The following is a 57,341-nucleotide window of genomic DNA, read 5'->3' as shown; positions in this document are numbered from 1 at the left end:
CACCTGACCGCCGCCCTCGCGTTGCATCAGCGTGTCCAGAGTGTCGGCGAGCTCGTCGGCAGAGGCGTGCGCCAGCGGCAGCACCGCGGCCTGGAGATCGCGCTGGCGGTCGAGGCGTTGGGCCAGTTGAGTCAGTCGCTGGAGGTTGTCACGCCAGTCGGTGACCACCACCAGATGGCTCTCCGGCCATGGCGTGACCGTGCCCACCTGGCTGTCGACCAGCGGCTGCAGCACGTTGGCCAGGGTGGCGGCGTCCAGGTTGCGTGTCTCGATCACGCCGGTGGCGACGCTGGCACCCTTGGCGGCGTCACCCAGCGGCAGCGGTTGAGTGCGCGAGGCCTGGGCCGGCACGATACGCACCTGTCCGCCGCCGAGCGGGACCGTGGCGTAGCCGTTGATCTGCAGCTCGCTCTGGAACAGGCGGTAGAGCTCGTCGGCGCTCAACTGCCGCTGGCTGGTCAATGAGATGGTGCCCTGGACCCGCGGGTCGACGAGGAACTCATGGCCGGTGATCCGCCCCACGCTGTCGATGAATTCGCGCAGGCTGGTCTCCTGGAAGTCGACGTCATAGCGCGGGGTGGCATCCGTGGCGGCACCGGCCGTTTTGCCCGTGGGCGTCTGGGGCTGTGACTGGGCCAGGGCCGGGGTCGCCAGCAGCAGCGCTGGTAGCAGGGCCAGCAGCAGCGTGAGCGCCGATCGAGATGGCAGGGAGCTCATGGGGATGACTCCGAAAGCGTGGATGAAGAAGCGGTAGCGGCGGTGGTCGAAGCGGCGGGCGAGATGCCCCCGCTCGGCGCGGCGGTCGGTTCGGGCCAGGGCAGCCGCTCCAGCCGCCCGGCGCGGGACAGCACCACACCCTCGTCGTCGATGCGTGCCAGGGTGATGTTGGCGGCGATGCGGTCGCCCGGCATCAGCGCGCGCTGGCCGTCGGGCGTCGCCAGCACCACCAGCGAGTTCGCGTCACTTTCGCTCAGTGCCCGGCCGACCACGCGGTAGGGCAGGTCGGTGAGCGGAATGCGTGTGTCTGCCTCGGCGGCCTGCTGCTGCCAGGCTGTGGGTACCGGCGGCAGCGCGGCGGGGTCGAGGGTGACCGTCGTCGGCGCCAAGACGGGGGCGGCCGGCGCCAGCAGCCGCGCCGTGCCGGTCAGCGCCTGGGCCGCCAGCCACGCCAGTAGACACAGCGCCAGCCACTGTGCCGGGGCGCTCAGCCAGGCCGGGAGGGTCATGTGCTCAGACGCGCCTGCGGATGCCAACCGGGATGCCCGTCGACGTAGCGCGCCTCGAGGCTCGGCGGGGTGGGGGCCGGCGGCGTGCCGCCGTGGTCGCCGAGATAGCGCTCCAGGCGCTGCCACAGCGGTTCGCCGCCGGCCTGGGGGCGGGCGCTGAAGCTGCGCCAGGTGAGCCCTTCGGGCAGCGTGTCGAGATGGGCGCGCGCGCCGGTGGCAGCACCGTAGTCGAGCGTCCAGTGGGTCGCCGAGAGACGCGGCAGGTCGCGGCTGTCATTGAGGATCAGCGGCGTACCCAGGCTGTTGTCCAGCGCCCGTTCGAGCAGGCGCGCCAGCGCTTCGGCGTGCGGTGCTAGCTCGACGACCCGGGCCGGATGGCCGCCGCTCAGGCGCCACAGGTGGTCGCGGGTGATCGTCTCGCCAGGGGCCAGCAGGGTGTCATGGCGCAGCCCCGGCAGCAGCGCGCGGGTGGTGTCGCTATCCCCGGTGAGGGCGGCGGCGATCAGGCCGTCCCAGGTGCCACCGACGCTGTCGCGGCGCCACAGCCAATCGGGGGCGCTGCCCAGCGGGCGGTCGAGCCAGCCGGCGTAGGGTGCGCGCAGGGCGTCGAAGCGCGTCTGGTGATCGGCGGCCGCGGCGTCCGCGGCGATGTCGTTGCGCTGGAAATCGGCGTGGATCTGCCAGCCGTCGCGGGTGCTGCGGCAGCTGAGATGAAAGAAGCCGCTGGCGTGGCTGCCGGGGAGACACAGCGGTACCGGGGCGCCGTGGGCATTGTCGACTGCGATCAGACGGGGCCAGAAATCCTGACCACGGGCGGCCAGCACCAGATCGACCTGTGGCAGCCGCGCGGCCAGCCAGCGCGCGGTGGCGCTGCCGGTATCGGCCAGCAGGACCACCAGCTCGGCCGCTGCGGCAGCCTTTGCCACGCTCTCGGCCAGGGCCTGGTACCACTGATCGAGGGAGCGGGTCTCGTCCAGGGCGTTGGGATCGCTGGCGCCGACCACCGCCACCTGGACGCCATCGCGTTCGAAGCGGGTCGCCGCGCTGACGCCGGCGGGCGGCGCGGCCAGATTGCCCAGCACCGGGCGTGCGTAGTCGCGGTAGAGCGCTGCGGCACGCTGTGGCCACAGCGTGCGCTCGTCGCTGCTGACCCGGGCGTCGCTGGCCAGCAGGCGGCTGGCGGCGACGCCGGCACTACCGTTGGCGAGATGGCCCAGGCCGCTGCCACTCCAGCACTGGCCGTTCTCCAGTGTCAGGGTGCGTTCGGCACCGAGTTCCCGGCGCAGCCGATCGAGCTGCGCGGCCAGACCGCCATAGCCTGCGGTGTGGCGCCGGGCGGCGCTGCGCGGCGTATAGAGTGCGGCCCACTCGGCGGCAGCGCTGCCCGCCAGCGTGGTCACGCCGGCCGCCGTGGCCCAGGGGGCGGCGCCGAGCATCTCGGCCGGGCCGAGATAGGTGGCGGGCGCGACGATCCGTGTGGGGCCGAGGCACTCCAGGGTATCGGCCAGATAGAAGATCTCGACCTGGCGCCCTGGGGTCGGTGCGCGCGCGCTGGCTGTCAGCGGCGCGGCGCAGCCGCTCATTCCGGCACTCAGGCCAGCGCCTAGTCCGGCGCCCAGCAGGGTGCCGACCAGACGCCGACGGGTCGAGTCGCAGCCCCGGCCGGTGGCGGCCTGGACGGCGGTGGAAAGGGGGTCAGTCATGAGGCTCCCGCGAATGATCCAACGCGGCGTACGGTCTTCGCCGCCGCCGGACTCGGCATCCTAATGACTGGGGGATGACGGTTTTATGACGGCGCGACCGCTGTGGTGTTGCCGTCAAGTCGTCATGGTGTTGTCACTTTGCTGCTCTAAGTTGCCTCCGGGTAACGCATTCCGGTGGCCGCACGCACTGGATCGCCAAGTGGCCGGCGGCGCGTATCGCCGGTCCGGGCGCCGTGGATCAGAAGACCGTCATTAGTGAATGACTCCAAAGAGAGGGGACACCCCATGAGCAAGGAAATCGAGGATCATCGCGTTCTCAACCAGAGCGGCAACGAGCCGTTCTCGTCAGTGCTGTCGCGTCGCATCTCGCGTCGCGGCATCATGCAGGGTGGCGCTGGCCTGGCCGCGATGGGCCTGCTCGGCGGCTTCGGTCTGGCCGGTTGCAGCAGCGACGACAGTAACGACAACGGCAGCTCCGGTGGCGGCTCGTCGGAAGCCACGCCGCTGGCGCTGGCATTCGCTTCGATTCGCGGTTCGCGCACCGATGCGGTTGTGGTGCCGGAAGGCTATGTCGCCCAGGTGCTGATCCCCTGGGGCACCCCGCTCGACAACAGTGTCGGCGCCTGGTCCGCGGACCGCCGCGTCACCCCCGAATATCAGGCGGCCAGCGTGGGCATGAACCACGACGGCATGCACAACTTCGCGCTGAGCGAAGAGAGCGCTTCGCGCGAGTTCATCATGGCGCTCAACAACGAGTACATCGACCAGAGCGCGCTGTGGGCACCGCAGGGCGGCCCGACCAACGCCAAAGAGGGCGCGCGTCCGGCCGACGAGGCGCGCACCGAGATCAACGCCCACGGCGTGACCCTGGTCAAGCTGAAGCTCGGCAGCGATGGCCAGTGGAACGACGAGCGCGGCTCGCGCTACAACCGCCGCCTCACCTCGGCTACGCCGATCGAACTCGCCGGCCCGGTGCGCGGTAGCGACTACGTGGTGACCGCCTACTCCACCAACGGGACGCGCACCCGCGGCACCAACAACAACTGCGCCAACGGCTTCACCCCCTGGGGCACCTACCTCACCTGTGAGGAGAACTGGCCCAATGTCTTCACCAAGGCCAGCGATCGTTACCCCGATGACGATCGCCTGGGGGTGCCCACGGGCCGCAGCCGCTACGGTTGGGAGACCGCCCAGGGGGGCACCAACGGCGAGTTCGCGCGCTTCGACGCCACGCCGAGCGCGGCTTCTGCGTCCGGCGACTACCGCAACGAACCGCGTACCTTCGGCTATGTGGTGGAGATCGACCCCTACGGCAACACCGCCAGCGTGAGCACCGAGACCGCGGCGCTCAAGCGCACCCATATCGGCCGTTTCCGCCACGAAGGGTGCTGGCCGGGCAAGGTGATCGAAGGTGAGCCGGTGGTGTTCTACACCGGTCACGACTCGCGCAACGAGTACATCTACAAGTTCGTCTCCAAGGCCAAGTGGGACCCCCAGGACGCCAACCGCCCCGGTCAGGACTACGACCGTCTGGCGATAGGTGCCAAGTATCTCGACGAGGGCACCCTCTATGTGGCGCGTTTCAACGATGATGGCAGCGGTGATTGGCTGCCGCTGACGCCGGATGCCACCACCCGTGACGGCCGCCCGCTGTGGCAGGCGCTCAAGCTGGCCAACGAGCGTGACCTCGCCGGGGTGATCATCAACACCTGCGACGCCGCCGACTTCATGGGTGCGACACCGATGGACCGCCCCGAGTGGGGCACCGTCGATCCCTCGTCGGGTGAGGTCTACATGACCTTGACCAACAACTCCAAGCGTACCGCCGAAGGCACCGCCGCCACCTACACCAATGGCGGCAGCGACGTCGAAGAGCTGGGCGTGGGCTATGCCACTGCCCCGGTCAACGGCCCCAACCCGCGCCCGGATAACGAGGGTGGTCAGGTCATCCGCTGGCACGAGCCGTCCCCGGCGGGCACCAGCTTCGAGTGGGAGATCTTCGTGTTCGGCGCCGCCGAGAGCGATGCCGACAACTACTCGGGGCTCACCGAGCTCAACCAGTTCGCCAGCCCCGACGGCCTGTGGTACGACGACCGCGGCGACGGTAAGGGTATCCTGTGGATCGAGACCGACAACGGCTACGACAAGGTTACCGACTACACCAACGACCAGGTGCTGGCGGTGGTGCCGGGCAGTGTCAGCCGCGGTCCGGGCGACAAGGCGGTGATCGATGCTGCCGACCAGGCCCAGCTCAAGCGCTTCGCCGTCGGCCCCAACGGCTGTGAGGTGACCGGTATCTTCGCTACGCCGGACAAGACCTCGCTGTTCATCAACATCCAGCACCCGGGCAACTGGCCGGCCAATCCTGATGCCAGCGTGCAGGATGCGACGGTCGCCACCTCGGGCGAGATCCGTCCGCGGGCCTCCACCGTGGTGATCCGCAAGCGTGATGGCGGTGAGATCGCGGTCTGACCCACGGCTATCTCGTCACGCCAAGCAAGTCGTCACACAAGCTCTGGGCCGCGCACTGCGCGGCCCTTTTGCATCTGGGGCCTGCACCGGGAGCGCATGCGGGGCGTACGTCAGCGGCAGGGGCCGAGGGAAGGGCGCTTAGGCGTGTGATCCCGGGGGCGCGAGGGATCCGCAGCCGCTGTCAGCGTGAGCCCTGTACCGGTGAGGTGAGCATCCAGGGCGTGAGTCCACGGGTTCGGAGAACCCAGGAGGTGAGGACAGTGGCGTGCGGGTCGGGAGGGCGGTGATAGACGGCGATATTGATCGTGTCAGGGATAAGGACAAGCGATAGGGCTGGCGTCGGAAATCGCTGTTCAGGCGTAGGGAGTGCCGCTTCAACGGGCGAGGGGAGTCGCTGAGAGGCGCGGGAAAGGGAAGGCGCCGCGCCCTGGCCGGGCGCGGCGACTGCTCTCTCAGGCCTGGCTGGCGTAGGCGTAGAGCAGGGTCTCCTGAGCGCTGATCGGTTCGGCGTCACCGCTCTCCTGCAGGTGGTACTGGCCTTCGCTGTCGAGCACCCAGCTCTGGCAGTTGTCGAGCAGGTAGGTGTCGAGGTCCTTGCGCACCTGCTGGGCGACCTTCTTGTCGAGCAGCGGGAAGCAGGTCTCGACGCGGTGGAACATGTTGCGCTCCATGGCGTCGGCACTGGAGCACCACACTTCATGGGCACCGTCGTTGCTGAAGTAGTAGACCCGGGTGTGCTCGAGGAAGCGGCCGATGATCGAGCGCACGTTGATGTTCTCGGAGATACCCGGCACGCCGGGGCGCAGGCAGCACATGCCGCGGATGATCAGATCGCAGCGCACGCCGGCCCGAGAAGCGCGATAGAGCGCGCGGATCAGCTTGGGTTCGGTGATCGCGTTGCACTTGATCACCAGGCGCGCCTTCTTGCCGCTCTCGGCCAGCTTGGCCTCGCGCTCGATCATCGCCACTAGGGTGTCGTGGAGGGTGAAGGGCGCATGCAGCAGGGTGTTGATCTTGCGCGGCTTGCCCATGCCGGAGAGCTGCTGGAAGACCCGGTGGACATCCTCGCAGATCGCCTCGTTGGCGGTCATCAGGCTGTAGTCGGTATAGAGCTTGGCGGTCTTGGCGTGGTAGTTGCCGGTGCCCAGATGGGCATAGTGGCGCAGTTCGCCCTTCTCGCGGCGCACGATGTGCATCATCTTGGCGTGGGTCTTGTAGGCCATCACCCCGTAGATGACGATGGCCCCGGCTTCCTGCAGGCGCGAGGCCAGCGCCAGGTTGTCGGCCTCGTCGAAGCGTGCCCGCAGCTCGATCACCACGGTCACCTCCTTGCCGCCGCGCGCTGCCTCGACCAGCGCGCTGACGATCGAGGAGTCAGCGCCGGTACGGTAGAGGGTCTGCTTGATCGCCATCACGTCGCTGTCGCGGGCGGCCTGGCGCAGTAGCTCCTCGACCGGGGTGAACGACTGGAACGGGTGGTGCAGCAGGATATCGCCCTGGCTGATCATCGAGAACAGGTTGACGTCGCCGCGGACCTGCTTGGGCAGCCCCGGGGTGAAGGAGCGGTAGCGCAGGTCGGGGCGCTGGACGTCGTCGAGTACCGACATCAACCGGGTCAGGTTGACCGGGCCGTTGACCCGATAGAGGTCCGCCTCGCCGAGCTCGAACTGGTGGAGCAGGAAGTCGATCAGGTTGTCGGGGCAGTTGTCGGCCACCTCCAGGCGCACGCCGCTGCCGTAGCGCCGTGCCAGCAGCTCGCCACGCAGCGCCGAGGCCAGATCCGAGACCTCCTCCGGGTCGACCGAGAGATCGGCGTTACGGGTCAGGCGAAACTGGTAGCAGCCCTCGACCTCCATGCCGGGGAACACCTCGTGGGCGTGGGCGTGGATCATCGACGACAGGAACACATAGTCGGTGAAGCCCGCCTCGCACAGCGCTTCTGGCAGGCGGATCAAGCGTGGCAGCGAGCGCGGCGCGGGCAGGATCGCCAGGCCTCCCTCGCGGCCGAAGGCATCGGTGCCGTCGAGCTCGACGATGAAGTTGAGGCTCTTGTTGACCAGCCGTGGGAAGGGGTGCGAGGGGTCCAGCCCGATCGGACTGATCACCGGCGCGATCTCCTCCTCGAAGTAGTCGGCGACCCAGGCTGCCTGAGCCGGGGTCCACTGCGAGCGACGGCGGAAACGGATCTTCTGCTCCTCCAGTGCCGGCACCAGCGCGTCGTTGAGAATGTGGTACTGGCGGTCGACCTGCTCGTGGGCGATGCGCGAGATCTCCTCCAGCGTGCGCGCCGGGGGCAGACCGTCGGCGCCCACCTCCTCGTTGGCCAGGGCCAGCTGGTGCTTGAGTCCGGCGACTCGAATCTCGAAGAACTCGTCCAGGTTGGAGGAGAAGATCAGCAGGAACATCAGCCGGTTGAGCAGCGGATGCGAGGGATCCAGAGACTGCTCGAGCACGCGGATATTGAACTGCAGGTGTGACAACTCGCGGTTGAAGTAGAGCGTGGGGTCACTCAGGTCCGCCTGCGGCGAGGGGGTCGCCTTGGCATGGATGCCCTTGCGGGTGCGGTTGACCCGCAGGGGCGGCGAGCTGCCATCGTCGACCGGCAGGCTGCTGCTGGCGAGTTCTCGAGCGGGGCCGGGCGTGTCCTGGGTGTCTGTCATCGACTGTTCTCCACAATGATGTCCCGCACCCGGGCAGACGCGCCCGCGGTGATCAGGCGTTGAGTAGTTGTGCGGCGCGCTTGGCGAAATAGGTCAGAATGCCGTCGGCACCGGCGCGCTTGAAGCAGGTGAGTGATTCCAGAATCACGCTGTCGGCGTCGAGCCAGCCCTTCTCGAAGGCGGCCATGTGCATCGCGTACTCGCCGCTCACCTGATACACGAATGTCGGCACGCCGAAGGATTCCTTGACCCGCTGGACCACGTCCAGGTAGGGCATGCCCGGCTTGACCATCACCATGTCGGCACCCTCCTGGATGTCGAGGGCGGTCTCGTGGAGCGCCTCGTTGGTGTTGGCCGGGTCCATCTGGTAGCTGAACTTGTCAGCCTGGCCCAGATTGCCGCTGGAGCCGATGGCGTCGCGGAAGGGGCCGTAGTACTTCGAGGCGTACTTGGCCGAGTAGGCCATGATCTGGGTCTCGTGGAGCCCTTCACGCTCGAAGGTGGCGCGAATCTCACCGATGCGACCATCCATCATGTCGGACGGCGAGATCACGTCGGCGCCGGCCTCGGCATGCGACAGCGCCTGCTTGATCAGCGCCTCGATGGTGCGATCGTTCTGCAGGTAGCCGTGCTCGTCGGGAATGCCGTCCTGGCCGTGGGTGGTGTAGGGGTCGAGCGCCACGTCGGTGATGATGCCGAGTTCGGGGAAGCGTTCGCGCAGCGCGCGGATGGCGCGCTGGATCACTCCATCCGGATTCCACGCCTCGGCGCCGTCGGCACTCTTCTTCTCCGGCGGGGTGAACGGAAACAGGTCGATCGCCGGAATCCCCAGCGCTACCAGTTCCTCGGTTTCACGCAGCAGCTCGTCGATCGACAGCCGCTCGACGCCGGGCATCGACGGGACCGCCTCGCGGCGCTGTTCGCCGTCGAGCACGAATACCGGCAGGATCAGATCGTCCGTGGTCAGTGCCGACTCCCGCGCCAGGCGGCGGGAGAACTCACGCTTGCGCAGTCGACGCATCCGGGTGGCGGGGTACTGACGGGACAGGGAATGACGCATGGGAATCTCCACAGAAGCGACGAGACGGGTGTGACACCGCCCCGCGACGCCGAAGGCAACGCTATCAGCGCCGAATGACAAAACGATGACATGGGCATCAGGGTGCCTGCCCAGTATAACAACCCTGTGCCGGACAGGGCGGAGAGAGGTCAGCGGCCGCGGCGTCATCGCCGAGCCGAGGCCGGCGAGCACCGGCGGCCGCCGGGATCAGCGCGACGTATCGGTATCGGTATCGGCGTCTTCGCGTCGGCGGCGTACCAGGCGCGCGAACAGGATGCCGACCTCGAACAGCAGCCACATCGGCACCGCCAGCAGGCTCTGCGAGATGATGTCGGGTGGGGTCAGCAGCATGCCGACGACGAAGCAGATCAGGATCACATAGGGACGCTTCCTGGTCAGGCTCTTGACGTCGGTGATCCCGGTCCAGATCACCAGGAAAGTGGCGATGGGGATCTCGAACGCCACGCCGAAGGCGAAGAACATCTTCAGTACGAAATTGAGATAGGCGTTGATGTCCGTCATCACCTGCACGTCCTGCGGGCCGGTGTGGACGAAGAAGCTGAACAGCAGCGGAAACACCACGTAGTAGGCGAAGGCCGCGCCGCAGTAGAACAGCACGATGCTCGACGCCAGCAGCGGAAAGGCGATCGCCTTCTCGTGACGGTAGAGCCCCGGGGCGATGAAGGCCCAGGCCTGATACAGGATCACCGGCACGGCGGCGAAGATCGAGACCACCATGGTGAGCTTGAACGGGGCCAGGAACGGCGAGGTCACCTCGGTGGCGATCATGCGCGAGCCCGCCGGCAGCAGCGCGATCAGCGGTTCGGCGACGAAGCGGTAGATATCGTTGGAGAAGGCGTAGAGCACGGCGAAGATGGCGATCACCACGATCACCGCCTTCATCAGGCGCGAGCGCAGTTCGATGAGGTGCTCGATCAGCGGGGCCTGCGGTTGCTCTTCCTCCGGTGGGCGTGAGGCGTCACTCATCGGGTATTCGAATCCTTGTCCTCGGTACCGCTCGCCGGTGCGGGCAGATCATCCGCGGGTCGTGGCGGCGGATCGGCGGGGGGCGATACGGCGTCGAAGTGCTTCGCCGGGGCCGGGTCATCCGGTTGCGGCGAGTGTGGCACCGATGCCTGTTCGGACGAGGCGGCATCGGGCGAAACGGCGTCGGTCGGCGTCGAGTCGTCCGATGTGGCGCGTGCCGTGCCGCGGCGGGCCTCGTCGCTGCCGAGGGTCTTCTCGACCTCGTGCCGAGCCCGGCCCACGCCCTCGTCGAGCTGGCGCTGACCCTGCTCGACCTCCTGTCTGACCCGCCCGACCCCCTCGTCGAGCTTGCGCTGCTGCTCGGCGAGTTTCTGGCGCAGCTCTTCCGCCTCCAGCTGGGAGGTGATCTCGCGCTGCATGTTGGCGACGCTGCGGCGAATACGGCCGATCCAAAGCCCTGCGGTGCGGGCGGCGATAGGCAGGCGCTCCGGCCCCAGCACCAGCAGGCCGACGATGCCGATCAGCAGCAGTTCGAAAAAGCCGATATCGAACATCGCCGCTTACTTGCGCTCGGCCTTGTCGTCGGCGCTCGACTTGATGTCGTCGCTATCGAAGCGGCTGTCCTGGGACGCTTGCTGGGAGTGGTCGATGCGCTGCTGGGAGGTGCTCTCCGACTTCTCCTTGCCGTCCTCGTCGTGCATCGCCTTCTTGAACCCTTTCACCGCGCCGCCCAGATCGCTGCCGACGTTGCGCAGTTTCTTGGTGCCGAAGATCAAGATGATGATCCCGAGCACGATCAGCAACTGCCAGATACTGATACCACCCAACATAACCTTACTCCTTGAGGCATGCGCCGAGGCGCTGACACGATTGACGCTGAATTGATCCTAGGTAGCGCTTACGGGCTTGGCTGCCGCGCGGCCTTCTCGTCCAGGCCGGAGACGCCGAACCGCCGGGCCAGCTCGTCGAGCACGGCGCGATGGTCGACCTCCAGATGCGAGAGCATGACCAGACTATGGAACCACAGATCGGCGACTTCGCCGACGAGTGCCTGCCGACTCTGCTCATCATCGGCCTTGACGTCCTTGGCGGCAAGCAGCGTCTCGGTCGCTTCTTCGCCCACCTTCTCCAGAATCTTGTTGAGACCCCGGTGATGAAGCTGTGCGACGTAGGAGCTTTGCGGGTCGGCATCGCGGCGCTCGGCGAGCACGGCGGCCAATCGTTCGAGAGTATCACTCATGAGATGACAATCCTGAGTCTAAATAAGCGGTTCGCGAGCCGGGCCGCTGTGGGCGGCCCGCGCTCAGCGCCAGGCGAGCAGCGCCACCCCCAGCGCCGCCGCGGCCACCACCGGCCACGGCTGCTGCTCGGCCCAGCCGAGCATCGGCTGCCAGCCCAGCGCCAGTGCCAGCAGCAGCAGCCCCAGGCGCAGCCGTCGGGCGCGCGCACCGGCGCGTTCGAAGCGCTGCTGCAGGCCGCTCAGGGCGGCGGTCTGCTGGCGTCGCTGACGGCGCTGCTCATCGCGCTCGGAGAGCGCCTGGTGGGCCAGCACCGGGAGCTCCGGCAACTGGTGGGCCAGCTCCGGGGCGTGCTTCTTGAGCGTTTGCCAGAAGCCCTTGGGACCGGCGCGCTCGCGCATCCAGCGCTCGAGGTAGGGCCGCGCGGTGCTCCACAGATCGAGATCCGGATAGAGCTGACGTCCCAGCCCCTCGATATTGAGCAGGGTCTTCTGCAGCAGCACCAGCTGCGGCTGCACCTCCATCTGGAAGCGCCGGGCGGTCTGGAACAGGCCCAGCAGCACCTGGCCGAAGGAGATGTCCTTGAGCGGTTTCTCCAGGATCGGCTCGCACACCGCGCGGATCGCGGAGGCGAACTCGTTGGCCCGGGTGCCTTCGCCGACCCAGCCGGACTCGATGTGCAGCACCGCCACCTCGTAGTAGTCCTGACGGAAGAAGGCCAGCAGGTTGCGTGCCAGGTAGTCCTGGTCCTCCCGCGTGAGACTGCCGACGATGCCGCAGTCGATGGCGATATAGCGTGGCTCGGTGGGGTTCTCGCGGGAGACGAAGATATTGCCGGGGTGCATGTCGGCGTGGAAGAAGTTGTCGCGGAACACCTGGGTGAAGAAGATCTCCACGCCATGCTCGGCGAGCTTCTTGAGGTCGGTGCCCTGGGCCTTCAACGCCGCCACGTCGGCCACCGGAATGCCCTCGATGCGCTCCTGCACCATCACCTGACGGTGGGTCAGCGACCAGTAGATGCTGGGCACGTAGAGCAGCGGCGAGCCCTGGAAATTGCGCTTGAGCTGCGAAGTGTTGGCGGCTTCCTTGTTGAGGTCGAGCTCATCGAACAGCGTCGCCTCATAGTCCTGAACCACCTCCACCGGCCTCAGCCGGCGCGCCTCCGGCACCCGCCGCAGCAGGCGCGCGAAGGTGTAGAGCAGGCCGATGTCCTCGCGCATGGTGCGCTCGATGCCGGGTCGGATGATCTTGACCACCACCCGCTCGCCGGTATGCAGCTCGGCAGCATGCACCTGAGCGATCGAGGCCGAGGCCATGGGCTCGGTCTCGAAGTTGGCGAAGGCCTCGGCGACCGGCTGGCCCAGCTCTTTCTCGACCATGGCGCGGGCGGTCTCGCCGGGGAACGGCGGCACCTGATCCTGCAGTCGCTTGAGCTCGTCGGCGATGTCCGGCGGCAGCAGGTCACGCCGGGTCGAGAGCATCTGGCCGAACTTGACGAAGATCGGCCCCAGCGACTCTAGCGCCAGCCGCAGCCGCTCGCCGCGGGAGTGGCTGCCAGTAGGGATGAGCCGGGCCGGGGCGAAGCGCCACAGCCAGCGCAGTACTGGCGGCAGGCGCTCCTGGGGCACCAGAGTATCGAGACGGTAGCGGGAGACGGTCCAGGCGATACGCAAAAGCCGCAGACTCATGGGTGCGGCTCCTGTGCGGCGCTGGCCGTGTGTTCGCGCTGCAGCCGCGTGACCCGCGCCGAGAGTCGGTCGACGCGCATGCGCAGTGCGCTCAGGGCGTCGCGGGCGACCTCTAGCTGATCCTGCCCGGCCACCAATCGCGCCTCCTCGAACAGATACTCGCGCCAGTCGCGTTGCCACTCGCCGGCACTGGTGCGCGCCTGGCGGGTCAGATAGCCGAGCGCCTGCGCCAGGCCATGGGCCGGGGTGGCGCCGAGGGTCTGGGCCAGGGCGCCCTCCCAGTCGAGATCGAGATCGAGCAGCAGCGCCTGCAGCGGGGCCAGCATGCCGGTATCGCCGCTGACGTCGAGATCGCCATTGAACAGCAGCCGCTCCAGCGAATCGCCGGCGACCCAGCGCTCGAGTACATGACGGTCGACGCCGATCACCAGATCGTCGTGCTGCTGCCAGTCGCTGACCCGGGAAAGACGCATGCCGGCGTCAGCGAAGCTGACCCGCAGCGCCAGCGGCGGGGTGGCGCTGACCAGGCGCAGGCTGCGGCCTTCGAGGGCGCGCAGGCGGGCGGGCGTCGCCGGATCCCGTGCCAGCAGGCGTGCGAGGGCCCGCTCCGCGGCCACCAGCGTGAAGTTATCGACCACGCCAGACATGCTCAGAGCTTGATGCCGCGGTGCAGGGCAACGATGCCCCCGGTCATGTTGGTGTACTCGACCCGTTCGAGTCCGGCGGCCTGCATCATGCCCTTGAGCGTCTCCTGATCCGGATGCATGCGGATCGACTCCGCCAGGTAGCGGTAGCTGTCGGCGTCGTTGGCGACCAGCCGCCCGACCTGCGGCAGCACCCGGAACGAGTACTGGTCGTAGGCCTTGGAGAGCAGACCATTGGCCGGTTTGGAGAACTCCAGCACCAGCAGACGCCCGCCGGGCTTGAGCACGCGGGTCATCGAGCGCAGCGCCGCGTCCTTGTCGGTGACGTTGCGCAGGCCGAAGGCGATGGTGATGCAGTGGAAGCTGTTGTCGGGGAACGGCAGGCTCTCGGCGTTGGCCTGCACGTACTCGACGTTGTCGCCGACGCCGCCGTCGATCAGCTTGTCACGCCCGACCCGCAGCATCGAGGCGTTGATATCGGCCAGCACCACCCGGCCGCTGGGGCCGACACGCTTGGCGAACTGCCGCGTCAGGTCGCCGGTGCCGCCGGCGATATCGAGCACCCGGTGGCCGGCGCGGACGCCGCTGCGCTCCAGGGTGAGATGTTTCCACAGCCGATGGATACCGAACGACATCAGGTCGTTCATCACGTCGTAGCGCGCGGCCACCGAGTGGAAGACGTCCGCCACCCGGGCGGCCTTCTCCTCGACCGCGACCTGCTCGTAGCCGAAGTCGGTCGTGCGCTTGTCCATGTGCTTCTCCCCGAAAAGACGCTGTAGATCGCCGCACGAACGCCAACGACGGCGGCCGCGGCGAGGGCAGGCGGGACGAGTCTTCGCTGACTCTGTCGATGGTGCATTGTAGCGTCTGGCCTGGGCCTTGTCTTTGCACACTGTCTGGTGGAGGGGGGGCTCCCGACGATCGGCATGGGGGCGTCTGATACCGGCGCATCCGGAGCGTAAACGAGCGCACGGCCGGAGCGCCATCGCTGGCGTGTGCCCGACCATGCCGCCTTGACAGCCGGTTCACTGGACAACGTTAGGAACGTCTGAAGAGCTGGCGTACCTATTTACAGGCGCCTCGAGCCCCTGTGAACGGGTACACCAGCCCGGTTCGGCTTTTGCCCTGCCTGGTTGCTAACCGGTTTTGCTTACAAGCCCTGAGGCCTGTAGAGCCACTCCGAGCTGTCCAGTGGGCGGTTATTGATGCGAATCTCGGCGATATCGCCGGCGAAGGGGGTGTCCGGCTTGCCCTCCCAGGAGCTGGCACCGACTAGCCACTCGCTGCCGGGCTGAACCAGCAAGCCGGATTGCTCGTAACCCGTACGCATCACCAGCGCGCCGTTGACATACATCTGCGTGCGCTTCCCGTCGTTGACCACGGCCACGTGATACCAGCGGTCGCGATCGATCTCCCAGGACCAGTTGCTCCGCGTGTTGCCGTTTTGCGGCACGCTGAGCCACTGCAGTTCTCTCAGGCTGGAGATGGCCAGGCCCAGTGAGGGGTCGCCGCTGGCGCAAGATAGCTGATGCAGCTGGCAGACTTGGGTGGCCGAAGGTTGGTGTGTCAGCACACCCGACCAGGCGTTCTCACCGGGTGTCCAGTCTGCTGGCAGCCGCAACACCGCCTCGATGGTGTACTGCGGCAGGTAACCCTGTTTGCCGGCAGCACTCTTTTCGAAGGCCAGGCCGGGTGCCGTGGTCTCGAGATAGAAACCGCCTTTGCTGTTGTCGCCACGGAAGGTCGCGGTGCCCTTGGCATAGCCATAAGGGGGATCGATATCTCGCACCTCGAAAAGCGATGCTTCGGGGTCGCCGAGTGTAGCGGTACTCAGAGAATTGCCGTTGCCGGACACATCGATGAAACCTGCGCCACTGCCTGGCGAGGTGATGCGATATCGGTCATCGAAAATCCAGTGCGCCAGCGTGCCTTCGACGTTGCCGGGTGCGTTTTCCACCAGACTGTTCTGGTTGAAGTTGGCAAAACGTTCGCGGAAATCCATATCGATGCTGTATTTCCAGCGTTCGAGCTCATCTACCGAAGAGCGCTCGGCCTCGGGGATCTGCGCTACCCAGGGAGAGAAGGAACGAAAATGTAGCGCCTGGCCCTCAGGGTCGAACGTGATCAATTGCAGCATGCCGTTGCCGCCCCAGTAGCCTGACTGGTAGTCGACCACCTCCATGACCACCTTGCGTCCGTAGGCGTTGCGCGCTTCCAGCGTGGCCTCGCCATGATGGTGACCATTGATGGTGAGAAAAATCTGATCGTTGTCTCTTACCAGGTTGTCCCAGAAATAGGGGCCGACCTCGCTGAAGATCGCGCTCTCACCGTCTTCACCGATATTCATCAACTGGTGGGTGGTCAAGATGGCGGGTAGATCGGGATGCTCCTTGAGCACGCGACTCGCCCACCGCAGGGTGGTCTCCGAGGGGCGCCAGTCGAGCGCCAGTACGATGAAAGACTGGGGAGAGCCGTCTTCCCAGAAGTCGTTGACGGTAAAGATATGGTAGCTGTCGAAGCCGCCCCAAGGCGCCGGTGTGCCATTGTCGAGTTGCGCCTGCCCCTGGTAGGTAGCGAAGTTGGCGGCTTGCCGCTGGGGCGAGAAGTTCTGCAGGAAAGGCTCCCGAGAGAAGTCGCGATCGGACTCCCACTGTCGTGGGTCGCACACGTCGTGATTACCGGCCAGAATGCTGTAGGGCGTTGCGGGGTTGGCCTCTAGCAGGGCCATCGCTTCCCGTGCGCGCTCCCACTCCTGGGTCCAGGCCGCAGGGTCGTCACAGTTGAACCTGGTGTTCTCCACCACATCGCCCAAGTGCACTGTGAAGGCGATCTTCTCCTCGGCGTAGTGATCGGCGATCCAGCGTGTCTGCGCCATGTATCGCTCGGGCGAGTTCTCCGCATATTTCTGGGTGTCCGGCAGGACGGCGAGGGTAAAAGCGTTTCGGCTCTCCGAAACGCCGGATTTGGGTGGCTCGGACGTGTTCATCGATGATCGAGAAGTGTCGTCGCTGGCGGTCTCGTTGTCATCGCTGCTGCTGCAACCGGTAACCAACAGCGACATGATCAGCCAGGACAGCGTGATCAGCCAGTGCCAGTGAAAGGGGTGACAATCTCTCCTGTCCATTGCTGGGTTCTCCTGTCGGGACGAGGTCGAGCGGGCTCGAGCATCATCCGAGCCCGACGCTGAAGCGGCATTGTCGGCGAGGAGAATGTCTGATCCTTTAACATACTGTTACAAATTCGGTTGTACTGTCGGGTTCGATCCCGGCGCTACGGAGTCGATCAATGAGCGAAAAGGGGTACAAGGGCGCTCGGTGGACAGGCTGCCGACGCACGCAAGAGGGCACATGAGATGGAGTCTGGTGAGCACCGGCCGGGCTAGCGTGCAAGCGTCGCGTCACGCGGCGATTCGCGGCGAACGCCGAGTCCGCGCTGACACTGACTCGGCGTCTCCTGCGCCATCACACCTGATGGATCTGGATCGTGCTCGGCTCCCGCGAGGCCCCGGCACGCGCCAGCCTCGCCAGATAGTCGGCCCAGCGCGCCTCCTGCTCGGTCGCCAACGCATGGAGGTAGTCCCAGGTGTAGAGGCCGCTGTCGTGGCCATCGTCGAAGTGCAGCTTGAGCGCATAGCGCCCGGCCTGGGTGACGTCGAGCAGTCCGACGTGGCGCTTGCCGGTCTGCAGCACCGCTTCGCTGGGGTGGTGCCCCTGGACCTCGGCCGAGGGCGAGTAGACCCTCAGCAGCTCGATCGCCAGGCGGTAGTGGGTGCCGTCGGCATAGCCGAGTTCGAGTTCGCGGTCGCGCTTGTGGTAGTGCACGCGGGTAGGGACTGGGGCGGACATGGCGAAATCTCCTGGTGCGGTGCAGGCGCCCATGTGAAGCCAACGAGAGCGGCGACGCAAGACGCCCGCAGGCCCCGAGACCCCTGCAGGCCATGAGTAAGACCTCGGTGTGTCGAGTCCTGCGGGCGTCGAGGCCGCCGTGGCGATATGGCCGCAGGCACGCGATTGGCATGCCTGCGGTGCTTGAGGTTACAGAATATAGCGCGACAGATCTTCGTCCACCGCCAGCTCGCCGAGCTGTGCGTCGACGTAGGCGCCATCCACCACCAAGGGGCTGTCGAAGTCGCCGCCCTGATAGGAGGCCTCCTCGAGCAGCCGCTCCATCACTGTGTGCAGGCGGCGTGCGCCGATGTTCTCGGTGCCGTCGTTGACCTGCCAGGCGATCTCGGCGATCCGGGCGATGCCGTCTTCGGTGAACTGCACCTCCAGCCCTTCGGTGCCGAGCAGCGCCTGATACTGCTTGGTCAGCGCCGCCGAGGGCTCGGTCAGGATGCGCTTGAAGTCATCCGGGGTCAGGGCGGTGAGCTCGACCCGGATCGGCAGGCGCCCCTGCAGCTCGGGGATCAGATCCGAGGGCTTGGAGAGGTGGAAGGCGCCGGAGGCGATGAACAGGATATGATCGGTGCGCACCATGCCGTGCTTGGTGGAGACGGTGGAGCCCTCGATCAGCGGCAGCAGGTCGCGCTGCACGCCCTCGCGGGAGACGTCGCCGCCGCTGCCGCCGGACTCGCCGCGCTTGGCGACCTTGTCGATCTCGTCGAGGAATACGATGCCGTTCTGCTCCACCGCTTCCAGCGCGCGCTGCTTGATCTCCTCCTCGTTGACCAGCTTGGCGGCTTCCTCGTCCTGCAACAGCTTCCACGCCTCCTTGACCGTGACCCGACGGCTCTCGGTCTTCTGCTTGCCCATGTTGGCGAACAGGCTCTGCAGCTGGTTGGTCATCTCCTCCATGCCCGGCGGGGTCATGATATCGATGCCCTGGCTCGCCGGGGTGACCTCGATATCGATCTCCTTGTCGTCGAGCTGGCCTTCGCGCAGTTTCTTGCGGAATACCTGACGCGTGCCGGAGTCGTCGCGGCCGCTGTCGTACTCGCTGCCCCGGGGGCGCGGCAGCAGGGCGTCGAGAATGCGCTCCTCGGCGGCGTCCTCGGCCTTGTTGCGCACCTCGGTCTTGGCCTGCTCGCGCACCATCTTGATCGACATCTCCATCAGATCGCGCACGATCGACTCGACGTCGCGGCCGACATAGCCGACCTCGGTGAACTTGGTCGCCTCGACCTTGAGGAAGGGCGCGCCGGAGAGCTTGGCCAGACGCCGCGCGATCTCGGTCTTGCCCACCCCGGTGGGGCCGATCATCAGAATGTTCTTGGGCACGATCTCGCCGCGCATGTCTTCGTCCAGATGCATACGGCGCCAGCGGTTGCGCAGGGCGATCGCCACCGCGCGCTTGGCGTCGTGCTGGCCGATGATGTACTGGTCCAGCGAATGGACGATCTCACGCGGGGTCATGGCCGACTGCGTATGGGTCGGCGCCGGCAGGGCGGCCTGGGCGTTGGAAGTATCCTGGGTCATGGCATTCGCTCTCATCACAGCTCTTCGAGCGTGATCTGGTGATTGGTGAAGACGCAGATGTCGGCGGCGATGTTGAGCGACTTCTCGGTGATGTCGCGGGCGCTGAGCTCGGTATTCTCGAGCAGCGCGCGGGCCGAGGCCTGGGCGAAGTGCCCGCCGGAGCCGATGGCGATGATGCCGCGCTCCGGCTCGACCACGTCGCCGTTGCCGGTGATGATCAGTGAAGCGCTCTTGTCGGCCACCGCCAGCATCGCCTCGAGGCGGCGCAGGGCGCGGTCGGTACGCCACTCCTTGGCCAGCTCCACCGCCGCCTTGGTCAGGTGGCCCTGGTACTTCTCGAGCTGGGCCTCGAAGCGCTCGAACAGGGTGAAGGCGTCGGCGGTGCCGCCGGCGAAACCGGCCAGCACCTGGCCACGATAGAGCCGGCGGACCTTGCTGGCGTTGCCTTTCATCACCGTGTTGCCCAGCGATACCTGGCCATCTCCCGCCAGCGCGACCTGGTCGCCACGGCGCACGGATACGATTGTGGTCATCAAGCTACTCCTTGTGGCGCGCCGTCGGGAGCCGATCTGAAACGATCCGCCGCGACCGCTGGGGGCCGGGCGGCCGGCAACCACCCGACGGCGCCGAAAAAGACGCGCGGCATCGCAATATCGCGATGCGCCGTGCTGGCAGAGGTGTGGGCGGTGCGGGCGGAAATCAAGCGAAGCGGGCCATCGAAGGCTACAGGCAGTCGATCGAGGCAGTGCAGGGAACACGCGGCTATGCAGGAAACGCGGGGCAACGCAGTGAAGGGTGGGCGAAAGCGAGCCCGCCACCCCGGATCGGTGTGAGTGACCGATCCGGGCAGGCGAGCTTACTGTTTTTCAGGCAGTGCTTAGAGGGTGTTTACAAATTCGGCGAGCGAAGGCAAGACAAGGCAAAATCGATCGAAAAAGCGGAGTTTACACGGGGTAAATGAGCATTTTGAGGCCGATTTTAACGCCGTATTGGCGAGCGCAGGCAGTTTGTAAACACCCTCTTAGTTCTGCAGCCGGATCATCAGCGGCTCGATACCCTGAGTCACCATCAGATCCTGGGCCCGATTGAGCTCACGGGTGTCGCGATAGGGGCCGACCTGGACCCGGTGCCAGATCTGGTTGCCGTTGGCGCGCACGTCGGTGATCTTGGCCAGCAGGCCGAAATCCTTGAGCCGGTTGGCGAGCCGTTCGGCGTCGGCGATATCGCGAAACGACGCTGCCTGCAGCATGTAGCTGCCGGTCGCGGCGGGCTGCTTGGTCTGGTTGGCGGCGTCGTCGGCGGCCGCCTCCTGGCTGGCCTTGGCGGTGACCTCGGGGGAGCTGCCACTGCTGCTGTTCGGCGCGATCACCTCGGTTTCCGGCAGCAGCGTGTAGAACTCGAAGGTCGGCGTGGCCGGCTGGGCGCTGCTGGTACCCGCCTTGCCGCCCTCGCTGCTGCTGGCGCCGCTGTTGGCCGCGCTGCTGCTCGACTGGCTGGCCGGCTTGGGCACCACTGCGGCCACCGGTTCCGGCGAGCTGTGGTCGAGATACTGCGACAGCGCGAAACCGCCGATCAGACCGGCGATCGCCCACAGCCAGCCGGGGATACCGCCGACCCCCTGGCTTTTGCCGGCGTTGCGCGCGCGGGCGCGGGTGGTCGCGCCCTTGGGCGCGGCACGTGAGTTCTGCGCGGGGCGTCTGGCCATCCTCTACATCTCCTCGGGAGCGCTGACACCGAGCAGCGCCAATCCATTGCTGATCACCTGGCGCGCGGCCAGACCCAGAGCCAGACGGGCGTTGCGCAGTCCGGCATCGTCGACCATGACTTTCTGGGCGTTGTAGCAGGTGTGGAAATCGCTCGCCAGATCGATCAGATACTGGGCGATCTGGTGCGGCTCACGGGCCTCGGCAGCGCGCTCCACGGTATCGGGGTAGCGTGCCAGGCGGTTCATCAGCGCCTTCTCCTGCTCGGCGTCGAGGCGCTCCAGGTTGGCCATGGCCGTGGCGTGGTCGAACGCCTGGCCGTCACGCTCGGCCTTGCGCACCACGCTGCACACCCGGGCGTGGGCATACTGGATGTAGTAGACCGGGTTGTCGTTGGTCTGCGAACGGGCCAGGTCGATATCGAAGGTGAGCTGCGAATCGGCGCGGCGTGCGGCGAGGAAATAGCGCGTGGCATCACGGCCGACCTCGTCGATCAGGTCGCGCAGGGTGACATAGCTGCCGGCACGCTTGGAGAGCTTGACCTCGACCCCGGAGCGCGTCACCAGCACCATCTGGTGCAGCACGTAGTCGGGCCAGCCCTGGGGGATGCCGACCTCGAGCGCCTGTAGCCCGGCGCGCACCCGGGTCACCGTGGAGTGGTGATCGGCGCCCTGTTCGTCGATCACCCGGGTGAAGCCGCGCTGCCACTTGTTGTGGTGGTAGGCGACGTCGGGCACGAAGTAGGTGTAGCTGCCGTCGGACTTGCGCATCACCCGGTCCTTGTCGTCACCGAAAGCGGTGGTGCGCAGCCACAGGGCGCCGTCGGCCTCGTAGGTGTGGCCGTTGGCGATCAGTTGTTCGACCGTCTCCTCCACGCGACCCTCGGCGTAGAGCGAGGACTCGAGGAAGTAGACGTCGAACTCGACCTCGAACGCCTTGAGGTCGAGATCCTGCTCGCGGCGCAGGTAGGCCACGGCAAAGGCGCGGATCGCCGCCTCGTCCTCGGGGTCGGCGGCAGCGGTCACCTCGCGGTCGTCGGCGGTCACCGTCTCGCCGGCCAGGTAGGCCGTGGCGACGTCGGCGATATAGTCACCGCGGTAGCCGTCCTCCGGCCACTCGGCATCCTCCGGGGTGAACCCGTGGACGCGCGCCTTGACCGAGCGCATCAGGTTGTCGATCTGAGCCCCGGCGTCGTTGTAGTAGAACTCCGAGGTGACATCAAAACCGGTGGCCTCGAGCAGGCGGCTCAAGCAGTCGCCGATCGCCGCACCGCGGCCGTGGCCGACGTGCAGCGGGCCGGTGGGGTTGGCCGAGACGAACTCCACCTGCACCTTCTCGCCGGCACCCTTGAGGCTGCGACCGAAGGTGTCGCCGGCGTCGAGGATGGCACTGACCACACCGGCGATGGCGTCGGTGGCGGCGAAGAAGTTGATGAATCCGGGCCCGGCGATCTCCACCTGACGCACGGCGTCGCTCGCCGGCAGCGCCGCGACCAGCTTGTCGGCCAGCTCGCGCGGCTTGAGGCCGGCCGGCTTGGCCAGCACCAGCGCGAGGTTGGTGGCGTAGTCACCGTGGGCCTTGTCACGGGCCGGGTCGACCTTGATCGCCGGATTGGCGTCGGCCGGCAGCTCGCCGCGCTGTTTGAGTGTCGCGACGGCGTCGTCGAGCAGTTGGATAATCGTCTCTTTCATGGCCTGCTTCGTAGTCGTGGGGCCTGTCGCCCGGGGCATCGTCACCCGGGCTGGCGCGGGAATTCGGCTGCGGAATACACCGCGACGTTGGGGAAGCGCTGAATGAATCGGCGAGCGGTTCGCTCGCGCAGGCATTCATGCCGTGTTTCCCTGGCCGTCGCGACGCGGAAAAAGGGCCGCCATTATCGATGATTGCGCACAGGCTTTAAACCCTGGCGCGGTCCGCCCTCAACTCAGCGTCATCGGGTCGACGTCCAGCGACCAGCGCACCCGGCGCGAGCTCTCCTGCTCCAGCCGCGTGACTAGCCAGGCGGCGGCCTCGTGCAGCGCACTGCGGCGCTCGGCGCTGAGCATCAGCTGCACATGGTAGCGGTTCTGGCGCCGCTCCATGGGCGCCGGCACCGGGCCCAGGGCGTGCACCGGCGAGCCGCGTGCGGCCAGCCACTCGCGCAGCGCCTCGCCGGCGGCAGCGGCCGTGGCCTGGGCATCGTCCTCCTTGACCGCCTCGAAGCGCGCCAGTGCCAGGTGGCGGTAGGGCGGCAGCGCGGCCAGGCGGCGCTCCTCCAGTAGCTGGTAGGCAAGGGCATCGTAGCCGCTGTCCGCCAGCAGGCGCAGGTTGGGGTCGTCCGGGTGCAGCGTCTGCACCAGTACGCGGCCGGGGCGCTCGGCGCGGCCGGCGCGCCCGGCGACCTGGATCAGCAACTGGGCGCTCTGCTCCAGAGCGCGGAAATCGCTGGCATAGAGCCCAGCGTCGGCATTGACCACCACCACCAGCGTGACGTGGGGTAGATGGTGGCCCTTGGCCAGCATCTGGGTGCCGACCAGCAGGCTCGGCTCGCCGCGGCGGATTTCGCCGAGCACCTGGTCGAGCGCCTCCTTGCGCCGGGTGCTGTCGCGATCGATGCGATAGATCGGGGTCTGGGGAAACAGTGTCGCCAGCGTCTCCTCGGTGCGCTCGGTGCCGGCGCCGAGGGGGCGCAGATCGGCGCTGCCGCAGCTGGGGCAGGCGTCCGGCTGCGGTTGCTGGTGCTCGCAGTGGTGGCACACCAAGCGTGGCGGCTGGCGGTGCAGGGTGAGGCGCGAGTCGCAGTGACGGCACTCGGCGATCCAGCCGCACTGATGACAGGCCAGCGAGGGCGAGAAGCCGCGTCGATTGATGAACACCAGCACCTGCCCCTCCGCCGCGAGGGCCTGGCGGATCGCCTCGATCACCGGCGGGATCAGCCCGCCCTGGCGCACGCGCCCGCGCAGGTCGGTCAGCTCCAGCCGCGCCGGGGCGTGGCGGCTGGCGCGGGTGGTCAGACGCAGATGGCGGTAGCGCCCGCTGCGCGCCTGGGCCAGGCTCTCCAGCGATGGCGTGGCGCTGCCCAGCAGGATCGGGATGCCCTCGCGGTGGGCGCGGGCGATGGCGAGATCGCGGGCGTGGTAGCGCAGGCCATCCTGCTGCTTGAACGAGCCGTCGTGCTCCTCGTCGACGATGATCGCCCCGGGCCTTGCCAGCGGCGTGAAGATCGCCGAGCGGGTGCCGATGACCACCGGCGCGCGGCCGCTGCGCGCGGCCTCCCAGGCGTCCAGGCGCTCGAGGTCGGTGAGCCCGGAGTGCAGTGCCACCACCGGCACCCGGAAGCGCTTGCGAAAGCGCGCCAGGGTCTGCGGGGTGAGACCGATCTCCGGTACCAGCACCAGCGCCTGCTTGCCCTGGCCGAGCACGGCTTCGATCAACTGCAGATAGACCTCGGTCTTGCCGCTGCCGGTGACGCCGTGGAGCAGGCAGGGGTGGTAGCGATCGAGCCCTTCGTGCAGTGCCGCCAGCGCCGCTGCCTGCTCGCGGTTGAGGGTCAGCGCCGGGGTCGCCAGCAGCGGCCCCGACAGTGCCGCCGCCGCGGTCAGTGGCTCTTCGTAGCAGCTGACCAGACCGCGCCGGGTGAGGCCCTGCAGCTGGGCCCGGGTGAAGCCCTGGGCGCTGACCGCGCTGGTGACCAGGCCGTGGCGATGCTGGGCGAGCAGGGTGACCAGCTCGCGCTGGCGCGGCGCGCGGCCGAGCTTTTCCAGCGCCGTCGTCTCCGCGGTCTCCAGACGCCAGCGTTCGCGGGTGCGCGCTTCCAGCGGGCGACCCTGGCGCAGCGGTACCGGCAGGGCGTTGTGCAGGGTGTCGCCCAGCGCATGCTGGTAGTAGCGCGCGGTGAACTCGCACAGCCACAACCAGTCCGCCGGCAGCGGTTCGGCGTCGAGGCAGGCGACGATCGGCTTGAGCTGGGCCAGTGGCAAGTCGCTCTCGGCGGCGCAGGCGATGACGATGCCCACCAGCTCGCGGCGCCCGAAGGGGACCTTGACCCGGATGCCCGCGCGCCAGCCACCGGCCGGTGGGGCACCAGCGGGGCGGTAGTCGAACAGTCGTCGCAGCGGGGTAGGTACGGCGACCCGCAGCACGCGCGCCTGCGTGGCCGGCGCTGCGGCGTCGGGCTTGAAATCTGCCAATTGGCCTCCATCCAGAACAGTGCTAGAATGCTGCGCCTTCCGACGTAGGGTGCGTCTTTTATCCGAGGTGGCGCCGCCGGGCAAGTCCGGTGCCGCGAAACTTCGGGATTCCAGGCGTTCCGGTCGCGCGGGAGTCAACCGCTAATCCCTATCCGTGTACGGTGCCTGGCAAACGATCAGGTGGCGGTACACTGCCAGCGAGGCTTCACGATGAAACAGGCTATTCACCCCGAATACAAGAAGGTCACCGCGACTTGTTCCTGCGGTGCGACCCACAGCGTCGGTACCACGGCGAGCGAAGATTTCCATATCGACGTCTGCTCCCAGTGCCACCCGTTCTACACCGGCAAGCAGAAGCAGGCGACCACCGGTGGTCGCGTCGAGCGCTTCAACAAGCGCTTCGGTGCTGCCGTACGTCGCGGCTGAACGACGTCCCGCCGGGCGTTCGCGCTCGGCCCGGTTGCTGACCGAAAACGTCGCTGACCGAAAACAATGCCCCGGCCCTGGCCGGGGCATTGTCGTTCTGGCTCTCGCGAACCTTGACTTCATCCCTCTGGCCGCTCTGAGCCGACCGCTCGCCGTCTCCGCTGCCGCCGTGCCGATCCTGATCCTGGCGTCACGGTGCCGGTCATCAGAGTTTCTACTGCACTATCGCGCCCGCGTCTCTTCAGGTGCCACGCGCGCTTTTTCCTCTTCTCTTCTTTCTGTTTCTTATCTTTCTTCCCCCAGCTGGGACCGCGTCCTTCCCGGAGTCGACTCTCCTGCATGGCAAGCGGATAGCGTGTACACGTTGTAATAAGGGATGCTCTATGGTTGGTCGCTCAGGTATAAGTTGCAGCAAATGGCTGCGATATGAGGCAAAAAGCTACTCAATGGTCGCCAAGCTCCATCAACGTGTCCGCGTTGTCCGGGGCGGGGTTTTCCGTTAGTCTGGCGCCACCCAATGATCTGAAGACGAGAAAAAGCCCATGAGTGACGACAAGCGCCAGGCTGCGCTCGACTACCACGCCAAGCCTTTTCCGGGGAAGCTCTCGGTCGAGCTGACCAAGCCGACGCAGACCGCCAAGCATCTGGCGCTGGCCTACAGCCCGGGGGTCGCCGAGCCGTGTCGCGAGATCGCCGCCAACCCCGAGGATGCCTATCTCTACACCGGCAAGGGCAACCTGGTCGCCGTGGTGTCCGACGGTAGTGCCATTCTGGGGCTGGGCAATCTGGGGCCGTTGGCGAGCAAGCCGGTGATGGAGGGCAAGGGCGTGCTGTTCAAGCGCTTTGCCGGCATCAACTCGGTGGATATCGAGGTCGAGGCGGATTCGCCGCAGGAGTTCATCGATACCGTCGCCAACATCGCGCTGAGCTGGGGCGGGATCAATCTCGAGGACATCAAGGCCCCGGAGTGCTTCGAGATCGAAGCCGCCCTCAAGGCGCGCTGCAACATTCCGGTATTTCACGACGACCAGCACGGTACCGCCATCGTCACGGCGGCGGGGCTGCTCAACGCCCTCGACATCGCCGGCAAGACCCTGGATGCGGCGCGCATCGTGTGTCTCGGCGCCGGGTCCGCGGCGATCGCCTGCATGAAGCTGCTGCTGGAGTGCGGTGCCCGCGCCGAGAACATCTACATGCTCGACCGCAAGGGCGTGATCCATGCCGGGCGTGACGACCTCAATGAATACAAGGCGCAGTTCGCCACCCCGACCGAGTGCCGCACCCTGGATGACGCCATCGAAGGGGCGGATGTCTTCGTCGGCCTCTCCGGCCCCAACCTGTTCAGTGCCGAGCAGCTCAGCCGGATGGCCGCCGACCCGGTGGTGTTCGCCTGCTCCAACCCGGACCCGGAGATCCACCCGGATCTGGCTCGCCAGACCCGCAGCGACGTGATCATGGGAACGGGACGCTCCGACTACCCCAACCAGGTCAACAACGTCCTCGGCTTTCCGTTCATCTTCCGTGGCGCACTCGACGTGCGCGCCACCACGATCAACGAAGCGATGAAGATCGCCGCGGTGCATGCGCTCAAGGATCTGGCACGGGAGCCGGTGACCCAGGAGGTGCTCGACGCCTACGAGCTCGATGCGCTCTCCTTCGGTCGCGGCTACATCATCCCCACGCCGGTGGACTCGCGCCTGCTCGAGCGCATCCCGGCGGCCGTGGCCCAGGCCGCCATCGACAGTGGCGTGGCGTGCAAGCCCTATCCGGCGCACTATCCGCTGAAGAGCGTCAAGGAGATCTACGGTTGAGCGATTGAGCGCGATCGCCGTGGCGTTCTGAATGACACGACTGCCGCCCTTCGGGGCGGCAGTTGCGTTTGGGGTATCCGTGAGAACCGGCGGTCGCCGGGTATGTCAGCGTGGTGTGGTTGCGGCGTCCGCCGTGCTCACCAGCCATACACTCACCAGCTATACAGCAGCGAGACCGAGGTGGTGGTGTCGGTGCGGGCGTCGGCATCCGGCGGTGGATGGGTGTTGCTCTTGACGTCGTAAGCGACACGCAGCGCCAGGTGCGAGTTGAGCTGCGAGGTGATGGTCGAAAGCGAACGCGTGGTCACGCTGATATGGGTCGCTTCCACCGACATCTCCTGATCGAAGGAGATGTCCTCGCTGAAGTTGTAGGTGTAGTCGAGTGCCGAGTAGGCCAGCGGCAGGTCGTCGCTGCCCTTGCTCTTGTCGGCGTAGTCGTCGTGGCGATAGCCGGGGCCGACTTCGGCGGAGAGGGTGTGGGTGGGGCCGTTGAGCAGTTGACGTCCGTAGCCGCCGATGGTGGTGAACTGCCAGTCGTAGCCGCTGAAGCGGTCGCGTTCCCAGCGGGCGAAGCCGAACAGATAGTTGTCGTCGCTCAGCTCGTAGCGCTCGCGTCCGGCAACCAGATACTGCTCGCTGGTGGTGTTCTCGTTGTCCTGCACGCTGCGCGTTTCGGCGCGGAAGGTGTGGGTGAAACGCCCGGTCAGCCAGGTCAGGCGCCCCTTGGCCAGCAGCGTCTGGGTGTTGCTGTTGCCGGTCAGGCGGGTATAGCCGAGTTCCGCACTACCGCTGAAGTTGGGCGTGTCGTCGTCGGGTGCCGGCGGCGCGTAGAACAGATCGGCGGGTGCGCTCGAGGCCAGCAGGCAGGTGGCGAGCAGCAGCCAGCGGCAGCGGGGCAAGGGCATGGCATCTCTCTCCGCGTGGGGGCGACGAACGATGGCGCCGGAACGGAACCCCGGTCCCGGCCCGAGGGCCGCCACGGCGAGCGTGGCGGGGCAGACGGCGGGGCGGCGGGAGCGCCGCCCGAGGCGCTTCAGAAGATCGCCTCATAGGTGCCGGTGCCCTGGGAGCCACTCTGGTCTTCCAGCTCCGGCTTGATGCCGCGGGGCTGGTAGTCGGGCACGTTCTGCTTGCGGAAGATCTCGTTGATGCCGCCGGGCTGGTCGTCGTGCAGGCGCTTGCCAGTGTCGGGGTCGATGCGCACGGTGACGATGTCCGCCGGTGCTTCGGGAATCACCTGCGGCGTGCCCTTGAGCGCCGGGCCCATGAACGCTTTCCAGATCGGCAGCGCGGCCTGGGCGCCATACTCGGCGGTGGTCGAGTTGTCATCCTTGCCCACCCAGACGGTGGTCACCAGCGAGTTGTTGAAGCCGGAGAACCAGGCGTCACGCTGATCGTTGGTGGTGCCGGTCTTGCCCACGATGTCGGCGCGGTTGAGTGACAGGGCGCCGCGTCCGGTGCCTTTCTCGATCACGTCGCGCAGGATGCTGCGCAGGATATAGAGCGCATCCGGCTCGACCACCCGGGGTGCGATGCGGCGCGGCTCGCCGTCGACCTCGGTCTGGGTGGCATCGGCGGCGCAGTCGCGGCAGGCGACCAGCGGGTTGGCCTCCTCGACCACGGTGTTGTGGCTGCCCTGGGTGATCTTGTCGATGTACCAGGGCGACACCTGGAAGCCGCCGTTGGCCAGGACCGCGTAGGCGTTGGCGATCTCCAGCGGCGTCAGCGAGGCGCTACCCAGCGCCAGCGACAGGCCGTGGGGCAGGCGGTCGCGGGAGAAGCCGAAGCGCTCGAGGAAGTTGAGCGCATTGTCGAGCCCCAGCGACTGCAGCACGCGAATCGTCACCAGGTTGCGCGAGGTATAGAGGCCCACGCGCAGCCGGGTGGGGCCGAGGAAGCGCTGCTCGGCGTTCTCTGGGCGCCAGTCGTCGGCGCCGAACTGCTCCATCACGATGGGGGCATCGTTGATGATGGTCGCCGCGGTCATGCCGCCCTCTTCCAGCGCGGCCAGATAGACGAACGGCTTGAAGTTGGAGCCGACCTGGCGCTGGGCCTGGATGGCGCGGTTGAACTTGCTGGCGGAGAAGCTGAAACCGCCCTGGAGTGCCTCGATCGCGCCGGTCTTGGGGTCGAGCACCACGATCGCGCCCTCGGCGCCCGGGCGCTGGCCCAGACGCCAGTGATCGCCATCGCGCAGGATACGCACCAGATCCCCGCGGCTGGCGATCGCCGCGGCATTGGCTGGCACGCCGCCGCGCCACTTGGCACTGTGGTACTCCCGCGCCCACTTGAGGCCATCCCAATCGAGGGTGATCACCTTGCCGTCGGCATCGAGCACGCGCATCTGCTTGCCTTCGGTGGAGACCACGATGGCCGGCTGCAGCGGGCCATAGGCCGGCGTGCGCTCGAGGACCTTGAGCCAGTTGCTGACGTCACCCTCGACGCCCTGGATCGTGGCCTGGCTGCTCTGGGCCGCCTGGCGCGCGGTCTGGATCACCTCGGGGGACTCCGACAGCTCCTCCTCCAGGCCCTTGCGTTCGGTGCGGTCCTGGGCCTCGACCAGACTCGGCGGGACGTCCTTCTCCTCCGGCCCGCGCCAGCCGTGGCGGGTGTCGTAGTCGATCAGCCCTTGTACCAGGGCGTCGCGGGCGTCGGTCTGCAGCCGGCTGTCGAGGGTGGTGGTGATGCGGATGTTGTCGGTATAGGCCTTGTCGCCGAAGCGCTCGACCGCATAGCTGCGCGCCATCTCGGCGACGTAGGGGGCGTCGACCTCGGTCTGGGCGATGTGCCGGCTGGCGGTGATCGGCGCCTTGACCGCCTTGTCGTAGGCGGCTTGATCGATATAGCCGAGATCGCGCATGCGGTAGAGGATCCAGTTGCGGCGGATCAGCGCGCGCTCCGGGTTGGCCAGCGGGTTGAAGCTGGAGGGCGCCTTGGGCAGGCCGGCGATCATCGCGTACTGCGGCAGGGTCAGCTCGTTCAGAGGCTTGCCGTAGTAGGTGTTGGCGGCGGCGGCGACGCCGTAGGAGCGGTTGCCCAGATAGATCTTGTTGACGTAGAGCTCGAGGATGTCGTCCTTGCTCAGGATCTGCTCCATCTGCAGCGCCAGCAGGATCTCGCGAATCTTGCGGGTGAAGGTCTGATCGAGCGTCAGCAGATAGTTACGCGCCACCTGCATGGTGATGGTGCTGCCCCCGGACTGGATGCCGCCGCTGGAGGCGAGCTCCAGGGCGGCGCGCGCCAGCCCCTTGGGATCGACCCCGGGGTGGGTGAAGAAGCTGGCATCCTCGGCCGCCAGCAGGGCGTCGATCAGCGGCTTGGGAATCTGGTCGAAGCTCACCGGCATACGGCGCTCCTCGCCGTACTCGCCGATCAGCTTGCCATCCTCGGTATAGATGCGCAGCGGTGTCTGCAGTTCGTAGTTCTGCAGCTGGTGGACATCCGGCAGGCCCGGGGCGAAGTAGAGCGCGGCACCGACCACTGCCAGCAGGGCGCCGGCACCGAGCGAGAGCAGCAGCCAGAAGGCCGTGGACAGTAGGCGGGTAAAGAGCTTCATGGGCAGAGTGCAATTCCTTGACGGAGGTCGGTGCGGCCGGTCGCGCGTCAGCCATCCCTGGCCTTGAGGATGTCGAACCAGCGGGCATTATATGGACGCGACCGAATCGGGGCCAGTTTCCACCCCCTCTGTTCCTGCAAGCAGCGCGCAATCTGTGTAACGAAATGTCTCAAGTCGGCCGCCGGCCCGCCGTTAAACGGGATTAGGATGATCGCGTCCCCCATTTTCGCGTCCCGCTAATGGGTTTCATGGCGAGGTAGGACAGTGTTGCGCCCGAAAAGGTCCCTGAAGTGTTACGCCTGAAACGATCCCAGAGAGGTCTGGTCGGGGTCGATATCACCTCCGCCACGGTCAAGCTGCTCGAGCTGGAACGCCACGCCGGGCGCCTGCGCATCGATAGCTATGCCGTGCGCCCGCTACGCGAGGGGGCGGTGGTGGAGCGGCGTATCCGCGATCAGCGCGAGGTCGTCGATACCCTCAAGCGGGCGGTCGAGCACGGCCGGCTCAAGTCGCGCCGGGCGGTGGTGGCGGTGCCCAACTCGGCGGCGATCACGCGCAAGCTGACGCTGCCCGCCTCGCTCAGCGACGAGGATATCGAGGCGCGCATCCAGATGGAGTCGGAGAAGTACGTCCCCTTTCCGCTCAACGAGGTCGCCTTCGACTTCCAGCGACTGGGACGCCATCGGCGCTACGACGACCAGCAGGAGGTGATGCTGGTGGCCTGTCGGGTGCAGGATATCGAACTGCTCACCGCGACCTTGTCCGAGGCGGGTCTCGAAGCGGTGGCGGTGGATGTCGAGGGGTTCGCACTGGAGCGCATGTGGGGCGATATGGCGAGCCAGTTCGACACGCCCGGCGCCGACGCCGTGGCGCTGGTCGATATCGGCGCCAACCTGTGCGCCTTCCATGTGCTCAAGGGCGGCCGCATCGTCTACAGCCGCGACAACCTGTGCGGCGGGCGCCAACTCACCGACGCCATCAGTCGCCGCTACCGCATCAGCTTCGAGGAGGCGGGGCGGGCCAAGAAGCGCGGGGGCCTTCCGGATGACTATCGCCAGCAGGTGCTGACCCCCTTCATCGATACCCTGATCCAGCACATCGGGCGTTCGCTGCAGCTCTACTATACCGCCGCCGGCCAGCAGGAGATCCGCCAACTGGTGCTCGCCGGCGGTTCCTGCGTGCTGCCGGGCTTCGTCGATCGGCTGCGCGCCCAGAGCGGGCTGGAGGCGACGCTGGCCAACCCGTTCGGCGGCATGCGCGTGCATCCGCGCCTCGATGTCGATGCCCTGGCCGCCGATGCGCCGGCAATGCTCACCGCCTGCGGCCTGGCCATGCGGGTGCGTGCATGAGTGTCGAGATCAATCTGCTGCCATGGCGTGAGCGCCAGCGCCAGCAGCGCACCCGGCGCTTTCAGCGGGGCGTGCTGCTGGCGCTGCTGCTGGGGCTGCTCGCCGGCTGGCTGATCGACCTGCACGAGCAGGCGCTGGTGCGTGCGGAGCAGGCTCGGCTGGGGATGATCGAGCGCCATACCCAGCAGTTGACCCGGGACATCGAGTCGGTGCGCGACTTTCGCCACCTGCGCGAGCGCATGCTCGAGCAGATCGACCTGATCGGCACGCTGCAGGCGAGCCGGCCGCTCACCGTCGAGGTGTTCGATCAGCTCACCGCCACCCTGGTCGATGGCGTCCACTACACCCAGCTGGTGCGCCACGACCATACGCTCGAGCTCGACGGTGTGGCCGCCTCCAACCGCCAGGTCTCCGAGCAGATGCGGCGTCTCGCGGCGAGCCCGGCGCTGGGCGTACCGCTGCTCTCCGATGTCAGCGCCGGCAACGGTGCCGATGCACCGCGGCGCTTCCAGATGAGCGTCGAGGAGCAGCCGGCGGTGGATGCCTCCGGCGAACCCGCGGAGTCGACGCCATGAGGTCGCTTCGGCGGTGCCGCGAGCGTCTGCGGGGCTGGGTGCAGGATCAGGCGCGTCAGCTGCGTGAGCTGCCCTGGCGTGAGCTCGACCTCAAGGAAGCGGGAACCTGGCCCACCAGCCTGCAGGCGCTGATCGCGCTGACGGCATTCACGCTGGCTTTGCTGCTCATGCAGTGGCTGCTGGCGTCATCGCCGCGGGCCCAGCACGCGCGTCTGGTGGCGCAGGAGACACAGGCGCTCTCGCGCTTCGAGACGCTCTCCTACCAGGCGGTCAATCTGCCGATGATGCGCCAGCAGATGAGCGAGCTGAAGGCGCGCATGCAGCGCGTGCTCGAGCAGCTGCCGAGTGACGCCGAGGTGCCTGCGCTGCTGGATGCGATCAGCGATGCCGCCCGCGAACAGCAGTTGAACATCGACAGCATCAAGCTCCAGCCGGCGGTGGCGAGCGAGTTCGTCTTCGAGCAGCCGTTCGATATTCAGGTGCGTGGCGGCTATCACCAGATCGCCGCTTTCCTGGCCGAGGTCGCCAGCATGCCGCGTATCGTCACCCTGCACGACTTCACGCTGGCGCCGGTGGCGGACTCACCCACGCTGCGCCTGAAGATGCTGGCCAAGACCTACCGCTATCGCGAGGCGGATGACGCTACCGACACGGGGGCCGGCTCATGACGTGGGGTGGACGGGGGCGTGGACACGCACGCCTGGGGCTGGCGCTGGCCTGTGCTGCCCTGCTGGCCGGCTGCAGCGATGCCCACCTGGACACGCTCGAGCAGCGGCTGCAGGCGCTGCGCCACAAGCCGGAGGGCAAGATCGCGGCGCTGCCGGAGATGCCCCGCTATGCGGTGGCGGCCTATCACGGCAGCACCATGCGTAGCCCCTTCGCCCCCGCCGGGAAAACTCTCGAGGCGCTGGTGCCGCCGGCCGAGCCCCGGGTGCAGCGCGAGCGTCAGCCGCTCGAGGCGTTTGCGCTGGAGAATCTCGCACTGGTGGGCACGCTCAGCGTCGGCGTGACCCCGTCGGGCCTGATCCGGGCGCCGGACGGGCGCCTCTACCGGGTCTTCGTCGGCGACTATCTGGGACGCGATCAGGGGCACATCGTGAAGATCACGCGGCGCAGCCTGAGCCTGGTGGAGCGCGTGCGCGACACCCAGGGGGCGTGGCGCGAGCGTACTCGCCAATTGAGCCTGGCCGCGACCAGCGAACAGGCCGCCGCCTCGCCGCAGAATTCGGGATGAGGGCCCGGGTGCTGTCTGAAAAGTTGACCAGCGCCAACCGCCGCGGCGATGGCCCCAAGCAGATCAGCAGGAGAACGAGCATGGCATGTCGATTCAGGTGGGTGAGCGGGCTGCTGGCCTGGCTGCTGCTGGGGCTGGCCGCGCCGGCCTGGGCGGGGTCGAGCCTGACGGCGGTGAACTTCACCGAGCGTGGCCCCGGACGTCTCGACGTCGAGCTACGCTTCGCCGGTGGGGTGCCGGAGGTGCGCGGCTACCGTACCGCCGCGCCGCCGCGGCTGGCACTGGATCTGCTCGACACCACCAGCGCGCTGGCGAAGCGTCGCTTCGCGGTCGGCAGTGGCGGGGTCGAGTCGCTGCGCGTGCTGGCCGGCGAAGGGCGCACGCGGCTGGTGTTCGCCCTCGACGGGGCGAGCGACTATCGACTGGAGCGCCAGTCGGGTCGTCTGCTGGTGCATCTGGGGGCTGCGCCGGCGGCGAACGCCGAGGCGGCGACACCGGGATTCGTCGCCGAAGCCGGGCGCGAAGCACCGGGCGTGGGCCGCCCCGCCGCTGCCGCCAGCCACCAGCCGCGGGTGGCGGCGCTCGACTTTCGCCGCAGCGACACCGACCACGGTGAGCTGCTGGTGACCCTCGACCGGCCCGGGGTGGCAGCCTCGGTCTCCGGGAGTGGGCGCCGGATCACCCTGACGCTACCCGGTGTGGTGCTGCCGGATGCCCAGTACCAGACCCTGGACGTGAGCGACTTCGGCACCGCGGTGACGCGCATCGTGCCAAGGCGCGATGCCGACGGCGTGCGCTTCGAGATCAGCGCGACGCGGGCGATGGAGCCGCTGGTGACCCAGCAGGGGCGCCAGCTGCGTCTGGAGCTCGCGCCGCAAAAGGAGGAGGGGGGCGGTACGTCCAGCGTCAGTGCCGACGCTGCGGCACCGAGCTACAGCGGCAAGCCGGTGACCCTCGACTTCCAGGACATCCCGGTACGCGACGTGCTCTCGATCATCGCTCAGGTCTCCGGGCTCAATGTCGTCGCCAGCGATAGCGTCCAGGGCAACGTCACTCTCAATCTGGTCGACGTGCCCTGGGATCAGGCGCTCGACCTGGTGTTGCAGAGCCGCGGCCTGGCGGCGCGGCGTACCGGCGACGTGATGGTGGTGGCGCCGGCCGGCGAGCTGGCCAGCCTGCAGCGCCAGACTCTGGAGAGCCGTGAGCAGTCGCAGCAGCTGGCGCCGCTGGTCACCGAGTTCGTGCCGATCCGCTACGCCAAGGCGGACACCCTGGCCGGACTGCTGCGCGGCGGCGAGGGCGTGGGACTGATGTCGGATCGCGGCCGGGTGACCGTCGATGTGCGCACCAACACTCTGATCCTGCAGGACACCCGCGATCAACTGGAGGCGATCCGGCGTACCATCGATCAGCTCGACATTCCGGTGCGTCAGGTCCAGATCGAGGCGCGTATCGTCATCGCCCGTGACAGCGCCACTCGTGAGCTGGGCGTCAACTGGGGCATGTCGTCGCCGGCCGGGGGGCGCCTCAATCTGAGCGGTGCCGCCGATGGCGACCCCTCCAGCGTGCCCTCCACCAGCAATGATCCTCAGTCCTACGGCGGCGGCCTGGCGGTCGATCTGGGCAACGCCACCCAACCCGCCAGCGCTTTCAGCTTCGGCTATCTCTCCGGTGATGTGCTGATCGATCTGGAGCTGCGCGCGCTGGAGAGCGAGGGCAAGAGCCAGACCATCTCCCAGCCCAAGGTGATCACCGCCAACCAGCGCACCGCGGTGATCAAGCAGGGGCAGGAGGTGCCCTATCAGGAGGCGTCCTCCAGCGGCGCCACCACCACCGAGTTCAAGGAGGCGGTGCTGTCGCTGGAGGTGACCCCGCAGATCACCCCGGATGACCGCATCATCATGGATCTGCGGGTCAACAACGACAATATCTCGAACACCCGCTTCGATGGCGCGCCGGCGATCGACACCAACGAGATCCAGACCCAGGTGCTGGTCGACAACGGCGAAACCGTGGTGCTTGGCGGTATCCTCACCTCGGAGCAGCTGCATACGCTGTTCAAGACGCCCTTCCTTGGTGACATCCCGGTGCTCGGGCAGCTGTTCCGCTATACCCAGGAGAGCAATGAAAAGGTAGAATTGCTGATCTTCATTACGCCCAAGATCATCGAGGACAGACTGGCCATTCGCTGATGCGGTCGCTTCCCAATCTTTTTCTCATCGGCCCCATGGGGGCCGGCAAAAGCACTATCGGCCGCCTTCTGGCGGCCGAATTGCAGCGCGAATTCCTGGATAGCGACCATCAGATCGAGGCGCGATGCGGGGCGAATATCCCGTGGATTTTCGATGTCGAGGGCGAGCAGGGGTTCCGTGACCGCGAGACGGCGATGATCGACGAGCTGACCCAGCGCAGCGAGGTGGTGATGGCCACCGGCGGCGGCGCGGTGATGCGCGAGCTCAATCGCCAGTACCTGCGCGAGCGCGGTACCGTGATCTATCTGGCGACCACGGTCGAGCAGCAGATCCGGCGCACCGCGCGCGACCGCAACCGCCCGCTGCTGCGCAGCGCCAACCCCGAGCAGGTGCTGCGCGACCTTTTCGCGCTGCGCGATCCGCTCTATCGTGCCACCGCCGATCTCGTCGTGCGCACCGACCGCCGCAGCCCCAAAAGCGTGGTGGCGGATATCGTGCGTCGGGTCACGCGGCTCAACCAGCCGCTTCAGGCCGGGGCCTCGCCGCCGCGCTAGTCGTACCACGGCAGGCGCGCCACTTCGCTCACTCGTACAAGGGTCACCCGTCATGACGCAGTCTCCTTCCGCCGCCATGGAGTCGCTGAGTGTCGCGCTCGGCGAGCGCACCTACCCCATCCATATCGGCGCCGGGCTGCTCGACGATCCGGGCTGCCTGCTGCCCTATCTGGCCGGGCGCCAGGTGATGATCGTCACCAACGCGACCGTCGCCCCGCACTATCTCGACCGGCTTCGTCACACCCTGAGCGGGGCCGATCTCGAGGTGTGCGAGGTGATCCTGCCCGACGGCGAGGCGACCAAGACCCTGGCCTCGGTGGAGCGCATCTGGGATGCGCTGCTGGCGGCCGGCTTCAACCGCCGCTGCACCCTCGTCGCCCTCGGCGGTGGGGTCATCGGCGACATGGCCGGCTACGCCGCGGCGAGCTACCAGCGCGGTGTCGCCTTCATCCAGGTGCCGACCACGCTGCTGGCCCAGGTCGACTCCTCGGTGGGGGGCAAGACCGGGGTCAACCATCCGCGCGGCAAGAACATGATCGGCGCCTTCTGGCAGCCGCGTGCGGTGCTGATCGATACCCAGACCCTGGCGACGCTGCCCGAGCGCGAGCTTTCGGCGGGGCTGGCCGAGGTGATCAAGTACGGCCTGATCTGGGATGCTGCCTTTCTCGACTGGCTCGAGCGCGAAATGCCAGCCCTGCGCGCGCTGGACGCCGCCGCGATCCGCCGCGCCATTCGCCGCAGCTGTGAGATCAAGGCGGAGATCGTCGCCGAGGACGAGACCGAGCAGGGCGTGCGTGCGCTGCTCAATCTCGGCCACACCTTCGGTCACGCCATCGAGGCGCACCAGGGTTACGGCAACTGGCTGCATGGCGAGGCAGTGGGTGCCGGCATGGCCATGGCCGCGGCACTGTCGGCCGAGCGCGGCTGGCTCACCGGCGCCGAGGTCGAGCGTATCGGAGCGGTGCTGGCGGCGGCGGGGCTGCCGCGGGTGGCGCCCGCCGCCATGGGTGTCGATGACTTCCTCGAGCGCATGCGTCTGGACAAGAAGAATCTCGACAGCCGCCTGCGGCTGATCCTGCTCGAGGCGCTGGGGCGCGCCGCGATCCATGACGACACCGATCCGGCCATGCTCGAACGCCTGATCGAGCGTTTCCCCCGCGCCTGAGCGGGCGCCACGCCGCCGAATATCCCGCCCGTGCGGTGGTCGCCATGCCCGCCGTGGCGGTGCCATCGGCGTCTTTCCGACTGGGGCGGGCGTAGGCCCCTCTGCCGTGCCGGAGAGCGACGCCGTGGCGCGCCTCACGCCGCGGCGTCGCTCCCAAGACATCATTCCCAAGACGTCGCACCCAGGGTGTGCCTGTGGCCCCGCCGGCGCGCGCTTCCGCCAGGCTGTCTTCTTCGCTGCGCTATCCTTATCGCTGTCACCGCGCTGACCGGCCCTCTCCCTGACGGGCGTGTTCGCCCTGCTACGTACCCGCGATCTGGTGGGCAGCATCGCGACGGCAGTCTCAGGGTGGGGTCATGCATGCAATTGGCATGAAGTATGTCGTATCGGCATGGGGTGAGGGGGTGGTTCGGGTGTGTCGATGCGTGTCGAGCCTAGTATTTAGACTTTAGTCGAAGACGCCTCTCTAAGCCGTTGAGCTGTCAGGTAATTTTTTTAGTTATAAATATAAGTCCTCGATTTTCAATGGTTTTATCGCAGAGGGCGGGGCGGCGCGCGATTGCGTTGCGGCGGGGGAGTGGCTATTCTGGGCGGCCTTTTGACGCCGTTCCACGGCGCTAGCGTCGCAGCGAGGTGGCGCTGAAAGCCGACAGTTAGAGCGGTCGGAAATAACAACAAACCTTATATTATCTCCCTGTATTTTACCGAATGCAAGTTCCCTTGTTCTGTGAGGCACGCCCATGATGAGAGGTCTTCACCAGCCCGGCGAATTCCGCGACAACTGCGGCTTCGGACTGATTGCGCACATGGAGGGGCAGGCCAGTCACGATCTGCTCGAGACGGCGATCGAGTCGTTGACGTGCATGACCCACCGTGGCGGTATCGCCGCCGACGGCAAGACCGGCGACGGCTGCGGACTGTTGCTCAAGATGCCGGTCGGCTTCATGCGCGAAGTGGCGCAGGAGGCGCTGGGCGTGGCGCTGGGCGAGCGCTTCGCCGTCGGTTGCGTGTTCTTCGCCGATGACGATGCCCGCGAAGCCGAGGCACGCCAGGTGCTCGAGCGCGAACTCGAGGCCCGCGGCCTGGCGGTCAAGGGCTGGCGCGACGTGCCCACCGATCCCAGCGTGTGCGGTCCGATGGCACTCGACTGCCTGCCGCGCATCCGCCAGGTGTTCGTCGAGGGCGACCCTTCGCAGTCGGATGCTGCCTTCAACGTCGAGCTGTTCATGGCGCGGCGTCTGGCCGAGCAGGCGCTGCGCGGCGACGAGGAGTTCTACGTCTGCTCGCTGTCGTCCAAGGTGGTCTCCTACAAGGGCCTGATGATGCCCGCCGATCTGCCCACCTTCTTCCAGGATCTGGGCGATCCGCGGCTGGAGACGGCGATCTGCGTCTTCCACCAGCGCTTCTCCACCAATACCGCCCCGCGCTGGCCGCTGGCGCAGCCGTTCCGCTTCATGGCGCACAACGGCGAGATCAACACCATCGAGGCCAACCGCAGCTGGGCCAATGCGCGCAAGGCCAACTTCGTCAGCCCCCTGTTGCCGGATATCGAGGGCCTCGACGAGATCGTCAACACCACCGGTTCCGACTCTTCGAGCATGGACAACATGCTCGAGGTGCTGCTCACCGGCGGCATGGACCTCTACAACGCGGTGCGCATGATGGTGCCGCCGGCGTGGCAGAACGTGGAGACCATGGATGGCGATCTGCGCGCCTTCTACGAGTACAACTCCATGCACATGGAGGCGTGGGACGGTCCTGCCGGCATCGTCATGACCGAGGGCCGCCATGCGGTGTGCATGCTCGACCGCAACGGTCTGCGTCCGGCGCGCTGGGTGATCACCGACAACGGCTATATCACTCTTTCCTCCGAGATCGGGGTATGGAACTACGCGCCCGAATCGGTGGTGGCCAAGGGGCGCGTGGGCCCGGGGCAGATCCTGGCGGTCGATACCGAGACCGGCGAGGTGCTGCACACCGACGATATCGACCAGCGGCTCAAGTCGGCCTATCCCTACAAGCGCTGGCTCAAGGAGCACGCCCACTATCTCGAGTCGGCGCTGACCGAGCTGGCGCGCTTCCAGCCGATGTCCCTCGACGAGCTCAACGTCTACCAGAAGATGTTCTCGGTCACCAACGAGGAGCGCGACCAGTTGCTGCGTCCGCTGGCCGAAAGCGGCCAGGAGGCGGTGGGGTCGATGGGCGACGACACGCCGATGGCGGTGCTGTCGCGTCATAATCGCCTGCTCACCGACTTCTTCCGCCAGAAGTTCGCCCAGGTCACCAATCCGCCGATCGACCCGCTGCGCGAGGCGATCGTGATGTCGCTGGAGACCTGCTGCGGGGCCGAGCTCAATGTCTTCGAGGCGACCCCGGAGCACGCCAACCGGCTGATCCTGACCACGCCGATCCTGTCGCCGCGCAAGTTCACCGCGCTCGTCGAGCAGGATGACCCGGCGTTCGCGCCGGTGCGTCTGCCGCTGCACTACGATCCCGAGACCACCACGCTGCGTCAGGCGCTGCACGCGCTGTGCCAGCGTGCGGAGCAGGCCGCCCGTGACGGCAAGGTGCTGCTGGTGCTGTCGGACGCCGAGCTGGAACAGGGCAAGCTGCCGATTCAGTCGTTGCTCGCCACCGGTGCGGTGCACCACCATCTGGCCCGGCTGGCGCTGCGTCCGCGGGTCAATCTGGTGGTCGAGACCGGCTACGCCCGTGATGCCCATCAGATGGCGGTGTTCTTCGGTGTCGGCGCCACCGCGATCTACCCCTACCTGGCCTATCAGGTGATGGCGGACATGCACCGCACCGGTGAGCTGGTGGGCAACCCGGCGGATGCCCGCGAGAACTATCGCAAGGGTATGCAGAAGGGGCTCTACAAGATTCTGTCGAAGATGGGCATTTCGCAGATCTCCTCCTACCGCGGCTCGCAGCTGTTCGAGGCGGTGGGCCTGGGCAGCGAGGTGATGCAGACCTGCTTCGCCGGGATGATGTCGCGGATCGAGGGCACCGGCTTCAGCGAGCTGCAGATGCAGCAGGAGCTCTCCGCCCGCGACGCCTGGATTCCGCGCAAGGGGCTCAAGCAGGGTGGGTTGGTCAAGTTCGTGCATGGTCACGAGTACCACGCCTACAACCCGGATGTGGTGATGAAGCTGCAGCAGGCGGTGCAGCAGGGGGATTACACCCAGTGGAAGGCGTTTGCACGGCTGGTCAACGAGCGCCCGGTGGCTACGGTGCGCGATCTGCTCGCGCTCAAGCCGGCCCCTGAACCGCTGCCCCTCGACGAGGTGGAGCCGGTCGAGGCGCTGCTGCCGCGCTTCGACAGCGCCGGCATGTCGCTCGGGGCACTCTCGCCGGAGGCCCACGAGGCGCTGGCCCAGGCGATGAACGAGACCGGCGGGCGCTCCAACTCGGGTGAAGGTGGCGAGGATCCGGCGCGCTACGGCACCATCCGCTCCTCCAAGATCAAGCAGATCGCCTCCGGGCGCTTCGGCGTCACCCCGGCCTATCTGGTCAATGCCGAGGTGCTGCAGATCAAGGTCGCCCAGGGCGCCAAGCCCGGCGAGGGCGGTCAGCTGCCCGGTGGCAAGGTCAACGAGATGATCGCGCGGCTGCGCTACGCGGTGCCCGGCGTGACCCTGATCTCGCCGCCGCCGCACCACGACATCTATTCGATCGAGGATCTGGCGCAGCTGATCTTCGACCTCAAGCAGGTCAACCCGGCGGCCCAGGTCTCGGTCAAGCTGGTCTCCGAGCCGGGCATTGGCACCATTGCCACCGGGGTGGCCAAGGCCTACGCCGACCTGATCACCGTCTCCGGCTATGACGGCGGCACCGCGGCGAGCCCGATCACCTCGATCCGCCATGCCGGCAGCCCGTGGGAGCTGGGCCTGCCCGAGGTGCACCAGGCGCTGCGCATCAATGGCCTGCGCGACAAGATCCGGCTGCAGACCGACGGTGGGCTCAAGACGGGCCTCGACGTGGTCAAGGCGGCGATCCTCGGCGCCGAGAGCTTCGGCTTCGGCACCGCGCCAATGGTCGCGCTGGGCTGCAAGTACCTCAAGATCTGCCACCTGAACAACTGCGCCACCGGTGTCGCCACCCAGCACCAGGAGCTGCGTGACGAGCACTTCCGCGGCACCGTCGATATGGTCAAGCACTACTTCCGCTTCATCGCCGAAGAGGTGCGCGAGCTGATGGCGCTGCTCGGGGTACGCAAGCTCACCGACCTGATCGGACGCACCGATCTGCTCGAGCGCCTCGAGGGCGAGACACCGGCACAGCGCAAGCTCGACCTGACCCCGCTGCTGGCCAACGATTTCGTCCCCGCGGACGCGCCGCAGTTCTGCCAGGTCAGCCGCAACGTGCCGCACGACCCCGGCGCCAAGAACCAGGAGCTCTACGACGCCCTGATCGGCGCGATCGAGGCCAAGTCCGGCGGCGAGTTCACCTTCCAGATCACCAACTGCGACCGCTCGGTGGCGGCACGGGTCTCCGGCGAGATCGCCAAGCGCTACGGCGAGGCGGGGCTCGAGGATGCGCCGATCACGGTGCGCTTCACCGGGGTGGCGGGGCAGAGCTTCGGGGTGTGGAACGCCCGCGGTCTGTATCTCTACCTGGAGGGTGACGCCAACGACTACGTCGGCAAGGGCATGAACGGCGGCAAGGTGGTGATCACGCCGCCGCGGGCCAGCCGCTTCAAGAGCCACGAGACGGCGATCATCGGCAACACCTGCCTCTACGGCGCCACCGGCGGCAAGCTGTTCGCCGCGGGCATGGCCGGCGAGCGCTTCGGTGTGCGCAACTCCGGCACCCACGCGGTGATCGAGGGCGCGGGCGATCACTGCTGCGAGTACATGACCGGAGGCCTGGTCTGCGTGCTGGGCAAGACCGGCATCAACTTCGGTGCGGGCATGACCGGTGGCTTCGCCTATGTGCTCGACGAGGATCGCGGCTTCGTCGATCGCTACAACCATGAGCTGGTGGAGATCCACCGCATCAACACCGAGTCGATGGAGGCCTACCGCCGCCATCTGCGCGAGGTGATCACCGAGTACGTGGCGGAGACCGGTTCCCAACGGGGGCGCGAGATCCTCGAGGACTTCTCCGACTTCATCCGCCACTTCTGGCTGGTCAAGCCCAAGGCTGCGAGCCTCAACGGCCTGCTGGCCCAATCCAGGCGCCAGCCGGAATAAATAAGAAGCGGCGTCAGCCCGAGTGATGCAGCGCACGGCATCAATGCTTGGGTAGGCGAATCACGGCGTTGCATGGTGCCCGGAGCCCCGCCAGGACCCGATCGGCGGTGGCCCCGGGGCGCCGGGCGCCTCGGGGCACTGAACCGCCCCGGTTCGACCTGCTCGCCGATCGAGTCAGCCTCGATCGGCTACCCGGATTAAGTCGCGGCTCGAGCGCCGCGCAAAGCGCTGGCGGAGCCGGCGCGAGTGAGGAGAGAGATCATGGCAAACCGTTTGAGCAACGATTTTCAGTTCATCGACGTCGGCCGACGCGATCCGCAGAAGAAGGACGCCCGCAGCCGCGCCAAGGAGTTCGCGGAGATCTACGAGCCGTTCCGCCCCAGCGAAGCGGCCAGCCAGGCGCACCGCTGTCTGCACTGCGGCAATCCTTACTGCGAGTGGAAGTGTCCGGTCCACAACTACATTCCCAACTGGCTCAAGCTGGTCAGCGAGGGCAACATTCTGGAGGCGGCGGAGCTCTCCCACCGCACCAACTCGCTGCCCGAGGTGTGCGGTCGGGTGTGCCCCCAGGATCGGCTGTGCGAGGGCGACTGTACCCTCAACGACGGCTTCGGCGCGGTCACCATCGGCTCGGTGGAGAAGTACATCACCGATACCGCCTTCGCCATGGGCTGGCGCCCGGACCTGTCCAAGGTGAGCTGGACCGACAAGCGTGTCGCCATCGTCGGTGCCGGGCCGGCCGGTCTCGGCTGTGCCGACATCCTGGTGCGCAACGGGGTCAAGGCGGTGGTCTATGACCGCTACCCCGAGATCGGTGGCCTTTTGACCTTCGGTATCCCCGAGTTCAAGCTCGAGAAGCACGTGATGGAGCGCCGTCGCGCGGTGTTCGAAGAGATGGGCGTGGAGTTCCGGCTCGGCACCGAGATCGGTCGCGACGTCACCTTCGAGCAGCTGCACGACGAGTACGATGCGGTGTTCCTCGGCATGGGCACCTACAAGTACATGGTCGGCGGCTTCCCCGGCGAGGAGATGGAAGGGGTCTACAAGGCGCTCGACTTCCTGATCGCCAACGCCAACCACTACCTCGGCTTCGAGAAGGACCCCGCGGACCACGTCTCCATGGCCGGCAAGCGGGTGGTCGTGCTGGGTGGCGGCGATACCGCCATGGACTGCAACCGCACCTCGATCCGCCAGGGCGCGGCCAGCGTCACCTGTGCCTATCGCCGCGACGAGGAGAACATGCCCGGCTCCAAGCGCGAGGTGGCCAACGCCCGCGAGGAGGGGGTCGACTTCCTGTTCAACCGCCAGCCGGTGGCGGTGGTCGGCGAGGGCAAGGTCGAGGGCGTCAAGCTGGTGCGCACGCGCATGGGCGAACCCGACGCCAACGGCCGCCGCAGCGCCGAGGTGGTGCCGGGCTCCGAGGAGATCCTGGCCTGCGACGCGGTGATCATCGCCTTCGGCTTCCAGCCCAGCGAGATCGAGTGGTTCGAGACTCACCAGATCGAGGTCGACGATCGCGGCCGGGTGCTGGCGCCGGAAATTCCGGCGCAGATGGAGCGCTTCGCCTACCAGACCAGCAACGAAAAGGTGTTCGCCGGCGGTGACATGGTGCGCGGCTCCGACCTGGTGGTCACGGCGATCTACGAAGGGCGTCAGGCCGCCGAGGGGATCCTCGACTATCTCAAGGTATGATAGCGAGAGCTCAAGGTGTGACAACGAGCGCTCAGGGTATCATCGCGAGAGCGCGCGACTCGGCGACGCGGCAGATGGCCACTCGGGGTGGTGTCGGCGGCGCCGAATCGCTAGAGTGGCGCGCTTTCCCTGCATCGCAAACGCCAAAGGTGACCGCATGATCCGACTCGAACGCAATATTCTCGACCAGGCCAATACGCTGATGCGCACGCTGGAAGATCACGTGCTCGACAGCGATGTCGCCGACGCCGATCAGGCGAGCGCGGTGTGCCGCCAGCTGGAAGCGCTGCTGGCACTGGGCAAGACCCGTGACAGTGGCATGTCCGACGAGTGTGCCGGCATGCTCGAAGAGATCGAGCGTCGCTCCCGGGTGATGGCCGCCCGCCTGCCGACGGCCTGAGCCGTCGGCAACCGGCGGACGCATCTCGCGTGCCGCTCACGCCAGCGGAATGCGTCCGGTGAGCGTGGCGGCATCCTGCGGCCCGGGCTCGGCGAGCACCTCACGCGCGGCGTCGAGCGGCGCCTCGTCGAAGCCGAGCAGCAGTACCCCCACCACCCGGCCCGCCTCCAGGTAGTAGTAGATTCCCTTGTCGTCGGCGCTGTCGGCGACGATCTCCAGCGTGGCGTCGAGCCGCCCCAGCGCCTTCCAGGCGATATCGAAGACGTTGGAGTAGAAGTAGGGCGTGTGGGTGTAGGCTTCGTCGCTGCCGGCCATGATGCGCCCGACCGCGGCGCCCTGGCAGTTGGCGTTATCGACGTGTTCGGCGTGCCAGCGCCCGAGGATGCGGTCGGGGTAGGTGGCGACGTCGCCGGCGGCGTAGATCGCGGCGTCGGCGGTGCGCAGCCGCTCGTCGACCAGGATGCCCCCGTCGACCTCGAGCCCGGCCGCCTGTGCCAGCTCGGTGCACGGCTCGACCCCGAGTCCCAACATCACGCCGTCGGCGGCGAGTTCGCTGCCGTCGTCGAGTTCGAGCGTGACCGTGCCGTCGACCTCGCGCCCCGTCTTCACCGTGCGCCCGCTGAGCAGTGCCACGCCGCGGTCGAGGTAAGTCTGGTGCAGGCGGTCGGCGACCTCGGCCGGCAGCATGCCGCCGCCCAGGACCGGTTCCGGGCAGATCAGGGTGACGCGGCAGTCGTTCTGGATCAGCGCCGCGGCCAGCTCGCTGCCGATATAGCTGCCGCCGACCACTGCGATATGGCGGCCTGCGCCCGCCAGCCGGCGCAGATGGTCGTAGTCATCGACGCTGCGGAAGTAGCGCACCCGCTCGCTCTCGGCCAGATCCAGGCGGATCGGCTCGCAGCCGGTGGCGAGCAGCAGCTGGCCATAGCCGAAGGTCTCGCCGGTGCGAGTGGTGACCTTTCGCGCCTGGCGGTCGATGGCGCTGACCCGAGTGTCGACGTGGAGCGTGGTGCCGGGGTCCTGCTCCGGCTGCATCCAGATCTTGTCGTAGCCGAAATCGGGATCGGTCCAGAGCTTCTTGGAGAGCGCCGGGCGGGTCACTGGCCCGCGGGACTCGGCGCCCAGAATGCCGATGCTGCCCTCGCTGTCGCGCTCGCGGATGCCGTCGACGGCGTTGGCGGCGACCATGCCGGCGCCGACGATGAGATAGTCGTAGCGTTGCATATCCACTCCCTGGTTGGCTGGTGGCGGGCGCCCCATCCCTCCCCGATGGCGACGCCGGGAACTCGCGTTCGGGCCGCGTGACGGCACCGATAGCCTCAGCGTAGTTCACCCCTGCGCCGACGTGGCGCGAAACCACGGGGAGAGGCAGCGGCCTGCGACTGCGGTAGAATGCGCGGCGGTCCGCGGCGCCAGGCGTCGCGCGCCTGTCCTTCCAGGATTTGCACGAAAACCCGGCGAGCGTAGGCAGTTTTCGTGCAAAGCCTGAGTCCGAACGATTGCCCCCGACGGGGGCAGAGCGCCGGCGCTGGCCGGCCTGACGCCCTGGAGAACGCACCCGATGTCATCCTGGTTTCCGCACTGGCGCCGCGTCGACGCCAAGCGTGTCGCCCTGGTCGCCCCCGACGAGACGCTCCCCGCCCCGCAGACCCTATTGATGGGGATCCAGCACGCCGTGGCGATGTTCGGCTCCACCGTGCTGGCGCCGCTGCTGATGGGTTTCGACCCCAATCTGGCGATCCTGATGTCGGGGATCGGTACGCTGCTGTTCTTTGTCGTCGTCGGCGGTCGGGTGCCCAGCTATCTGGGCTCCAGCTTCGCCTTCATTGGTGTGGTGATCGCGGCCACCGGCTATGCCGGTAGCGGCGCCAACCCCAATATCGGCGTGGCACTGGGCGGCATCATCGCCTGCGGGGTGCTCTACGCCCTGGTCGGACTGGTGGTGATGGCGCTGGGCACGCGCTGGATCGACGTGCTGATCCCGCCGGTGGTGACCGGCGCCATCGTCATGACCATCGGCCTCAACCTGGCCCCGGTGGCGGTGGCCAATGTCGCCGGCTCCACCTTCGATTCGCTCATGGCGCTGGTGACCGTGCTCTGCATCGGACTGGCGGCGGTACTCACCCGGGGCATGCTGCAGCGGCTGCTGATCCTGATCGGGCTGATTGCCGCCTATGCGATCTACGCGCTGGTCACCAACGGCTTCGGCTGGGGCACGCCGATCGACTTCTCGGTGATCAGCGCCGCCCCCTGGCTGGGGATGCCGACCTTCAGTGCGCCGCATGTCGATCCCCATGCCATGGTCCTGATCGCCCCGGTGGCGGTGATCCTGGTGGCCGAGAACCTGGGGCACATCAAGGCGGTGGGCGCGATGACCGGGCGCGATCTCGACCCCTACATCGGGCGCGCCTTCTTCGCCGACGGCGTGGCCACCGTGGTCTCGGGCAGTGCCGGCGGCACCGGCGTCACCACCTATGCCGAGAACATCGGCGTGATGGCGGTGACCAAGGTCTACTCGACGCTGATCTTCGTCGCCGCCGCCGGTTTCGCCATCCTGCTGGGCTTCTCGCCGCGTTTCGGCGCGCTGATCCAGACTATTCCCGGCCCGGTGCTGGCGGGGGCTTCGATCGTGGTGTTCGGGCTGATCGCGGTGGCCGGCGCGCGCATCTGGGTGCAGAACGCGGTCGATCTGGGCGATACCACCAACCTGATCGTGGTGGCGGTGACGCTGGTGCTGGGCGCGGGCAACTTCTCGCTGGCCCTCGGGGGCTTTACCCTGGATGGCATCGGTACCGCCACCTTCGGTGCCATTGGCCTGCATGCGCTGCTGCGTTATGGCGTGGGCAGACGCCAGCCCGACGCCCAGTCCTAGAATAGGTACGCCAAGCCGGCCCGCCGAGGTCGCCGTATCGGCGGCCGCTCGATCAATGCCATGGGTAACCCGCATGAGAGACTCCCAAGCCAGTGACCCGCAGTCGGGCGAGCAGTCGCTCGCGATGACCCGCGAGGTGCTCGAACAGGACCGCCTGCGCAGTTACTTCGAGCGCACCTATCCCGACGTGCCGCTGACCTCGCCGGCGGCGCTGACCGCCTCCATCCGCGAGATGCTGGCGAGCGTGCCCGAGCCCGCCCGCGGGCTCGATGGCGTCTATCTGTTCGCCTACGGCTCGCTGATCTGGAACCCCTGCGTCGAGGTCGCCGAGCGCCACACCTGCCGGCTCTACGGCTATCATCGCGACTTCTGCCTCAAGCTCGAGCACGGCCGTGGTACGCCCGAGTCCCCGGGGCTGATGCTGGCGCTGGCGCCGGGGGGCTCGTGCCGTGGGGTGGCGCTGCGGGTGCCGGCGGCCAACCTGGAGCGTGAGCTGACCCTGGTGTGGCGCCGCGAAATGCTCACCGGCGCCTATCAGCCGCGCTGGGTGCGGCTGGCCAGCGATATCGGCACCCTGTGGGGCATCGCCTTCGTGATCAATCCGGCCCATGACCGTTACATCGGGCGTCAGTCCGACGAGACGGTGATCCAGCTGCTGCGCACCGGCCGCGGCGTGCTCGGCTCGTGCCGCGAGTATCTCGACAACACGGTCAGTGATCTCCACGCCCTGGGTATCCGCGACCATCGCCTGGAGCGGCTGCAGCGGGCGGTGCACGGCTGAGCGGCGCTTTCGCGCTGCGCAAATTGAGCCGGCGGCCGCTCTCTGGTAGTCTGGCGTCCCATCCTGGCCCGACTTTCTCCCCCGGGTCTTTCTCACGGCTTTACGACCACGATTCGACAGGTTTTCCATGACACGATATATCTTCGTGACCGGCGGCGTTGTGTCCTCTTTGGGCAAGGGCATTGCGGCGGCCTCGCTGGCGGCCATTCTTGAGGCCCGCGGCCTCAAGGTGACCATTCTCAAACTGGATCCGTACATCAACGTTGATCCGGGCACCATGAGTCCGTTCCAGCATGGCGAGGTGTTCGTCACCGAGGATGGCGCGGAAACCGACCTCGACCTGGGCCACTACGAGCGCTTCATCCGCACCAAGATGACCCAGAGCAACAACTTCACCACCGGCCGCGTCTACGAGCACGTGCTGCGCAAGGAGCGCCGGGGCGATTATCTCGGCGGTACGGTGCAGGTGATCCCGCACATCACCGACGAGATCAAGCACCGCGTGATCAAAGGGGGAGAGGGGTACGACGTGGCGCTGGTGGAGATCGGCGGCACCGTCGGTGACATCGAGTCGCTGCCGTTCCTGGAGTCGATCCGCCAGCTGCGCAGCGAAGTCGGGGCCAGCCGTGCGCTGTTCATGCACCTGACCCTGGTGCCCTACATCAAGACCGCCGGCGAGACCAAGACCAAGCCGACCCAGCACAGCGTCAAGGAGCTGCGCTCGATCGGTATCCAGCCGGACATCCTGATCTGCCGCAGCGAAGTCGAGCTGGAGGAGAGCGAGCGGCGCAAGATCGCGCTGTTCACCAACGTCGAGGAGCGCGCGGTCATCCCGCTGCAGGACGCCGACACCATCTATCGGATTCCGCTGATGCTGCACGAGCACGGCCTCGACGACATCGTCTGCGACAAGCTGCGCCTGGATGCGCCGGCCGCCGATCTGGGCGAGTGGGTCCATGTGCTCGACGCCAAGCTCAATCCGCTCAAGTCGATCAATATCGCCATGGTCGGCAAGTACATGGAGCTGCTCGACGCCTACAAGTCGCTCAACGAAGCGCTGACCCATGCCGGTATCCAGACCCGGGTGAAGGTCAACGTCGAGTACATCGACTCCGAGCTGATCGAGCGCCACGGCACCGAGCGCCTGGCCGGCAAGGATGCCATTCTGGTGCCCGGCGGCTTCGGCGAGCGTGGTGTCGAGGGCAAGATCGCCACCGCCCGCTTCGCCCGCGAGAACGGCATTCCGTATCTGGGTATCTGTCTCGGCATGCAGGTGGCGGTGATCGAGTTCGCCCGCCATGTGGCCGGCTGGGCCGATGCCAACTCCACCGAGTTCACCCGCGACACCCAGCACCCGGTGGTCGGCCTGATCACCGAGTGGATCAACGCCGAGGGTCAGATCGAGCTGCGTGACGAAGCCTCCGACCTGGGCGGCACCATGCGTCTGGGCGGTCAGGAGTGCCAGCTCACCTCCGGCTCCCGGGCGCACACGATCTACGGCCTGGATACCATCACCGAGCGCCATCGCCACCGCTTCGAGGTCAACAACCAGTTCATCGGCGAGCTGGAGAAGGCCGGTCTGGTGATCTCCGGCAAGAGCGGCGATCAGTCGCTGGTGGAGATGATCGAGCTGCCCGATCACCCCTGGTACGTGGCGTGCCAGTTCCACCCGGAGTTCACCTCCACGCCGCGCGACGGCCACCCGCTGTTCACCGGCTTCGTCAATGCAGCGCTGGAGCACAAGGCGAACCGCCAGCGGCAGCAGGGCGCGAGCCACCAGGAGTGACCACGGCGGGGGATGAAGCGATTCATCCCCCGCTCTCTTTGTGGGGGTTCATACTCTCTTCGGGCCCGTACTGCCTTTTCGGGATTCGTGCGCGCTTCTCGGTGCGTACAGATGGCCGCGAAACGCCGCTCGGCGTCTCGTCGCACCGCCGAAAGCTGGTAACATGAATCCGCTTTTCCGCATCCGGCGCGCGGCCGTGCCGGACGCTTCACGCTCACTGCTTGAGTTTTTCAACCGACAGGACGACGTAACATGGCTGAGATCGTTGATATCCGCGCCCTCGAAGTGCTCGATTCCCGAGGTAACCCGACCGTTCAGGCTCAGGTCGTTCTGAGCGGTGGCATCAGCGCCAGCGCCTGTGCGCCGAGCGGCGCCTCCACCGGCTCGCGTGAAGCCCTCGAGCTGCGCGACGGCGACAAGAGCCGCTACCTGGGCAAGGGCGTGCTCAAGGCGGTGGAGGCCGTCAACGGTCAGATCCGCGAGCGCCTGGTGGGGATGGATGCCAGTGACCAGCGTGCGCTGGACCAGGCCATGCTCGATCTCGACGGCAGCGACAACAAGGCCAACCTGGGCGCCAACGCCATCCTCGCGGTGTCGCTGGCGGCGGCCAAGGCCGCGGCGATCGCCAAGGGCGTGCCGCTCTACGCCCATATCGCCGAGCTCTACGGTCAGCCGGGTCACTACCTGATGCCGGTGCCGATGATGAACATCCTCAACGGCGGCGAGCATGCCGACAACAACGTCGACATCCAGGAGTTCATGGTCCAGCCGGTGGGCGCGCCCAACTTCCGCGAGGCGCTGCGCATGGGGGCCGAGATCTTCCACGCGCTGAAGAAAGTGCTGTCGGCTAAGGGGCTCTCCACCTCGGTGGGTGACGAGGGCGGCTTCGCTCCCAATCTGGCCTCCAACGCCGAGGCGCTGGCGGTGATCAAGCAGGCGGTCTCCGACGCCGGTTACACACTGGGCAAGGACGTCACCCTGGCCCTCGACTGTGCTTCCAGCGAGTTCTACAAGGACGGCACCTACGACCTCTCCGGCGAAGGCAAGTCCTATGACGCCGCCGGCTTCGCCGACTACCTGGCCGAACTCTGCGACGCCTACCCGATCGTCTCGGTCGAGGATGGCATGGACGAGTCCGACTGGGATGGCTGGAAGGCCCTCACCGAGAAGCTCGGCGACCGCGTGCAGCTGGTCGGCGACGATCTCTTCGTCACCAATACCCGCATCCTCAAGCGCGGTATCGACGAGCAGATCGGCAACTCGATCCTGATCAAGTTCAACCAGATCGGCTCGCTCTCCGAAACGCTGGACGCGATCAAGATGGCCCAGGACGCCGGCTTCACCGCGGTGATCTCGCACCGCTCCGGCGAGACCGAAGACACCACCATCGCCGACCTCGCCGTGGGCACCGCCGCCGGCCAGATCAAGACCGGCTCGCTGTGCCGCTCCGATCGCGTGGCCAAGTACAACCGCCTGCTGGTGATCGAGCAGGAGCTCGAAGGCAAGGTAGCCTACCCGGGGCTGAAGGCGATCAAGGGCCAGTAACGCAAGGGCCAGTAACGCAAGGGCCAGTCACGGATCGTCGAGTCGGGCACTGTTGAGAGGGTGCCCGGCTTGCGACAGCACCGGCGATCGGGCTGTGTTCGCCCAATGCAAGAAGGCCGCTCATCGAGCGGCCTTCTTGCGTTCTTCGGCAGCGGGCGTCCGATTGCGTCCGATTTGCGTAATGAGCGCAGGCCAGACAAGGCGAAATCAATCGTAAAAGCGGAGTTTACGAGGTGTAAATGAGCACTTTGAGATTGATTTCAACACAGTATGGCCAAGCGTAATAGCAAATCAGCGTTCGAGCAGCTCGATCTTGTTTGGCTTGCCATCCCACTCCTTGGCATCTTCCGGCGGCGCCTTCTGCTCGGTGATATTGGGCCACACTTCGGAAAGCTCCGCATTGAGTTCGATGAACTTCTCCTGACCCGCCGGCAGCTCGTCTTCCGAGAAGATCGCCTCGGCGGGGCACTCCGGCTCGCACAGGGCGCAGTCGATGCACTCGTCGGGGTGGATGACGAGGAAGTTCGGGCCCTCATAGAAGCAGTCCACCGGGCAGACTTCGACGCAGTCGGTGTATTTGCACTTGATGCAGTTCTCGGTGACGACGAACGTCATGGGTGATCTCTCCTATTGCCGGGGCGGATACGCGGCTGGCCCCGCTTTTTCTCGGTCACGGTCCCTGGGTCGCGGCCTCTACCGGCCACTTTTATTACACTTGCTACCCGCTCACGACTCCCCGTTCTGTTCGTAGCGGGGTATCTGCCATGCGCACGCGGATGCCACGTTCGAATGGCGCCATATTCTAGGCGTCGCCTGCCGGAAGCGGCAAGTTGAGGCTGGGAACGTCTGGGAATGGTGTTATACCGCGGCGGGCCTGCCCGGCCCGCCGCGGGGTTACTGTCGGGCCTTCCACTCGTAGAGCAGTTCCAGCGCCGCACGCGGGGTGAGCGCATCGACGTCGAGGGACTCCAGCGCCTCGACCAGCGGATGCGGCGGTGCCGCGAACAGGTCCGCCTGCTGCGGGGCGGCGGCGTGGGCGGCCACGCCGCGCTCGGCGGGGGCGACCGGGGGCTGCTCGAGGCTGGCCAGCTTCTCCCGCGCGCGGGCGATCACCGGCTGTGGCACGCCGGCCAGCTGGGCCACCTGGAGACCGTAGCTCTGGCTCGCCGGCCCCTCCTCGACCCGGTGCATGAAGACGATGCCCTCCTTGTGCTCGGCGGCGGTGAGGTGGACATTGGCCACCGTCTCCTGCTGCTCGGCCAGGGCGGTCATCTCGAAGTAGTGGGTGGCGAACAGGGTGAAGGCGCGCGCCCGGGCCAGATGCTCGGCGCTGGCCCAGGCCAGCGAGAGGCCATCGAAGGTGCTGGTGCCGCGGCCGATCTCGTCCATCAGTACCAGGCTCTCGGCGGTGGCGTTGTGCAGGATGCTGGCGGTCTCGGTCATCTCGACCATGAAGGTCGAGCGGCCGCCGGCGAGGTCGTCGCTGGAGCCGATACGGGTGAAGATGCGATCCACCGGACCGATCTCGGCGCGCTCGGCGGGCACGAAGCTGCCGGTATGTGCGAGCAGGGCGATCAGCGCGGCCTGGCGCATGTAGGTCGACTTGCCGCCCATGTTGGGGCCGGTGATCACCAGCATGCGGCGGGCGTCGTCGAGCGCCAAGTCGTTGGGCACGAAGGGGTGCTGGCTGACGTGCTCGACCACCGGGTGGCGGCCGCCGATGATCTCGAAGCCGGGCGTCTCGCCGAGCTGCGGGCGGACGAAGTCGAGACTCCGTGCGCGCTCGGCGAAGGTGCAGAGCACATCCAGCGCGGCCAGCGCCCGGGCGGTGGCCTGTAGAGCGTCGAGCTCGGCGTTGAGGGTCTCGATCAGCCCCTCGTAGAGCAGCTTTTCGCGCGCCAGGGCCCGCGACTTGGCCGACAGCGCCTTGTCCTCGAACTCCTTGAGTTCGGGAATGATGAAGCGCTCGGCGTTCTTCAGTGTCTGCCGCCGGATATAGTCCACCGGCACCTCGCGGGCCTGGGCCCGGGGGATCTCGATATAGTAGCCGTGGACCCGGTTGTAGCCGACCTTGAGCCCGGCCAGGCCGGTGCGCTCGCGCTCGCGCAGTTCGAGCTTCACCAGGTAGTCGCCGGCGTGTTCGGCCAGGCCGCGGTACTCGTCGAGCTCGGCGTCGAAGCCTTCGCGGATCACGCCGCCGTCGCGTATCACCACCGGCGGGTTGTCGATCAGCGCCTGGCTGAGGGTCGCCGCTGTCTCCGGGTAGGGGCGAATGTGCCGGGCCAGGTCGTCGAGAGCGCTGTCGCCCTCGATCGCGCCCAGCGCGCTCTGCAGCTGGGGCAGTGCATTGAGTGCGTCGCGCAGGCGGGCCAGGTCCCGCGGGCGGGCGCTGCGCAGGGCGACCCGGGCGAGGATGCGCTCGACGTCGCCGACCTCGCTCAGGATCTCGCGCAGCGCCAGATGGTCGTCCTGTTCCAGCAGCAGCTGCACCGCCGCCTGGCGCGCGCTCACCTGGGCGCGATCGCGCAGCGGCCGGTTGAGCCAGCGCTTGAGCAGGCGCGACCCCATGGGCGTGGTAGTGGTGTCGAGCACGCTGGCCAGGGTGTTGTCGCCGCTGCCGCCGAGATTGATGTCGATCTCCAGGTTGCGGCGGCTGGCGGCGTCGATCACCACCGCGTCGTCGCGGCTCTCGATGTTCAGCGCATTGACGTGGGGCAGGCGTGAACGCTGGGTGTCGCGGGCGTAGTCGATCAGCACCCCGGCGGCGACCAGCGCGACCTCCAGATGGGTGCAGCCGAAGCCGCGCAGATCGGCCACCTGGAACTGGTCGCACAGCAGGCGGTTGGCGGTCTCCAGATCGAAGTGCCAGTCGTTCTGACGGCGCAGACCGGTGCGCTCGGTCAGCGCCGGCGGCAGGTCCTGGGTTTCGGCAGCGAGCAGCTCGGCTGGCTGCAGGCGATGGATCTCGGCCTGCATGTCGGCCTCGCCGTCGACCTCGAGCACGGCGAAGCGGCCGCTGGAGAGTTCCAGCCAGGCGATACCCCAGCGCTCGCCATGGCGGTGCAGGGCCACCAGCAGATTGTCGCGGCGCTCGTCCAGCAGCGCCTCGTCGTGCAGCGTGCCGGGGGTGACGATACGCACCACCCGGCGCTCGACCGGGCCCTTGCTGGTGGCGGGGTCGCCGATCTGCTCGCAGATCGCCACCGACTCGCCCGAGCGCACCAGCCGTGCCAGGTAGGATTCGGCGCTGTGATAGGGTACGCCGGCCATGGGAATCGGGGAGCCGGCGGACTGGCCGCGCGCGGTCAGGGTGATGTCGAGCAGCTTGGCGGCACGCTTGGCATCGTCGTAGAACAGTTCGTAGAAATCGCCCATGCGGTAGAAGAGCAGCACCTCGGGGTGCTCGCGCTTGATCTTGAGGTACTGCGCCATCATCGGCGTGTGCTGCTGGGCTTTGCTGGCGGCCGTATCCTGCATGGCTTTAGGAGGCTCTCTCGGTATCGTGGGGCATCAATGGGGCACGAGCCTCGCCGGGGGCGCCGCGGCCTCGGGCCGGTCCGCGGCGAGGCGCGAGGCAGGGCCCGGGCCGGCGGCGCCGGCGAAGCATGGAGAAAGGCTGAAGGTTATCACGGGGGTCAGCGTCGCTGCATCGCCGATCGCCGGGCGGGGGTGACGCCGGTTCATGCCCGAGGTGTAGTGTTTTCAGTCTCGCTGGCGGCGAGCGAATCGTTACAGTGGGTGAAATCAGCATCGAGGACCCCCTCATGGCCCGTCTGGTGCTCAATCACCTCAGTGACTCCACGTTCAGGCTGCTCTCGATCGAGGCCAACCGGCGCAACGTCAACGTCAGCGAACTGGCGGTCATCCTGCTCGAGATCGCGGTCGCCGATCTGTGTGCCGGGGGGCACGCGCAGCCGCTGCCGCCCACCTACCCGCGCGACGCCGAATAGCCGCCCGCGTGGGTGCGTTCGTTGATTGAGCGCGTTGCGTCGGCGCGCAAAGCTCGCATACTACTCACCTGAGACCACTCGCATGCCATCACTGGCATGACACGACGCGCCTGCCCGACAGACGAGACCGGTGCAGCGCCCGAGCCGCAGGAGACGCCATGAGCTTGCCCACCGACCATCCGCTGCCTCCCGGCAGTGATCAGGACCCGCAGGTGCTTGCCCGACGCCTGGGGGAGGCGTGCCTGGCCGCCGGCTGCTTCGTCACCACGGCGGAGTCGTGTACCGGCGGCGGCGTGGCCGAGGCGATCACCGCGATCGCCGGCAGCTCGGGCTACTTCGCCAGCGGCTACGTCACCTACGCCAATGCCGCCAAGCAGCGCATGCTGGGGGTGTCCGAGCAGACGCTCTCGGCGCACGGCGCGGTCAGCGCTGCCACGGTGCGCGAGATGGTCGCCGGCGCCTGCCGCGACAGCGGCGCCGAGCTCGGTGTGGCGATCAGCGGTGTGGCCGGCCCTGGCGGCGGCAGCGCCGAGAAGCCGGTGGGCACGGTGTGGTTCGCCTGGGGCGACGCCGAGGCCCAGCGGGTGGCGTGCTTCCGGCTGCCGGGGGAGCGTGCCGCGGTGCGCGCGCAGGCGGTAGCGATCGCCCTGGCGGGGTTGCTCGAATCCCTCGTCGCCGAGGCCTGAGCGGCACTTGGCGCTGGCCTCGCCGGGCGCGATCCCGGAAAATGCAGCGACGCATGCGGAAAATCGACGCGAGGATATAGGCGCGAGCGATTTTTTTCGCCATACTACTGGCTAATCATACAGTGATCGGGCGGCCTGGCCGTCTCGCCCGTCGCCGCGGATTCCCGAGCCGAGCCGGCTGACGGAGTGTCCAGAGGCGGCGGGCTCACTTTTCCGGCCGCCACTCCACGACGCCAGCTTTCCAAGGCTCGTCTTCGACGCACTCACAGGAGACTTTCATGGCACAGGACGAAAACCGCAGCAAGGCACTCAGCGCGGCTTTGTCGCAGATCGACCGCCAATTCGGCAAAGGCACCGTGATGCGTCTGGGCGACACGCCACGCACCGCCATCCCGGTGGTTTCGACCGGTTCGCTGGGGCTGGACATCGCTCTCGGTGTGGGCGGTCTGCCCTATGGCCGCGTGGTCGAGATATTCGGCCCCGAATCCTCGGGCAAGACCACCCTGACCCTGTCGGTGATCGCCCAGGCTCAGAAGCAGGGCAAGACCTGCGCCTTCATCGACGCCGAGCACGCGCTCGATCCGAGCTACGCCGAGAAGCTGGGGGTC

General features: G+C 67.2%; 45 protein-coding genes (2 of these 45 running past the window's edge). 21 read left to right on the top strand and 24 right to left on the bottom strand.

All coding sequences use genetic code 11. The features are described 5' to 3' along the window. The 3 genes in view from gspD to DOM66_RS00975 are tightly spaced (each overlapping or abutting the next) and all read right to left on the bottom strand, a layout consistent with a single transcriptional unit that may run on beyond the window. Window positions 1-717, bottom strand: the 5' end (the start) of a protein-coding gene (gene gspD, locus DOM66_RS00985; RefSeq protein WP_110688995.1) for a type II secretion system secretin GspD. The gene continues 1,524 nt to the left of window position 1, outside the view; 717 of the gene's 2,241 nt are visible here — the first part of the coding sequence; the start codon lies at window positions 715-717; its stop codon lies off the left edge, out of view. Then, entirely contained in the window at window positions 714-1,226 is a 513-nt protein-coding gene (locus DOM66_RS00980; protein ID WP_110688994.1) for a type II secretion system protein N, read from the bottom strand. Before DOM66_RS00980 ends, gspD begins: the two co-directional genes overlap by 4 nt. Further along, window positions 1,223-2,929: a metallophosphoesterase family protein gene (locus DOM66_RS00975; RefSeq protein WP_157958955.1), complete on the bottom strand. Its 1,707-nt coding sequence runs from the start codon at window positions 2,927-2,929 to the stop codon at window positions 1,223-1,225. The genes DOM66_RS00980 and DOM66_RS00975 overlap by 4 nt, the downstream gene beginning before the upstream one ends. A 285-nt stretch (window positions 2,930-3,214) precedes the next feature. Between DOM66_RS00975 and DOM66_RS00970 the strand changes: the two genes are divergently transcribed. Beyond that, the gene (locus DOM66_RS00970; protein WP_110688992.1) at window positions 3,215-5,401 is read left to right on the top strand and encodes a PhoX family protein; all 2,187 of its coding nucleotides are present in this window, start codon (window positions 3,215-3,217) and stop codon (window positions 5,399-5,401) included. Between the two features lie 452 nt (window positions 5,402-5,853). Here the strand turns inward: DOM66_RS00970 and ppk1 are convergent, their stop codons facing one another. The 10 genes from ppk1 to DOM66_RS00920 all read right to left on the bottom strand — a co-directional run bounded on the left by ppk1 (window position 5,854) and on the right by DOM66_RS00920 (window position 16,553). Next, entirely contained in the window at window positions 5,854-8,061 is a 2,208-nt protein-coding gene (gene ppk1, locus DOM66_RS00965; RefSeq protein ID WP_110675136.1) for a polyphosphate kinase 1, read from the bottom strand. 52 nt (window positions 8,062-8,113) lie between these two features. Next, window positions 8,114-9,121: a porphobilinogen synthase gene (gene hemB, locus DOM66_RS00960; RefSeq protein WP_110688991.1), complete on the bottom strand. Its 1,008-nt coding sequence runs from the start codon at window positions 9,119-9,121 to the stop codon at window positions 8,114-8,116. A 207-nt stretch (window positions 9,122-9,328) separates the two neighbouring features. Beyond that, complete coding sequence (gene tatC / locus DOM66_RS00955) at window positions 9,329-10,108, bottom strand: twin-arginine translocase subunit TatC (RefSeq protein ID WP_110688990.1); 780 nt, start codon at window positions 10,106-10,108, stop codon at window positions 9,329-9,331. Then, window positions 10,105-10,662: a Sec-independent protein translocase protein TatB gene (tatB, locus tag DOM66_RS00950; RefSeq protein WP_110675133.1), complete on the bottom strand. Its 558-nt coding sequence runs from the start codon at window positions 10,660-10,662 to the stop codon at window positions 10,105-10,107. Before tatB ends, tatC begins: the two co-directional genes overlap by 4 nt. 6 nt (window positions 10,663-10,668) lie before the next feature. Continuing rightward, window positions 10,669-10,938: a Sec-independent protein translocase subunit TatA gene (tatA, locus tag DOM66_RS00945; protein ID WP_110675132.1), complete on the bottom strand. Its 270-nt coding sequence runs from the start codon at window positions 10,936-10,938 to the stop codon at window positions 10,669-10,671. Window positions 10,939-11,006: 68 nt separating this feature from the next. Further along, window positions 11,007-11,348, bottom strand: a complete 342-nt coding sequence (locus DOM66_RS00940; protein WP_110675131.1) for a phosphoribosyl-ATP diphosphatase — start codon at window positions 11,346-11,348, stop codon at window positions 11,007-11,009. A 63-nt stretch (window positions 11,349-11,411) separates the two neighbouring features. Then, a complete protein-coding gene (gene ubiB / locus DOM66_RS00935) occupies window positions 11,412-13,034 on the bottom strand; it encodes a ubiquinone biosynthesis regulatory protein kinase UbiB (protein WP_110675130.1) in 1,623 nt (540 codons plus the stop codon). Further along, entirely contained in the window at window positions 13,031-13,681 is a 651-nt protein-coding gene (locus DOM66_RS00930) for a ubiquinone biosynthesis accessory factor UbiJ (RefSeq protein ID WP_110688989.1), read from the bottom strand. Before DOM66_RS00930 ends, ubiB begins: the two co-directional genes overlap by 4 nt. A 2-nt stretch (window positions 13,682-13,683) precedes the next feature. After that, the gene (ubiE, locus tag DOM66_RS00925) at window positions 13,684-14,430 is read right to left on the bottom strand and encodes a bifunctional demethylmenaquinone methyltransferase/2-methoxy-6-polyprenyl-1,4-benzoquinol methylase UbiE (protein ID WP_110675128.1); all 747 of its coding nucleotides are present in this window, start codon (window positions 14,428-14,430) and stop codon (window positions 13,684-13,686) included. A 398-nt stretch (window positions 14,431-14,828) separates the two neighbouring features. After that, complete coding sequence (locus DOM66_RS00920) at window positions 14,829-16,553, bottom strand: LamG-like jellyroll fold domain-containing protein (protein WP_232825182.1); 1,725 nt, start codon at window positions 16,551-16,553, stop codon at window positions 14,829-14,831. Between DOM66_RS00920 and DOM66_RS19840 the strand changes: the two genes are divergently transcribed. Then, window positions 16,552-16,776, top strand: coding sequence for a hypothetical protein (locus DOM66_RS19840; RefSeq protein WP_232825181.1), 225 nt, complete (start codon window positions 16,552-16,554; stop codon window positions 16,774-16,776). The two genes, DOM66_RS00920 and DOM66_RS19840, sit on opposite strands and share 2 nt — an antisense overlap. Window positions 16,777-17,139: 363 nt before the next feature. Here the strand turns inward: DOM66_RS19840 and DOM66_RS00915 are convergent, their stop codons facing one another. The 6 genes from DOM66_RS00915 to DOM66_RS00885 all read right to left on the bottom strand — a co-directional run bounded on the left by DOM66_RS00915 (window position 17,140) and on the right by DOM66_RS00885 (window position 24,967). Next, the gene (locus DOM66_RS00915; protein WP_110675127.1) at window positions 17,140-17,523 is read right to left on the bottom strand and encodes a gamma-butyrobetaine hydroxylase-like domain-containing protein; all 384 of its coding nucleotides are present in this window, start codon (window positions 17,521-17,523) and stop codon (window positions 17,140-17,142) included. 189 nt (window positions 17,524-17,712) lie between these two features. Further along, entirely contained in the window at window positions 17,713-19,032 is a 1,320-nt protein-coding gene (gene hslU / locus DOM66_RS00910; protein ID WP_110675317.1) for an ATP-dependent protease ATPase subunit HslU, read from the bottom strand. 77 nt (window positions 19,033-19,109) lie between these two features. After that, the gene (gene hslV / locus DOM66_RS00905) at window positions 19,110-19,628 is read right to left on the bottom strand and encodes an ATP-dependent protease subunit HslV (protein WP_110675126.1); all 519 of its coding nucleotides are present in this window, start codon (window positions 19,626-19,628) and stop codon (window positions 19,110-19,112) included. Between the two features lie 488 nt (window positions 19,629-20,116). Then, window positions 20,117-20,800, bottom strand: a complete 684-nt coding sequence (locus DOM66_RS00895; protein ID WP_110688988.1) for an SPOR domain-containing protein — start codon at window positions 20,798-20,800, stop codon at window positions 20,117-20,119. A 3-nt stretch (window positions 20,801-20,803) separates the two neighbouring features. Beyond that, window positions 20,804-22,489 (bottom strand): arginine--tRNA ligase, encoded by a 1,686-nt coding sequence (gene argS / locus DOM66_RS00890; protein WP_110688987.1) that lies wholly within the window; start codon window positions 22,487-22,489, stop codon window positions 20,804-20,806. A gap of 228 nt (window positions 22,490-22,717) precedes the next feature. Further along, complete coding sequence (locus DOM66_RS00885; RefSeq protein WP_188115119.1) at window positions 22,718-24,967, bottom strand: primosomal protein N'; 2,250 nt, start codon at window positions 24,965-24,967, stop codon at window positions 22,718-22,720. Window positions 24,968-25,177: 210 nt separating this feature from the next. Here DOM66_RS00885 and rpmE point away from each other — a divergent pair, with 210 nt between their 5' ends. Together rpmE and DOM66_RS00875 are read left to right on the top strand one after the other, a co-directional pair. Then, window positions 25,178-25,393 (top strand): 50S ribosomal protein L31, encoded by a 216-nt coding sequence (gene rpmE, locus DOM66_RS00880; protein ID WP_035475666.1) that lies wholly within the window; start codon window positions 25,178-25,180, stop codon window positions 25,391-25,393. A 542-nt stretch (window positions 25,394-25,935) separates the two neighbouring features. Continuing rightward, entirely contained in the window at window positions 25,936-27,204 is a 1,269-nt protein-coding gene (locus tag DOM66_RS00875; RefSeq protein ID WP_110675123.1) for a malic enzyme-like NAD(P)-binding protein, read from the top strand. Between the two features lie 152 nt (window positions 27,205-27,356). On the opposite strand, the gene DOM66_RS00870 is transcribed toward DOM66_RS00875, so the two are convergent. Continuing rightward, the gene (locus tag DOM66_RS00870; protein WP_110675122.1) at window positions 27,357-28,109 is read right to left on the bottom strand and encodes a DUF481 domain-containing protein; all 753 of its coding nucleotides are present in this window, start codon (window positions 28,107-28,109) and stop codon (window positions 27,357-27,359) included. Between the two features lie 128 nt (window positions 28,110-28,237). Continuing rightward, window positions 28,238-30,760: a penicillin-binding protein 1A gene (locus tag DOM66_RS00865; RefSeq protein ID WP_110675121.1), complete on the bottom strand. Its 2,523-nt coding sequence runs from the start codon at window positions 30,758-30,760 to the stop codon at window positions 28,238-28,240. Window positions 30,761-31,050: 290 nt separating this feature from the next. Here DOM66_RS00865 and pilM point away from each other — a divergent pair, with 290 nt between their 5' ends. The 10 genes from pilM (at window position 31,051) to DOM66_RS00815 (ending at window position 45,113) form a co-directional block, all read left to right on the top strand. Continuing rightward, window positions 31,051-32,109, top strand: a complete 1,059-nt coding sequence (gene pilM, locus DOM66_RS00860) for a type IV pilus assembly protein PilM (RefSeq protein WP_110688986.1) — start codon at window positions 31,051-31,053, stop codon at window positions 32,107-32,109. After that, on the top strand, window positions 32,106-32,684 hold the full coding sequence (locus DOM66_RS00855; protein WP_110675119.1) for a PilN domain-containing protein: 579 nt from the start codon (window positions 32,106-32,108) through the stop codon (window positions 32,682-32,684). The genes pilM and DOM66_RS00855 overlap by 4 nt, the downstream gene beginning before the upstream one ends. Continuing rightward, the gene (locus DOM66_RS00850; protein ID WP_110675118.1) at window positions 32,681-33,352 is read left to right on the top strand and encodes a type IV pilus inner membrane component PilO; all 672 of its coding nucleotides are present in this window, start codon (window positions 32,681-32,683) and stop codon (window positions 33,350-33,352) included. The genes DOM66_RS00855 and DOM66_RS00850 overlap by 4 nt, the downstream gene beginning before the upstream one ends. Then, entirely contained in the window at window positions 33,349-33,918 is a 570-nt protein-coding gene (locus tag DOM66_RS00845) for a pilus assembly protein PilP (protein ID WP_110675117.1), read from the top strand. The genes DOM66_RS00850 and DOM66_RS00845 overlap by 4 nt, the downstream gene beginning before the upstream one ends. A gap of 80 nt (window positions 33,919-33,998) precedes the next feature. Then, on the top strand, window positions 33,999-36,110 hold the full coding sequence (gene pilQ, locus DOM66_RS00840; RefSeq protein WP_110688985.1) for a type IV pilus secretin PilQ: 2,112 nt from the start codon (window positions 33,999-34,001) through the stop codon (window positions 36,108-36,110). Then, a complete protein-coding gene (aroK, locus tag DOM66_RS00835; RefSeq protein WP_110675115.1) occupies window positions 36,110-36,664 on the top strand; it encodes a shikimate kinase AroK in 555 nt (184 codons plus the stop codon). The genes pilQ and aroK overlap by 1 nt, the downstream gene beginning before the upstream one ends. Before the next feature lie 52 nt (window positions 36,665-36,716). Next, on the top strand, window positions 36,717-37,829 hold the full coding sequence (gene aroB, locus DOM66_RS00830; protein ID WP_110688984.1) for a 3-dehydroquinate synthase: 1,113 nt from the start codon (window positions 36,717-36,719) through the stop codon (window positions 37,827-37,829). A gap of 740 nt (window positions 37,830-38,569) precedes the next feature. Continuing rightward, entirely contained in the window at window positions 38,570-43,021 is a 4,452-nt protein-coding gene (gene gltB, locus DOM66_RS00825) for a glutamate synthase large subunit (RefSeq protein ID WP_110688983.1), read from the top strand. 261 nt (window positions 43,022-43,282) lie between these two features. Further along, window positions 43,283-44,713, top strand: a complete 1,431-nt coding sequence (locus tag DOM66_RS00820) for an FAD-dependent oxidoreductase (protein ID WP_110675112.1) — start codon at window positions 43,283-43,285, stop codon at window positions 44,711-44,713. A 157-nt stretch (window positions 44,714-44,870) separates the two neighbouring features. Continuing rightward, window positions 44,871-45,113, top strand: coding sequence for a hypothetical protein (locus DOM66_RS00815; RefSeq protein ID WP_110675111.1), 243 nt, complete (start codon window positions 44,871-44,873; stop codon window positions 45,111-45,113). 36 nt (window positions 45,114-45,149) lie between these two features. On the opposite strand, the gene DOM66_RS00810 is transcribed toward DOM66_RS00815, so the two are convergent. After that, window positions 45,150-46,337 carry an NAD(P)/FAD-dependent oxidoreductase gene (locus DOM66_RS00810; RefSeq protein ID WP_110675110.1) on the bottom strand — a complete coding sequence of 396 codons (1,188 nt, stop codon included), beginning with the start codon at window positions 46,335-46,337 and terminating at the stop codon, window positions 45,150-45,152. A 337-nt stretch (window positions 46,338-46,674) separates the two neighbouring features. On the opposite strand from DOM66_RS00810, the gene DOM66_RS00805 reads away from it, so the two are divergent. The 4 genes from DOM66_RS00805 (at window position 46,675) to eno (ending at window position 52,097) form a co-directional block, all read left to right on the top strand. Continuing rightward, window positions 46,675-47,985, top strand: coding sequence for a solute carrier family 23 protein (locus tag DOM66_RS00805; protein WP_110688982.1), 1,311 nt, complete (start codon window positions 46,675-46,677; stop codon window positions 47,983-47,985). A 73-nt stretch (window positions 47,986-48,058) separates the two neighbouring features. Next, on the top strand, window positions 48,059-48,766 hold the full coding sequence (locus tag DOM66_RS00800; RefSeq protein ID WP_157958811.1) for a gamma-glutamylcyclotransferase: 708 nt from the start codon (window positions 48,059-48,061) through the stop codon (window positions 48,764-48,766). Window positions 48,767-48,893: 127 nt separating this feature from the next. Next, a complete protein-coding gene (locus DOM66_RS00795) occupies window positions 48,894-50,552 on the top strand; it encodes a CTP synthase (RefSeq protein WP_110688981.1) in 1,659 nt (552 codons plus the stop codon). 252 nt (window positions 50,553-50,804) lie between these two features. Then, window positions 50,805-52,097, top strand: a complete 1,293-nt coding sequence (eno, locus tag DOM66_RS00790) for a phosphopyruvate hydratase (RefSeq protein WP_110688980.1) — start codon at window positions 50,805-50,807, stop codon at window positions 52,095-52,097. A 291-nt stretch (window positions 52,098-52,388) separates the two neighbouring features. Here eno and fdxA read toward each other — a convergent pair whose 3' ends face one another. Continuing rightward, window positions 52,389-52,712, bottom strand: a complete 324-nt coding sequence (gene fdxA / locus DOM66_RS00785) for a ferredoxin FdxA (protein ID WP_110688979.1) — start codon at window positions 52,710-52,712, stop codon at window positions 52,389-52,391. A 279-nt stretch (window positions 52,713-52,991) separates the two neighbouring features. Next, window positions 52,992-55,574, bottom strand: coding sequence for a DNA mismatch repair protein MutS (gene mutS, locus DOM66_RS00780; protein WP_110675104.1), 2,583 nt, complete (start codon window positions 55,572-55,574; stop codon window positions 52,992-52,994). A 287-nt stretch (window positions 55,575-55,861) separates the two neighbouring features. Here mutS and DOM66_RS00775 point away from each other — a divergent pair, with 287 nt between their 5' ends. The 3 genes from DOM66_RS00775 to recA all read left to right on the top strand — a co-directional run. Beyond that, entirely contained in the window at window positions 55,862-56,047 is a 186-nt protein-coding gene (locus DOM66_RS00775) for a hypothetical protein (protein ID WP_110675103.1), read from the top strand. A 158-nt stretch (window positions 56,048-56,205) separates the two neighbouring features. Further along, on the top strand, window positions 56,206-56,733 hold the full coding sequence (locus DOM66_RS00770) for a CinA family protein (RefSeq protein WP_110688978.1): 528 nt from the start codon (window positions 56,206-56,208) through the stop codon (window positions 56,731-56,733). A gap of 278 nt (window positions 56,734-57,011) precedes the next feature. Then, on the top strand, window positions 57,012-57,341 hold the start of the coding sequence (gene recA / locus DOM66_RS00765; protein WP_035475546.1) for a recombinase RecA. The gene runs 738 nt beyond the window's last position; 330 of the gene's 1,068 nt are visible here — the first part of the coding sequence; its start codon is at window positions 57,012-57,014; its stop codon lies off the right edge, out of view.

Source organism: Salinicola endophyticus (assembly GCF_003206575.1).
GTDB classification, from domain to species: domain Bacteria; phylum Pseudomonadota; class Gammaproteobacteria; order Pseudomonadales; family Halomonadaceae; genus Salinicola; species Salinicola endophyticus.
This window is presented reverse-complemented; position numbering and strand designations above follow the sequence as displayed.

What these genes read in the sequence shown, in the direction of transcription:
- DOM66_RS00980 (WP_110688994.1), bottom strand. Translation starts at nt 1,226, where the DNA reads ATGACCCTCCCGGCCTGGCTGAGCGCCCCGGCACAGTGGCTGGCGCTG.
- DOM66_RS00975 (WP_157958955.1), bottom strand. Translation starts at nt 2,929, where the DNA reads ATGACTGACCCCCTTTCCACCGCCGTCCAGGCCGCCACCGGCCGGGGC.
- DOM66_RS00970 (WP_110688992.1), top strand. Translation starts at nt 3,215, where the DNA reads ATGAGCAAGGAAATCGAGGATCATCGCGTTCTCAACCAGAGCGGCAAC.
- ppk1 (WP_110675136.1), bottom strand. Translation starts at nt 8,061, where the DNA reads ATGACAGACACCCAGGACACGCCCGGCCCCGCTCGAGAACTCGCCAGC.
- hemB (WP_110688991.1), bottom strand. Translation starts at nt 9,121, where the DNA reads ATGCGTCATTCCCTGTCCCGTCAGTACCCCGCCACCCGGATGCGTCGA.
- tatC (WP_110688990.1), bottom strand. Translation starts at nt 10,108, where the DNA reads ATGAGTGACGCCTCACGCCCACCGGAGGAAGAGCAACCGCAGGCCCCG.
- tatB (WP_110675133.1), bottom strand. Translation starts at nt 10,662, where the DNA reads ATGTTCGATATCGGCTTTTTCGAACTGCTGCTGATCGGCATCGTCGGC.
- tatA (WP_110675132.1), bottom strand. Translation starts at nt 10,938, where the DNA reads ATGTTGGGTGGTATCAGTATCTGGCAGTTGCTGATCGTGCTCGGGATC.
- DOM66_RS00940 (WP_110675131.1), bottom strand. Translation starts at nt 11,348, where the DNA reads ATGAGTGATACTCTCGAACGATTGGCCGCCGTGCTCGCCGAGCGCCGC.
- ubiB (WP_110675130.1), bottom strand. Translation starts at nt 13,034, where the DNA reads ATGAGTCTGCGGCTTTTGCGTATCGCCTGGACCGTCTCCCGCTACCGT.
- DOM66_RS00930 (WP_110688989.1), bottom strand. Translation starts at nt 13,681, where the DNA reads ATGTCTGGCGTGGTCGATAACTTCACGCTGGTGGCCGCGGAGCGGGCC.
- ubiE (WP_110675128.1), bottom strand. Translation starts at nt 14,430, where the DNA reads ATGGACAAGCGCACGACCGACTTCGGCTACGAGCAGGTCGCGGTCGAG.
- DOM66_RS19840 (WP_232825181.1), top strand. Translation starts at nt 16,552, where the DNA reads ATGTATCGCTCGGGCGAGTTCTCCGCATATTTCTGGGTGTCCGGCAGG.
- DOM66_RS00920 (WP_232825182.1), bottom strand. Translation starts at nt 16,553, where the DNA reads ATGGCGCAGACACGCTGGATCGCCGATCACTACGCCGAGGAGAAGATC.
- DOM66_RS00915 (WP_110675127.1), bottom strand. Translation starts at nt 17,523, where the DNA reads ATGTCCGCCCCAGTCCCTACCCGCGTGCACTACCACAAGCGCGACCGC.
- hslU (WP_110675317.1), bottom strand. Translation starts at nt 19,032, where the DNA reads ATGACCCCGCGTGAGATCGTCCATTCGCTGGACCAGTACATCATCGGC.
- hslV (WP_110675126.1), bottom strand. Translation starts at nt 19,628, where the DNA reads ATGACCACAATCGTATCCGTGCGCCGTGGCGACCAGGTCGCGCTGGCG.
- DOM66_RS00895 (WP_110688988.1), bottom strand. Translation starts at nt 20,800, where the DNA reads ATGGCCAGACGCCCCGCGCAGAACTCACGTGCCGCGCCCAAGGGCGCG.
- argS (WP_110688987.1), bottom strand. Translation starts at nt 22,489, where the DNA reads ATGAAAGAGACGATTATCCAACTGCTCGACGACGCCGTCGCGACACTC.
- rpmE (WP_035475666.1), top strand. Translation starts at nt 25,178, where the DNA reads ATGAAACAGGCTATTCACCCCGAATACAAGAAGGTCACCGCGACTTGT.
- DOM66_RS00875 (WP_110675123.1), top strand. Translation starts at nt 25,936, where the DNA reads ATGAGTGACGACAAGCGCCAGGCTGCGCTCGACTACCACGCCAAGCCT.
- DOM66_RS00870 (WP_110675122.1), bottom strand. Translation starts at nt 28,109, where the DNA reads ATGCCCTTGCCCCGCTGCCGCTGGCTGCTGCTCGCCACCTGCCTGCTG.
- DOM66_RS00865 (WP_110675121.1), bottom strand. Translation starts at nt 30,760, where the DNA reads ATGAAGCTCTTTACCCGCCTACTGTCCACGGCCTTCTGGCTGCTGCTC.
- DOM66_RS00855 (WP_110675119.1), top strand. Translation starts at nt 32,106, where the DNA reads ATGAGTGTCGAGATCAATCTGCTGCCATGGCGTGAGCGCCAGCGCCAG.
- DOM66_RS00850 (WP_110675118.1), top strand. Translation starts at nt 32,681, where the DNA reads ATGAGGTCGCTTCGGCGGTGCCGCGAGCGTCTGCGGGGCTGGGTGCAG.
- DOM66_RS00845 (WP_110675117.1), top strand. Translation starts at nt 33,349, where the DNA reads ATGACGTGGGGTGGACGGGGGCGTGGACACGCACGCCTGGGGCTGGCG.
- pilQ (WP_110688985.1), top strand. Translation starts at nt 33,999, where the DNA reads ATGGCATGTCGATTCAGGTGGGTGAGCGGGCTGCTGGCCTGGCTGCTG.
- aroK (WP_110675115.1), top strand. Translation starts at nt 36,110, where the DNA reads ATGCGGTCGCTTCCCAATCTTTTTCTCATCGGCCCCATGGGGGCCGGC.
- aroB (WP_110688984.1), top strand. Translation starts at nt 36,717, where the DNA reads ATGACGCAGTCTCCTTCCGCCGCCATGGAGTCGCTGAGTGTCGCGCTC.
- gltB (WP_110688983.1), top strand. Translation starts at nt 38,570, where the DNA reads ATGATGAGAGGTCTTCACCAGCCCGGCGAATTCCGCGACAACTGCGGC.
- DOM66_RS00820 (WP_110675112.1), top strand. Translation starts at nt 43,283, where the DNA reads ATGGCAAACCGTTTGAGCAACGATTTTCAGTTCATCGACGTCGGCCGA.
- DOM66_RS00815 (WP_110675111.1), top strand. Translation starts at nt 44,871, where the DNA reads ATGATCCGACTCGAACGCAATATTCTCGACCAGGCCAATACGCTGATG.
- DOM66_RS00810 (WP_110675110.1), bottom strand. Translation starts at nt 46,337, where the DNA reads ATGCAACGCTACGACTATCTCATCGTCGGCGCCGGCATGGTCGCCGCC.
- DOM66_RS00805 (WP_110688982.1), top strand. Translation starts at nt 46,675, where the DNA reads ATGTCATCCTGGTTTCCGCACTGGCGCCGCGTCGACGCCAAGCGTGTC.
- DOM66_RS00800 (WP_157958811.1), top strand. Translation starts at nt 48,059, where the DNA reads ATGAGAGACTCCCAAGCCAGTGACCCGCAGTCGGGCGAGCAGTCGCTC.
- DOM66_RS00795 (WP_110688981.1), top strand. Translation starts at nt 48,894, where the DNA reads ATGACACGATATATCTTCGTGACCGGCGGCGTTGTGTCCTCTTTGGGC.
- eno (WP_110688980.1), top strand. Translation starts at nt 50,805, where the DNA reads ATGGCTGAGATCGTTGATATCCGCGCCCTCGAAGTGCTCGATTCCCGA.
- fdxA (WP_110688979.1), bottom strand. Translation starts at nt 52,712, where the DNA reads ATGACGTTCGTCGTCACCGAGAACTGCATCAAGTGCAAATACACCGAC.
- mutS (WP_110675104.1), bottom strand. Translation starts at nt 55,574, where the DNA reads ATGCAGGATACGGCCGCCAGCAAAGCCCAGCAGCACACGCCGATGATG.
- DOM66_RS00775 (WP_110675103.1), top strand. Translation starts at nt 55,862, where the DNA reads ATGGCCCGTCTGGTGCTCAATCACCTCAGTGACTCCACGTTCAGGCTG.
- DOM66_RS00770 (WP_110688978.1), top strand. Translation starts at nt 56,206, where the DNA reads ATGAGCTTGCCCACCGACCATCCGCTGCCTCCCGGCAGTGATCAGGAC.